General features: G+C 71.1%; 48 protein-coding genes (1 of these 48 running past the window's edge). 17 read left to right on the forward strand and 31 right to left on the reverse strand.

Annotated features, from left to right (window positions below):
- Positions 1-185: 185 nt before the first annotated feature.
- A complete protein-coding gene (locus tag ACGFIQ_RS01425) occupies positions 186-713 on the reverse strand; it encodes a hypothetical protein (RefSeq protein ID WP_393237578.1) in 528 nt (175 codons plus the stop codon).
- A 194-nt stretch (positions 714-907) separates the two neighbouring features.
- The gene (locus tag ACGFIQ_RS01430; RefSeq protein WP_393237581.1) at positions 908-1561 is read right to left on the reverse strand and encodes a matrixin family metalloprotease; all 654 of its coding nucleotides are present in this window, start codon (positions 1559-1561) and stop codon (positions 908-910) included.
- 478 nt (positions 1562-2039) lie between these two features.
- On the opposite strand from ACGFIQ_RS01430, the gene ACGFIQ_RS01435 reads away from it, so the two are divergent.
- The 3 genes from ACGFIQ_RS01435 (at position 2040) to ACGFIQ_RS01445 (ending at position 4432) form a co-directional block, all read left to right on the forward strand.
- The gene (locus ACGFIQ_RS01435; protein ID WP_393237584.1) at positions 2040-2546 is read left to right on the forward strand and encodes a SigE family RNA polymerase sigma factor; all 507 of its coding nucleotides are present in this window, start codon (positions 2040-2042) and stop codon (positions 2544-2546) included.
- A complete protein-coding gene (locus ACGFIQ_RS01440; RefSeq protein WP_393237587.1) occupies positions 2543-3304 on the forward strand; it encodes a hypothetical protein in 762 nt (253 codons plus the stop codon). The genes ACGFIQ_RS01435 and ACGFIQ_RS01440 overlap by 4 nt, the downstream gene beginning before the upstream one ends.
- A gap of 228 nt (positions 3305-3532) precedes the next feature.
- The gene (locus ACGFIQ_RS01445) at positions 3533-4432 is read left to right on the forward strand and encodes a bifunctional 5,10-methylenetetrahydrofolate dehydrogenase/5,10-methenyltetrahydrofolate cyclohydrolase (RefSeq protein ID WP_393237590.1); all 900 of its coding nucleotides are present in this window, start codon (positions 3533-3535) and stop codon (positions 4430-4432) included.
- A gap of 168 nt (positions 4433-4600) precedes the next feature.
- On the opposite strand, the gene ACGFIQ_RS01450 is transcribed toward ACGFIQ_RS01445, so the two are convergent.
- Both ACGFIQ_RS01450 and nrdR read right to left on the reverse strand, forming a co-directional pair.
- Complete coding sequence (locus ACGFIQ_RS01450; RefSeq protein WP_393237593.1) at positions 4601-7507, reverse strand: vitamin B12-dependent ribonucleotide reductase; 2907 nt, start codon at positions 7505-7507, stop codon at positions 4601-4603.
- A 34-nt stretch (positions 7508-7541) separates the two neighbouring features.
- Positions 7542-8042, reverse strand: coding sequence for a transcriptional regulator NrdR (gene nrdR, locus ACGFIQ_RS01455; protein WP_357070368.1), 501 nt, complete (start codon positions 8040-8042; stop codon positions 7542-7544).
- A 539-nt stretch (positions 8043-8581) separates the two neighbouring features.
- Here nrdR and lexA point away from each other — a divergent pair.
- Positions 8582-9367, forward strand: a complete 786-nt coding sequence (gene lexA, locus ACGFIQ_RS01460; protein WP_355064023.1) for a transcriptional repressor LexA — start codon at positions 8582-8584, stop codon at positions 9365-9367.
- 86 nt (positions 9368-9453) lie between these two features.
- Here lexA and ACGFIQ_RS01465 read toward each other — a convergent pair whose 3' ends face one another.
- Together ACGFIQ_RS01465 and hflX are read right to left on the reverse strand one after the other, a co-directional pair.
- Complete coding sequence (locus ACGFIQ_RS01465) at positions 9454-11217, reverse strand: hypothetical protein (RefSeq protein WP_393237597.1); 1764 nt, start codon at positions 11215-11217, stop codon at positions 9454-9456.
- A gap of 50 nt (positions 11218-11267) precedes the next feature.
- Positions 11268-12722 carry a GTPase HflX gene (gene hflX, locus ACGFIQ_RS01470; protein WP_393237600.1) on the reverse strand — a complete coding sequence of 485 codons (1455 nt, stop codon included), beginning with the start codon at positions 12720-12722 and terminating at the stop codon, positions 11268-11270.
- Between the two features lie 183 nt (positions 12723-12905).
- On the opposite strand from hflX, the gene ACGFIQ_RS01475 reads away from it, so the two are divergent.
- Positions 12906-14372: an NAD-dependent malic enzyme gene (locus ACGFIQ_RS01475; RefSeq protein ID WP_393237603.1), complete on the forward strand. Its 1467-nt coding sequence runs from the start codon at positions 12906-12908 to the stop codon at positions 14370-14372.
- A gap of 67 nt (positions 14373-14439) precedes the next feature.
- Here the strand turns inward: ACGFIQ_RS01475 and ACGFIQ_RS01480 are convergent, their stop codons facing one another.
- Positions 14440-15336 carry an alpha/beta fold hydrolase gene (locus ACGFIQ_RS01480; protein WP_393237606.1) on the reverse strand — a complete coding sequence of 299 codons (897 nt, stop codon included), beginning with the start codon at positions 15334-15336 and terminating at the stop codon, positions 14440-14442.
- A 78-nt stretch (positions 15337-15414) separates the two neighbouring features.
- On the opposite strand from ACGFIQ_RS01480, the gene ACGFIQ_RS01485 reads away from it, so the two are divergent.
- Positions 15415-16029 (forward strand): TetR/AcrR family transcriptional regulator, encoded by a 615-nt coding sequence (locus tag ACGFIQ_RS01485; RefSeq protein ID WP_393237609.1) that lies wholly within the window; start codon positions 15415-15417, stop codon positions 16027-16029.
- On the opposite strand, the gene dapF is transcribed toward ACGFIQ_RS01485, so the two are convergent.
- From dapF to ACGFIQ_RS01500, 3 genes are read right to left on the reverse strand one after another with little or no spacing between them, the layout of a single operon-like run.
- Positions 16004-16849, reverse strand: a complete 846-nt coding sequence (gene dapF / locus ACGFIQ_RS01490; RefSeq protein WP_393237612.1) for a diaminopimelate epimerase — start codon at positions 16847-16849, stop codon at positions 16004-16006. The genes ACGFIQ_RS01485 and dapF overlap by 26 nt on opposite strands.
- Positions 16850-16856: 7 nt before the next feature.
- A complete protein-coding gene (gene miaA / locus ACGFIQ_RS01495) occupies positions 16857-17816 on the reverse strand; it encodes a tRNA (adenosine(37)-N6)-dimethylallyltransferase MiaA (protein WP_393240266.1) in 960 nt (319 codons plus the stop codon).
- A 32-nt stretch (positions 17817-17848) separates the two neighbouring features.
- Positions 17849-18721: a hypothetical protein gene (locus ACGFIQ_RS01500; RefSeq protein ID WP_393237615.1), complete on the reverse strand. Its 873-nt coding sequence runs from the start codon at positions 18719-18721 to the stop codon at positions 17849-17851.
- Between the two features lie 150 nt (positions 18722-18871).
- Between ACGFIQ_RS01500 and ACGFIQ_RS01505 the strand changes: the two genes are divergently transcribed.
- From ACGFIQ_RS01505 to ACGFIQ_RS01515, 3 genes are all read left to right on the forward strand, one after another.
- Entirely contained in the window at positions 18872-20080 is a 1209-nt protein-coding gene (locus tag ACGFIQ_RS01505) for a DUF349 domain-containing protein (protein WP_393237618.1), read from the forward strand.
- 1211 nt (positions 20081-21291) lie between these two features.
- On the forward strand, positions 21292-22890 hold the full coding sequence (locus ACGFIQ_RS01510; RefSeq protein ID WP_393237621.1) for a cellulase family glycosylhydrolase: 1599 nt from the start codon (positions 21292-21294) through the stop codon (positions 22888-22890).
- 271 nt (positions 22891-23161) lie between these two features.
- The gene (locus ACGFIQ_RS01515; protein WP_393237624.1) at positions 23162-24532 is read left to right on the forward strand and encodes a cellulose binding domain-containing protein; all 1371 of its coding nucleotides are present in this window, start codon (positions 23162-23164) and stop codon (positions 24530-24532) included.
- A gap of 39 nt (positions 24533-24571) precedes the next feature.
- Here ACGFIQ_RS01515 and miaB read toward each other — a convergent pair whose 3' ends face one another.
- Positions 24572-26065: a tRNA (N6-isopentenyl adenosine(37)-C2)-methylthiotransferase MiaB gene (miaB, locus tag ACGFIQ_RS01520; RefSeq protein WP_393237627.1), complete on the reverse strand. Its 1494-nt coding sequence runs from the start codon at positions 26063-26065 to the stop codon at positions 24572-24574.
- Between the two features lie 220 nt (positions 26066-26285).
- Between miaB and ACGFIQ_RS01525 the strand changes: the two genes are divergently transcribed.
- Positions 26286-27194, forward strand: a complete 909-nt coding sequence (locus ACGFIQ_RS01525) for an alpha/beta fold hydrolase (RefSeq protein ID WP_393237630.1) — start codon at positions 26286-26288, stop codon at positions 27192-27194.
- Positions 27195-27237: 43 nt separating this feature from the next.
- Here ACGFIQ_RS01525 and fxsT read toward each other — a convergent pair whose 3' ends face one another.
- The 6 genes from fxsT to fxsA are packed head-to-tail and all read right to left on the reverse strand — an operon-like array spanning position 27238 to position 36393.
- Positions 27238-31107, reverse strand: a complete 3870-nt coding sequence (gene fxsT, locus ACGFIQ_RS01530; RefSeq protein WP_393237633.1) for an FxSxx-COOH system tetratricopeptide repeat protein — start codon at positions 31105-31107, stop codon at positions 27238-27240.
- Complete coding sequence (locus tag ACGFIQ_RS01535; RefSeq protein WP_393237636.1) at positions 31104-32375, reverse strand: TIR-like protein FxsC; 1272 nt, start codon at positions 32373-32375, stop codon at positions 31104-31106. Before ACGFIQ_RS01535 ends, fxsT begins: the two co-directional genes overlap by 4 nt.
- Entirely contained in the window at positions 32372-33031 is a 660-nt protein-coding gene (locus ACGFIQ_RS01540) for a TIR-like protein FxsC (RefSeq protein WP_393237639.1), read from the reverse strand. The genes ACGFIQ_RS01535 and ACGFIQ_RS01540 overlap by 4 nt, the downstream gene beginning before the upstream one ends.
- Before the next feature lie 52 nt (positions 33032-33083).
- Positions 33084-33908, reverse strand: coding sequence for an aminoglycoside N(3)-acetyltransferase (locus ACGFIQ_RS01545; protein ID WP_393237642.1), 825 nt, complete (start codon positions 33906-33908; stop codon positions 33084-33086).
- Positions 33892-36204 (reverse strand): FxsB family cyclophane-forming radical SAM/SPASM peptide maturase, encoded by a 2313-nt coding sequence (locus tag ACGFIQ_RS01550; protein WP_393237645.1) that lies wholly within the window; start codon positions 36202-36204, stop codon positions 33892-33894. Before ACGFIQ_RS01550 ends, ACGFIQ_RS01545 begins: the two co-directional genes overlap by 17 nt.
- The gene (fxsA, locus tag ACGFIQ_RS01555) at positions 36205-36393 is read right to left on the reverse strand and encodes an FxSxx-COOH cyclophane-containing RiPP peptide (protein ID WP_393237648.1); all 189 of its coding nucleotides are present in this window, start codon (positions 36391-36393) and stop codon (positions 36205-36207) included.
- 164 nt (positions 36394-36557) lie between these two features.
- Here fxsA and ACGFIQ_RS01560 point away from each other — a divergent pair, with 164 nt between their 5' ends.
- On the forward strand, positions 36558-36803 hold the full coding sequence (locus ACGFIQ_RS01560; RefSeq protein WP_393237651.1) for a DUF2277 family protein: 246 nt from the start codon (positions 36558-36560) through the stop codon (positions 36801-36803).
- Between the two features lie 104 nt (positions 36804-36907).
- Here the strand turns inward: ACGFIQ_RS01560 and ACGFIQ_RS01565 are convergent, their stop codons facing one another.
- Both ACGFIQ_RS01565 and selD read right to left on the reverse strand, forming a co-directional pair.
- Entirely contained in the window at positions 36908-37387 is a 480-nt protein-coding gene (locus tag ACGFIQ_RS01565) for a hypothetical protein (protein WP_357072812.1), read from the reverse strand.
- Positions 37388-37681: 294 nt separating this feature from the next.
- Positions 37682-38671, reverse strand: coding sequence for a selenide, water dikinase SelD (gene selD / locus ACGFIQ_RS01570; RefSeq protein ID WP_393237654.1), 990 nt, complete (start codon positions 38669-38671; stop codon positions 37682-37684).
- A gap of 195 nt (positions 38672-38866) precedes the next feature.
- Here selD and ACGFIQ_RS01575 point away from each other — a divergent pair, with 195 nt between their 5' ends.
- The 4 genes from ACGFIQ_RS01575 (at position 38867) to ACGFIQ_RS01590 (ending at position 42174) form a co-directional block, all read left to right on the forward strand.
- Entirely contained in the window at positions 38867-39622 is a 756-nt protein-coding gene (locus ACGFIQ_RS01575) for an amino acid ABC transporter ATP-binding protein (RefSeq protein ID WP_357526236.1), read from the forward strand.
- A gap of 57 nt (positions 39623-39679) precedes the next feature.
- Positions 39680-40546 carry a glutamate ABC transporter substrate-binding protein gene (locus tag ACGFIQ_RS01580; RefSeq protein WP_393237659.1) on the forward strand — a complete coding sequence of 289 codons (867 nt, stop codon included), beginning with the start codon at positions 39680-39682 and terminating at the stop codon, positions 40544-40546.
- Positions 40547-40630: 84 nt separating this feature from the next.
- Positions 40631-41305, forward strand: coding sequence for an amino acid ABC transporter permease (locus ACGFIQ_RS01585; protein WP_393237662.1), 675 nt, complete (start codon positions 40631-40633; stop codon positions 41303-41305).
- The gene (locus tag ACGFIQ_RS01590; protein WP_393237665.1) at positions 41305-42174 is read left to right on the forward strand and encodes an amino acid ABC transporter permease; all 870 of its coding nucleotides are present in this window, start codon (positions 41305-41307) and stop codon (positions 42172-42174) included. Before ACGFIQ_RS01585 ends, ACGFIQ_RS01590 begins: the two co-directional genes overlap by 1 nt.
- 77 nt (positions 42175-42251) lie before the next feature.
- On the opposite strand, the gene rny is transcribed toward ACGFIQ_RS01590, so the two are convergent.
- The 10 genes from rny to ACGFIQ_RS01640 form a co-directional block, all read right to left on the reverse strand.
- Entirely contained in the window at positions 42252-44018 is a 1767-nt protein-coding gene (rny, locus tag ACGFIQ_RS01595) for a ribonuclease Y (protein ID WP_393237668.1), read from the reverse strand.
- A 1289-nt stretch (positions 44019-45307) separates the two neighbouring features.
- Positions 45308-46015 (reverse strand): 3-keto-5-aminohexanoate cleavage protein, encoded by a 708-nt coding sequence (locus ACGFIQ_RS01600; RefSeq protein ID WP_393237671.1) that lies wholly within the window; start codon positions 46013-46015, stop codon positions 45308-45310.
- Between the two features lie 34 nt (positions 46016-46049).
- Positions 46050-46742, reverse strand: a complete 693-nt coding sequence (locus ACGFIQ_RS01605; RefSeq protein ID WP_393237673.1) for a regulatory protein RecX — start codon at positions 46740-46742, stop codon at positions 46050-46052.
- A 14-nt stretch (positions 46743-46756) separates the two neighbouring features.
- Positions 46757-47803: a recombinase RecA gene (recA, locus tag ACGFIQ_RS01610; protein ID WP_007456801.1), complete on the reverse strand. Its 1047-nt coding sequence runs from the start codon at positions 47801-47803 to the stop codon at positions 46757-46759.
- Between the two features lie 184 nt (positions 47804-47987).
- Complete coding sequence (locus tag ACGFIQ_RS01615; protein ID WP_030489422.1) at positions 47988-48188, reverse strand: DUF3046 domain-containing protein; 201 nt, start codon at positions 48186-48188, stop codon at positions 47988-47990.
- Between the two features lie 5 nt (positions 48189-48193).
- A complete protein-coding gene (locus tag ACGFIQ_RS01620; protein WP_393237677.1) occupies positions 48194-49525 on the reverse strand; it encodes an MFS transporter in 1332 nt (443 codons plus the stop codon).
- 117 nt (positions 49526-49642) lie between these two features.
- Complete coding sequence (locus tag ACGFIQ_RS01625; RefSeq protein WP_393237680.1) at positions 49643-50221, reverse strand: hypothetical protein; 579 nt, start codon at positions 50219-50221, stop codon at positions 49643-49645.
- A 59-nt stretch (positions 50222-50280) separates the two neighbouring features.
- Positions 50281-51885, reverse strand: a complete 1605-nt coding sequence (locus ACGFIQ_RS01630) for a flavin monoamine oxidase family protein (protein WP_393237683.1) — start codon at positions 51883-51885, stop codon at positions 50281-50283.
- 198 nt (positions 51886-52083) lie between these two features.
- On the reverse strand, positions 52084-52788 hold the full coding sequence (locus tag ACGFIQ_RS01635; RefSeq protein ID WP_393237686.1) for a UdgX family uracil-DNA binding protein: 705 nt from the start codon (positions 52786-52788) through the stop codon (positions 52084-52086).
- Between the two features lie 345 nt (positions 52789-53133).
- Complete coding sequence (locus ACGFIQ_RS01640; protein ID WP_393237689.1) at positions 53134-54474, reverse strand: aminotransferase class I/II-fold pyridoxal phosphate-dependent enzyme; 1341 nt, start codon at positions 54472-54474, stop codon at positions 53134-53136.
- A 36-nt stretch (positions 54475-54510) separates the two neighbouring features.
- Here ACGFIQ_RS01640 and ACGFIQ_RS01645 point away from each other — a divergent pair, with 36 nt between their 5' ends.
- Both ACGFIQ_RS01645 and leuE read left to right on the forward strand, forming a co-directional pair.
- Positions 54511-55752 carry a bifunctional pyridoxamine 5'-phosphate oxidase family protein/GNAT family N-acetyltransferase gene (locus tag ACGFIQ_RS01645; RefSeq protein ID WP_393237692.1) on the forward strand — a complete coding sequence of 414 codons (1242 nt, stop codon included), beginning with the start codon at positions 54511-54513 and terminating at the stop codon, positions 55750-55752.
- Positions 55752-56423 (forward strand): leucine efflux protein LeuE, encoded by a 672-nt coding sequence (gene leuE, locus ACGFIQ_RS01650; RefSeq protein ID WP_393237695.1) that lies wholly within the window; start codon positions 55752-55754, stop codon positions 56421-56423. Before ACGFIQ_RS01645 ends, leuE begins: the two co-directional genes overlap by 1 nt.
- A gap of 31 nt (positions 56424-56454) precedes the next feature.
- Here the strand turns inward: leuE and ACGFIQ_RS01655 are convergent, their stop codons facing one another.
- Together ACGFIQ_RS01655 and ACGFIQ_RS01660 are read right to left on the reverse strand one after the other, a co-directional pair.
- Entirely contained in the window at positions 56455-57384 is a 930-nt protein-coding gene (locus ACGFIQ_RS01655) for a sporulation protein (RefSeq protein ID WP_393237698.1), read from the reverse strand.
- Positions 57385-57611: 227 nt separating this feature from the next.
- Positions 57612-57671, reverse strand: partial view of a hemolysin family protein gene (locus ACGFIQ_RS01660; protein WP_393237701.1) — the 3' end only. The gene runs 1005 nt beyond the window's last position; only the last 60 of its 1065 coding nucleotides appear in the window; its start codon lies beyond the right edge, outside the window — the gene reads right to left on this strand; the stop codon is at positions 57612-57614.

The following is a 57671-nucleotide window of genomic DNA, read 5'->3' on the forward strand; positions in this document are numbered from 1 at the left end:
GCAGAGGGTGACGCCGCCCACGCCACCTCCCCGAACATGGGGCGAGCACATGTTCCGCTCGAACTACGGGCCCCTGTTCGCCCAGCCTGAACCCGCTCGCCGTCGGGAAGCCCGCCGATGCGCGGCATCTCGCGCCGCCCGCTCGGCAGGTGGCCTGCCGAGCGGACGGGACCGGAGCATGTCGGTCAGCGATTTTGTCGGACGTGATCGGCCAGCTCGTTGACCGTCGCGAAGCGCTGCCCCTCCGCCTCGGCTCCTCGCGCCGAGAGACCGTCGTGCTTCTCCTGGGCGGTCGCGGCCACCACCCCCTGTGGTCCCTGGATGAACACTCCCGTGTTCGGATGCACGGTCACGTACATCGACAGGTCGACGCTCGGGTTGGATGGCGCTCCGGGCTTCGTCGGTGTCGCCAGCGAACCCTCCCACTGCAGCAGCCACACCGCCGGGCCCTTCGGCAGGGTTGAGCGCATGGCGTCGACCACCGGATCGACCGGTTCGGGCAGGAACTCGACCGGAAACTCGACGTCCACCTTCTTGCCGAGTTCGGGACGCAGGTTGCCACTCAGGACTTCGATCACCCGGAGTTCGACGGCAACCCACTGGAGGTCCTTGAGCACACGGCCCTTGCGGACTCCCTTGACCTCGGCGAGCACCGTCGCCGTCGCCTCGTCGTACGCCGCTGCCAGGGTCGGCGGCTGGCGCTTGAGGATCACGCCCTCTCCGGGCCGGAGCGAAGCAAAGAACCGTAGGTCGTCAGCGGCCGAGGCGGCGTACGTCGAAGTGGCATCGCTGGCGGGCCGGGCCGCGACGGGAACAGCGTTCTGCTGACAGGCGACCAATGCGACGGACGCCAAGGTCAGCCCGACGAGGACCAGTGGTTTTCTCACAATTCTCACCCCTGCGGACGTCAGTAACGGGCGTTGATGTGGTCTTTGTCGTGCTGACTGAGAACGGACCCGGTGGCCTCGGTGACATACGTCCACATGCAACTGTTCGTCGTCAGTACGTTGTGTCGCAGGCCTACCGAGTGTCCCATCTCGTGGCAGGACACCACCCGCCGCTGATAGTCCGTATCGAAATAGCCGTAGTCGTACCAGTAGTAATTACCGTTGTAGATGTTTTGCTGCCCTCGGCACCACCGGTTCGGGTGACTGCCGCCCGTGCCCGTGTTGGTCGCGGGGCATTTGGCAATGCCAACCCACCCGGTCGGGCCATAGTTGTAATCGTGCAGCTCGAGATCAGGCAGGGGATCGGACTGGTCCCGATAGACGTTCAAGTCCGTGCCGTTGTACTGAGTAACGGCCCAGTCGGCTGCGACGGTCATGTTGGGGATTCCGTGCGGCGCCTCGTCGGAGAGGTTGACGTAGCGCACCGCGTGATTGGAGTTGTTCGCGAGACTCACACAATCGGTTGCGTTGTCGCAGATCGACCCAAAGTTGTTGGCGAAGGCCGACTCCGGATGCACCACCATCGCACCGACGGTCGCGAGCAGCATCACCAAAGCGACAGAGGTGCGGCGGCGGCGGTCCCGCCGCCGACACTGGTCCACTTCTTCGGACATGGCCATAGCAACCTTTCGAGACGACAGCAAGATGGGCCGTGAGAGGCGCTGCGCCGAAGCGCCCGGTTTCGCAATTGAGTCGACAGCCAGGCAGGCTGAATGCCCCCCGTTCGCCCCGCGCATTCCTCCACCGCGCGCCTGCCAGAAGCGACGCTATGTGGCAACAATGCCGCCTGTCAATATCAATCAAAAAAGCGTCTGCGGAACCGGGTCCACCCGGTCGACCATGACGCGCTCGTTTCGCCCATACGTTCGGTGTTCACCTTTTCTTGGTTGACGCGAGGCCGCCGGTCACGGTAGAGCAAAGCTGCGCCTGGGCCAGCCTCGTGGGGGCATCGATCCGAGGCACTGGGGTCGACCCTCGATCGCCCGGCCGCGTGCGCCACCTCGAACTTCCGGCCTCGAAATCGGCATGGACCCAAAAGGGTCCGGTAGTCCGTCTAAGTAGTAGAGGCAGCCGAATCCGACTGGGGGCAGTGTGAAGCGAGATGAGGAATTCTCCGCGTACGCAAGCAAGCGGTGGCCTGCTCTCGTTCGCGCCGCTGTTCTGCTGGGCTGCAGCATCCCGGACGCGGAGGACCTGGCCCAGACGACTCTCCTGCGTTGCTACGTGTCCTGGCACAAGGTCACGAAGGCGGATGACCAGGAGGCCTACGTCTACCGCATCCTGGTGAACGCCTATCGCGACAGTCGTCGACGAAGATGGTGGGGCGAGATACCCGCGGCCGCCGTGCCCGAACAAGCGGAGGCAGACGCCACCACCAGGGTGGACGCCGCCGATGCGGTGAGCCGTGCGCTTGCCGGCCTGAGCCGCGCGAATCGTGACGTGGTCGTACTCCGCTACTACGCACATCTGAGCGACCAGCAGATCGCCGAGGCCCTCGATATCGCCCCTGGCACTGTCAAGAGCCGCTTGTCCCGGGCCCTGACGCAACTGTCCGCCGATGCCAACATGTCCGACCTGCACGGAGGGAGTCACGCATGAACGACGAGGAAGCCGGCCGACTGCTCGAACGGCTCGCAGACGGGGTACCCGTCAGGCCCGCGCCGGTGGACCATCTGCTTCGCGCGGCCAGGTCGGCGCAGCGCAGGACGCGTAACGTCAGGCTCTTCGGTGTTGCCGCAGCGATAACCCTCGCCCTTGGCGGCAGCGTCCTTGCCACAGAAGTCGTCGGTGAACGCACGACTAGCGGAAACGACTCGGCCAATGGGGGAAGCCTGACGGCTCCGTCACCCTCCCCGGCGACCGACCGGGACAACCCGACGAAGGACCGGTCCGGGCCGTTGCCGGACGGTGGCGCGGCCAGCTGCACGGAGAGATCCACCCCGGAAGCCATCGCCGGTCGAGCGTTCGCGTTCGACGGTGTCGTGGTCAACATCGGGCCAGCCCAATCCAACCGTTCCGGCATCGGCAAGCTGGACCTCGTGGGAGTCACCTTCGCCGTCGTCGAGTGGTTCTCGGGTGGCACAGCGGCCAACGTCGCTGTGGACATGGCCCCGCCCATGACGGGAACGCACGATCCCACGGCAGAGACCTTCAGTTCGTACGCGATTGGGTCGCGGTTACTTGTCAGCGGTGAACCTCGTCAGGGAGGATCTGCTCTCGACAACGCCATCGCCTGGGGTTGTGGCTTCACCCGTTACTACGACCAGCCGGCGGCGCAGTCTTGGCGGCAGGCCGCGACGGCGCAGCGCGCCCTGACACCGGCCTCGACGCCAACTCGCCGCACATCCGTGCGGTGACAGCACCCTGCGCCTCCGCCCATCGGCGGCACCGATCCCGACGAGCCGCAGCATGCCCCGGTGCTGATCTGCCCGACGCCGAAGGCGGCGCTGCCGGTCCAGGTGGGCAGCAGCCCTGGTGATGGGGCATGATCGAAGGACCGGCGACTGGCGGCACGGGGATGGTGCAACCATCGGGGAGCCTCTCGCGGGCGTCGACCGCCTGGGCGCCTGCGTCGAGGACCCGTCATGACCACGACCAGCGCATCCGCCGAGAATCAGCCTCCATCGGGCACGGCCCGGCTGCTGCCGGGGACACCCGTCGCCGAAGCCATCCTGGCCGAGACCGCTGCCGCAGCCGCCCGCCTGCGCGACCGCGGGATCACACCCAGCCTCGCCACCATCCTCGTCGGCGACGACGACGCCAGCGCCGGTTACATCGCCATCAAGCAACGTCAGGCGGCCGAGCTCGGGTTCGCCTCACCGCACGTGCATCTGCCCGCCACCGCCACCCAGGCGGAGCTGCACCAGGCCATTGGCCGGTTCAACACCGATCCGGCCGTGCACGGGTTGCTCGTGCAGTACCCCGTGCCAAGTCATCTGGACTACGACGCGGCACTGCAGACCATCGACCCGGACAAGGACGTCGACGGCATGCATCCGCTGAACATGGGACGTCTCGCCGTCGGTCTGCCCGGCCCACTGCCGTGCACCCCCGCCGGCATCGAGGCCCTCCTGGCGCACTACGAGATCCCCGTCGCCGGTCGTGAGGTCGTCATCCTCGGCCGGGGCGCCACCCTCGGCCGCCCCCTGGCGATGCTGCTCGCCCAGAAGCGCCCGACCGCCAACGCCGCCGTCACAGTCGTCCACACCGGCGTGCCGGACTGGGCCCGCTACACCCGTCGCGCCGACATCCTCGTCGCCGCCGCCGGCGTACCCGGGATCGTCCGGCCTGAGCACGTCAAGCCCGGCGCCGTCGTCATCGGCGCCGGCGTCCGCTACGACGGGCGGCGCCTCCTGCCGGATGTCGACGAGGCGTGCGCCGAGGTCGCCGGCGCCATCACGCCCCGGGTCGGCGGAGTCGGTCCGACCACCGTGGCGATGCTGTTCCGCAACGCCGTGCGCGCCGCCGAGCGAGCAAGCCAGTAGCCCTGCGGGCGCAAACCGCAGGGCGAGCGTGATGCCGCTGAGTCATCTTGATGACTCAGCGGCATCACGACTAACGGCAAGCCCCCCGTGAACGCGGCCCGGCCCCTCGCTGCGAGGGGCCGGGCCGTGTTCGTTGGTGCTATTCAGCGCCCATCGGTGGGCTCGCCGTCAGCTGCAGCCGCTGGTGGAGCCGCAGCCCTCGCAGACGTAGCAGCTGCCGGCGGGGCGCATCTTCGTACCGCAGGTGAAGCAGAGCGGTGCGTCGGCGGCCTTGCCGATCACGGCCTCCAGCAGCTCGGTGCTGGAACCCACGCTCGGAGCCGGCTTGGCGGCGGCCACGTCGGCCATCTCCTGGGCCGGCTGGGCCACGGCCTCGGTCTTGGCCGGGGCCTCCACCGGCGCCGAGGACGCCATCGCGGTGAGGTCCGCGCCGGTGACGGCCGCGGCTTCCGCGTCGGCCTCGGCCCGCAGCTGGGCGGCCCGCTCGGACGCGGTGAAGATGCCCAGCTCAGCGCGGCGCTCGTAGGGCAGGAAGTCCAGTGCCAGGCGGCGGAAGATGTAGTCCATCACCGATGCCGCCATCCGCACGTCCGGGTCGTCGGTCATGCCGGCCGGCTCGAAGCGCATGTTGGTGAACTTGCTGACGAACGTCTCCAGCGGCACGCCGTACTGCAGGCCGATGCTGATGGCCACCGAGAAGGCGTCCATCACGCCGGCCAGGGTCGAGCCCTGCTTGGACATCTTCAGGAAGACCTCGCCGAGGCCGTCGTCCGGGTAGGACGACGCGGTGAGGTAGCCCTCGGCGCCACCGACGGAGAAGCTGACCGTCTCGGACGGGCGCTTCTTCGGCAGGCGCTTGCGCACCGGCCGGTACTCGATGACCTTCTCCACCGCGACCGGCGCGGCCGGTGCGGTCTCGACGGCGGCCGGCTCGGTGGCCTTGTTGGACTTGGCCACCGAGAGCGGCTGGCCGACCTTGCAGTTGTCCCGGTAGATCGCCAGCGCCTTGAGGCCGAGCTTCCAGCCCTCGAAGTAGATCTTCTCGACGTCCTCGACGGTGGCCGCCTCCGGCATGTTGACCGTCTTGGAGATGGCGCCGGAGACGAACGGCTGGATGGCCGCCATCATCCGCACGTGACCCATCGGGGCGATCGTCCGCTCGCCCATGGCGCAGTCGAAGACCGGGTAGTGCTCCGGCTTGAGGCCGGGGGCGTCCACCACGTGGCCGTGGTCGGCGATGTGCTCGATGATCGCCTCGACCTGCTCCTCGGGGTAGCCGAGGCTGCGCAGGGCGCGCGGCACCGTCTGGTTGACGATCTGCATCGAGCCGCCGCCGACCAGCTTCTTGAACTTGACGAGCGCCAGGTCCGGCTCCACGCCGGTCGTGTCGCAGTCCATCATGAAGCCGATCGTGCCGGTCGGGGCGAGGACGCTGGCCTGCGCGTTGCGCCAACCGAACTTGTCGCCGATCTTGTTGCCCTGGGTCCACTGCTTGGTCGCCTCGCGGACGATCGCGGTGGCCACCGGGCTGGTCGGCTTGATCTCGTCGTTTGCCGCGGCGTGCTTGCGCATGACCCGCTTGTGCGGCTCGGCGTTGCGGGCGTAGCCGTCGTACGGGCCGACGACACCGGCCAGCTCGGCCGAGCGGCGGTACGCGGTGCCGGTCATCAGCGACGTGATCGACGCGGCGACCGAGCGGCCCTGGTCCGAGTCGTACGGCAGGCCGGTGGCCATCAGCAGGGCGCCGAGGTTGGCGTAGCCGATGCCGAGCTGCCGGTAGGCGCGGGAGGTCTCACCGATCTTGTCGGTCGGGAAGTCCGCGAAGCAGATCGAGATGTCCATCGCGGTGATGACGAACTCGACGGACTTGACGAACTTCTCCACCTCGAAGCCCCCGTCGGCGCGGAGGAACTTCATCAGGTTGAGCGAGGCCAGGTTGCACGAGGAGTTGTCCAGGTGCAGGTATTCCGAGCACGGGTTCGACGCGGTGATCCGCCCGGTCTCCGGGCAGGTGTGCCAGTCGTTGATCGTGTCGTCGTACTGCAGGCCGGGGTCGGCGCACTCCCAGGCGGCCTGGGAGATGGTGCGGAACAGCTTCTTGGCGTCGACGGTGTCGATCACCGAGCCGTCCAGCCGGCCGCGCAGGTCGAAGCCGCCGCCATTTTCCACAGCCGACATGAACTCGTCTGAGACCCGGACCGAGTTGTTGGCGTTCTGGTACTGCACGCTGACGATGTCGGAGCCGCCGAGGTCCATGTCGAACCCGGCGTCGCGCAGCGCGCGGATCTTGTGCTCCTCGCGCGCCTTGGTGACCACGAACTCCTCGATGTCCGGGTGGTCCACGTCGAGGATGACCATCTTGGCCGCGCGGCGGGTCGCGCCGCCGGACTTGATGGTGCCGGCCGAGGCGTCCGCGCCACGCATGAAGCTGACCGGGCCGGAGGCGGTGCCGCCGGAGGAGAGCAGCTCACGCGACGAGCGGATCCGCGACAGGTTGACCCCGGAACCGGAGCCGCCCTTGAAGATCAGCCCCTCCTCCTTGTACCAGTCGAGGATGGAGTCCATCGAGTCGTCCACGGCCAGGATGAAGCAGGCGCTGACCTGCTGCGGCGACGGCGTGCCGACGTTGAACCAGACCGGCGAGTTGAAGCTGAACACCTGGTGCAGCAGCATCCAGGTCAGCTCGTGGGCGAAGACCTCGGCGTCGGCGGGGCTCGCGAAGTAGCCGTACTCCTCGCCCGCGGTGCGGTAGGTGGTGACCACCCGGTCGATCAGCTGCTTGAGCGACCACTCCCGCTCCGGGGTCCCCACCGCGCCCCGGAAGTACTTCGTGGTGACGATGTTGGCCGCGTTGACGCTCCACGACTCCGGGAACTCGACCCCCCGCTGCTCGAAGTTGATCGAGCCGTCCCGCCAGTTCGTCATCACGACGTCCCGGCGTTCCCAGCTGACCTCGTCGTACGGGTGGACCCCCTCGGTCGTCCACACCCGCTCGATCTTCAGCCCCGCGCCTGCCTTGCTCCGTGCACGGCTAGTTGTCACGCCGTCGCCCCCCTCGTCTGCGCGGTCACCCACCGCGCGTCCCAATCTCTGGAAAATTCGTGCAGATTCAGTTGGTCGGGCCGGCGGCCTCGACCGCGTCGGCCCGGCCCTGCCCCCGGGCGCGCGCCGCACTCCGCAACGTCTCGATCTCGCGCTCGAAGTCGGCGAGCGAGTCGAAGGAGCGGTAGACGCTGGCGAACCGCAGGTAGGCGATCTCGTCCAGGTCACGCAGCGGGCCCAGGATCGCCAGGCCCACGTCGTGGCTGGGGATCTCGGCGGCCCCCTTGGCCCGGACCGTCTCCTCCACCCGCTGCGCGAGCAGCGCGAGAGAGTCGTCGTCCACCGGCCGGCCCTGGCACGCCTTGCGCACCCCGCCGATGATCTTCGTACGACTGAACGGCTCGGTCACCCCGCTGCGCTTGACGACCGCGAGGACCGCCTCCTCGACGGTGGTGAACCGCTTGCCGCACTCCGGGCAGGACCGCCGCCGTCGGATGAGCTGGCCGTCGTCGGCCTCCCGCGAGTCGACCACCCGGGAGTCAGCGTGCCGGCAGTACGGACACCGCATCGCGGACCTCCTAATCGTGATCAACCATGTCGTACCGGACGCACCCGGGCACGACCCACCACGGCGGTGCCATGCGTTCATGGCGCCCGCCGTGATCAACGTTACGAGAGTGCGGTCGGTAGTCGGACCCAACCTGTGGGCAACTTACGCCCGTGTCACTACTACATCTAGGGGTCGACCGTATGTCGCCGGGGAAGCCGGGTCAAGTTGGCGGGCGTGTCCGGCGCGTCACGGACCATCCGGTCATCCACACCCGCCAGCGCGCCCGAAGACCCAACGCCGAGACCCCGCCCGGGTTACCGACCCGGGCGGCCAGAACAGGTCGGAAAACGGTCGACCGTCGAACACCAGTGCTATCCGACGTACCATTTATCAGAACATCCGTACGACCGGAGCGGTTTTTCACCCCGACACGCCGGTGAGAGGTCGTACAGATGTTTGAAAATGACCGATCTCACCTATACGGTCATGAACAACGTGGCACCACCGCACGCACCACGAGCCGACGAGGCACCCAGCGCCGACCAGGGAGGACGGACGTGACCGAGGACCGGGCCAGCCGGCCGAAGAGCCCGCAGCAGATCACCGAGGCGGGCCCCCCGGCCACCCGACGCCGCAGCGCCGCGCGCAGCCGGACGGGTCAACCCGCCGTGCGCCCGGTCACCCCGGTCGTCAGCGCCTTCCCCGACCCGGCAACTGTCGACCTGACCGCCCGCCAGCGTCGCATCCTGGAGTTCATCCGCACCTGGGTGGATCGGCACGGCTACCCGCCGAGTGTGCGGGAGATCGGCGAGGCGGTCGGCCTGGTGTCGCCGTCCAGCGTCGCCTACCAGCTCAAGGAGCTGGAAAAGAAGGGCTTCCTGCGCCGCGACCCCAATCGGCCGCGCGCGGTGGACGTCCGCGCCCCCAGCGAGGCCATCGACGACGAGCTGTCCCGGGCACAACGACCGACCCCGGCGTACGTGCCGATGCTCGGTCGGATCGCCGCCGGTGGGCCGATCCTCGCCGAGCAGGCCGTGGAGGACATCTTCCCGCTCCCCCGCGAGTTGGTGGGTGAGGGTGAGGTCTTCATGCTCCAGGTCAAGGGCGACTCGATGCTCGACGCGGCGATCTGCGACGGCGACTGGGTGGTCGTCCGGCAGCAGCCGACCGCCGACTCGGGCGAGATCGTGGCCGCGATGCTCGACGGCGAGGCGACGGTCAAGACCTACCGGCGGCGCGACGGGCACGTCTGGCTGATGCCGCAGAACCCGGCCTTCGACCCGATCCCCGGTGACGACGCCACCATCATGGGGCGCGTCGTGGCGGTGCTGCGCCGCATCTGACCGATCGGCGGGTGAGTGCCCACGGGCGCTCACCCACGCCGGTCGTCAGGGGCGGCTGAGCACTCGTCAGTAACGGTGGGCACTCGTCAGTAACGGTCGCCCCGAGGGCCGCGACCGCCCCCGGGATGCTGCCCGTACGGGTCGACGGGCCCATCGTCGTCACGACGACGGCCAGGCCGCTGACCCCGGTAGTCGGGCTCCTGCCCACCACGCCGGGGCGGTTCGGCACGACCGGTGCCGGGTCCGCCGCCGTCACCGCCGTACACGCCGCTGCCCGGACGACCGCCCCCGCCCTGCGGACGGCCACCGGCACCCTGCGGGCGCCCACCGCCAGCACCCTGAGGACGACCGCCACCGCTTGCCGGCGGACGACCGCCGCCACCTACCGGAGGGCGACCGCCACCACTCGCCGGGGGGCGACCGCCGCCGTACGTACCTGTTCCGCCGCCGTCCGGCCGTGCCGCACCGTAGCCGCCGCCGGCCACCGCCGGTCGGCCACCGCCACCGCCATACACGGCACCACCCGCCGGAGCCGGGCCACCGCGATCCACACCACCGCGACCCGGGCCACCGCGACCCGGGCCACCGCCGTAGGCCGCACCACCCGCTGGCGCGCCGCCACCGTAGACGCCGCCGCCCTTACGATCACCGCCGGGTGGGGAACCGCCGACGGCACGGCCGGTGCGCGGGCCGAACGGCTCGCCATCCGGCTCCGCCTTCGCGTCGGTGGCCGGCCGGCGACGGGCCCGGACGATGCCGATGATGCCGGCAGCGACCAGCAGCAGGCCGATCACCCCGACCGCGCCGACCAGGTAGATGATGTCGTCGAAGTCCAGCCCGGCGGTCCAGGATTTCGAGGCCGCCTGCTTGACGTCCCCCGCCCCCGCGGCCAGTGGCACCGTGGTCGAGGTGGACGGGGTGTAGCTGAGGATGTCGAGCGGCTCGTCGTCGGTGAACCGGAACGCATCCGAGACGGTCAGGAAGGCCTTGCCGTCCGAGGTGTAACTGATGGCCTCGCCGAACGGGTCGGACAGCGCCGTCACCCGCGGCTTGCCGGTGGTGAGCGCACCGACGATGTCACCGCCTGTCACGTCGTACTCGAACGCGTCGGCGTAGGTGCGCAGGACCACCCGGGAGCCGTCCGGTGAGCGGGCCGCGCCGGTGATGGCGATCCGGCCGAACGTGTTGAGCGGGTTCTCCGTCTGCGTCTTCGGCAGCGTGATCTCGCCGGCCCTACGCATCGGCACCGGCTCGGTGTCGCCGTTGCGCAGCGCCGCCGTCGGCGCGTAGATCTCGGCCTTGCCGCTGGTGACCTTCGTGATGATCAGCGGTTTGCCGTCGTCGCCGATGAGCAACGCCTCGGCGTCGTGCGGCTTGCCCTCCGGGTAGGAGACCCGGTGCAGCGTCGGCTGTCTCGCACCGCTGACCGGCATCGACCAGAGCGCGACGCGTGTGCGGCGCTCCTTCGAATCGGCGTTGTCACCGGTGTCGGCGATCCACAGGGTGTTGGCGTCCTTGGAGAGCGCGAGATCCTCGGTGTCGACCGGGCCCTGCCCCGAATAGCGGACCGGCTCCTTCGAGATCTTGCACTTGGTGTCGAGGAAGAAGATCCGCTCGCGTGCCACGATCTCGGTGCTGTCGTTGATGACGACGTAGCCACTCTTGGTGGCGACCAGGCCGGACAGCTCCCGCAGCCGCTCGTCGGCGATCGTGCACCGCTTCTGACCGGGAGTGGCGGCCTGCTGCTCGGACGACCCGGGGGCGGGAGCCGCCGCGGCGACTCCGGCGAGCGCCACGGTTGCCCCGAGCAGGCCGAGGGCAACCGTGACCGAGGAAACAACGCGGCGCATTCGGCCAGTGTCGCATGCCACGCGTTTCCGGCGGATAACACCGTAGCCGCTCAGGAGCGGCTGCCGGCCGCCTGACCCTGTCGCTCGACGGCGAACGGTGCCAGCTCCGCGGCGAGCTCCGCCGGGACGCGGAGATGCAGCAGTGTGCCCTCCGGCAGGTGCGCCGTGCTGAGCACCTCGCCCGTGCGATGCGCCCGGGCGACCAGGTCACCGCGGTCGTACGGCAGCACGGCCCGAACCTCCACGGCCGGTCGCGGCAGCCGCTCCTCGATCGCCGCACGCAGCCCGTCGATGCCCCGCCCGGAGTGCGCCGAGACGAAGATCGCGTCCGGCCAGAGCCGCTTGAGCCGCAGCAGCGTGTCCTCGTCGGCCGCGTCGGTCTTGTTGACCACCAGCAACTCGGGAAGCCGCTCCGCGCTCACCTCGGCGAGCACCGTGTGGACCGCCCGGACCTGCTCCTCCGGATCCGGGTGGGTGCCGTCGACGACGTGCACCACCAGATCCGCCTCGGCGACCTCCTCGAGCGTCGACCGGAACGCCTCGACGATCTGGTGCGGCAGGTGCCGGACGAAACCGACGGTGTCGGAGAGGGTGTAGAGCCGGCCGTCCGAGGTGGTCGCCTTACGGGTGGTCGGGTCCAGTGTCGCGAACAGCGCGTTCTCCACCAGCACGCCGGCACCGGTCAACCGGTTGAGCAGGCTGGACTTGCCGGCGTTGGTGTAGCCGGCGATGGCCACGGCGGGAACGGAGTTGCGGGTGCGTCGGGCGCGCTTCGTCACGCGTACCGTGCGCATGCTCTTGATCTCGCGGCGCAGCCGGGAGATGCGGTGGCGGATCCGCCGCCGGTCGGTCTCCAGCTTGGTCTCACCGGGACCACGCACACCCACACCGCCGCCGGCGCCGCCACCACGGCCGGAACCACCGGTCTGCCGGGAGAGCGTCTCACCCCAACCCCGCAGCCGGGGCAGCAGGTATTCGAGTTGGGCCAGCTCGACCTGGGCCTTACCTTCCTTGCTCTTGGCGTGCTGGGCGAAGATGTCGAGGATCAGCGCGGTGCGGTCGACGACCTTGACCTTGGTGCGCTGCTCCAGGTTGCGCAGCTGCGACGGGGACAACTCACCGTCGCAGATGACCGTGTCGGCGCCGCTGGAGAGCACCACCGCGCCGAGGTCGTCGACCTTGCCACGGCCGATGTACGTGGCCGGGTCGGGTCGGCTGCGGCGCTGGATCAGCCCTTCGAGCACCTGCGAGCCGGCGGTCTCGGCCAGCGCGGCGAGCTCGGCCAGCGAATTTTCCGCGTCGGCCACCGTGCCCTCGGTCCAGACACCCACCAGGACGACCCGCTCCAGCCGCAGCTGGCGGTATTCCACCTCGGTGACGTCGGTGAGCTCGGTTGACAGGCCCGGGACGCGTCGGAGGGACTGTCGCTCCGACAGATCCATCTCGCCGGTGGTGACGTCGTCGAGCTCGTCCTCGACGGGGACGAAGCTCTCCTGGTCTCGCAAGCGGTTCTCCTGTCCGTTTTGATGAGTGGAACGTAATCCTGACATGACACAACGCCGAACGCACCTGCTATATGCCCATGGTCAGGGTCGCCAAAAGTGGGGGCGAATGCTGGTCGGCCGCGACAACCCGGTAGAAATGCGGGCGGCGGCCGATCGGCCGCACAGCCGTGACGGAGGGATCCCGTGGCCATCACCCGACTGCCGAGCGCCGGATTTTCGATCACCATCCGGATCGCCGTGACCGCGGACGCGTCCTCGATCGGCCGGCTCACCACCTCCGTCGGCGAGGCCGGCGCGATCGTCACGGCGTTGGACGTGGTGGACTCCGACCCGACGAACGTGATCGTCGACCTGACCTGCGACACCGCCGACGCCGGGCACGCCGACCAGGTGGTCGACGCGCTGACCGCCCTGGACGGCGTGGACGTGCGGAAGGTGTCGGACCGGACGTTCCTGCTGCACCTGGGCGGCAAGATCGAGGTGACGTCGAAGGTCGCGCTGCGCAACCGCGACGAGCTGTCCCGGGCGTACACCCCGGGGGTGGCCCGGGTCTGCATGGCGATCGCGGAGAATCCGGCGGACGCCCGGCGACTGACCATCAAGCGCAACACCGTCGCGGTGGTCAGCGACGGCTCCGCGGTGCTCGGCCTGGGCAACCTGGGCCCGGCCGCGTCGCTGCCGGTGATGGAGGGCAAGGCGGCGCTCTTCAAGCGCTTCGGTGGGGTGGATGCCTGGCCGGTGGTGCTGGACACCCAGGACACCGACGAGATCGTGCAGATCGTGAAGGCGATCGCGCCGGCGTACGGCGGGATCAACCTGGAGGACATCGCCGCGCCGCGCTGCTTCGAGATCGAGGCCCGGCTGCGCGAGGCGCTGGACATCCCGGTGTTCCACGACGACCAGCACGGCACCGCGATCTGCGTGCTGGCCGCGCTGACCAACGCGCTGCGGGTGGTGGGCAAGCAACTCGAGGACGTCCGGGTGGTGGTCTCCGGGGCCGGCGCGGCGGGCACCGCGATCATGAAGCTGCTGCTGCGCCAGGGCGTCGGCGACATCATCGCGTACGACCGGCAGGGTGCCCTGCACCGTGGGCTGACCGGGCTCAACTCGGCGTGGCAGTGGCTGGCGGACAACACCAACAAGGAGAACTACTCGGGCGACCTGCCGGGTGCGATCCGGGGTGCCGACGTGTTCATCGGCGTGAGCGCGCCGAACCTGCTCACCGGTGACGACATCGCCCAGATGGCCAAGGACTCGATCGTCTTCGCGCTGGCCAATCCGGACCCGGAGGTCGACCCGCGGGAGGCGCGCAAGCACGCCGCCGTGGTCGCCACCGGTCGCTCGGACCAGCCGAACCAGATCAACAACGTGCTCGCCTTCCCCGGCGTGTTCCGCGGGATGCTGGACGCGCACGCCGAGGAGTTCACCGAGGAGATGGCGATCGCCGCCGCCCGGGCCATCGCCGACGTGGTCGGCGAAGAGAAGATCAACCCGACGGTGATCGTGCCGAGCGTCTTCGACTCCCGGGTCGCCCCGGCCGTCGCCGCCGCCGTCCGCGCCGCCGCGCACAACCCGAGCCCGCTCCCGGCGGCCGACCCCGGCCCGGCCGACCTCCCGGAGATCGCGGCGAACGCCAGCGCCACCCCGTGACGCACTCCCTTCGTCGATCGAGAGGGTCGGGTCAGGATCCGCGTGGATCGCGACCCGACCCTCTCGGTCACGGCGCGGGAGCGTGCGGCGGTGTGGAGGTCGCGAAGTCGGTGGCTCGGTCGGCGACGAGGTCCGGGTGGCTCAGCGGCAGGTCGTGACCCGCGCCGGGGACGACCTCCGACCGGGCGCCCGGGACCAGGCGCCTGATCCGGTCGGCCACCGACCGGGCGTCGTACAGCTGGCTGCGCTCGCCGAACAGCGCCAGGACCGGCACCGTGAGGTCGCGCAACTCGTCGTCGGTGAGCGCCGGCGGGACCGGGTGCCGGCGGCGGAAGCCGAAGGTGGCGCGGATCAGCCCCATCAGGTCGTCGTCACGCAGGGTCGCGTTGCGCAGCAGCCGGGCCGCGCCGCGGCGGACCGGGGCGGGGGCGAGGCCGACCAGGCCGCTCAGCACCACCCAGGCGAGGAACCGGCCGTTGACCTTGCCGAAGCCGGCCGGGTCGAGCAGGACCAGGCCAGCCACCCGGCCGGGTGAGTGCCGGGCGTACTGCACCCCCACCCAACCGCCGAACGACGCGCCGACCAGGTACGCCCGGTCCACGCCCATCCCGTCGAGGACCTCGGACAGCCAGCGCGCCCAGTCCCCAGGGCCGTCGAGGGGCAGTGACTGCACGGAGCAGCCCGGTTCGCCAACCGGGTCGACGGCGATCACCGGCCGGTCCCGCCCGAGTCGGCGCACGTGCGGGTGCCAACTCAGGGCGTTGCCGCCGGCACCGGGCAGCAGCACGAACGGCGTTGCGGCTCCGGCCCCCCATCGGTAGACCCGGGTGCGCCCGAAGCTGGTCGGCAGGTCGGCGGCGACCGCTTCGGCGGGCCACACCCGCCGTCGAGTCCGCTCGTACGCGTCCAGAAAACGGGCGCGGGCACGATCACTGGTGAACTCGCTGATCGGTGCGACTGTCACGATGTCTCCGTCCCCCGGTGTTTTGATGGTACAACCGTATCATCAGGTTCCGCTGACGGAACAGAACGGAGTGCCACGGTGCCCAAGCGCGTCGACCACGAACAGCGGCGCCGGCAGATCGGCGACGCGCTGCTGCGGATCGCCAGCAGCCGGGGACTGCAGTCCGCGAGCATGCGGGAGGTAGCCGCCGAGGCCGGGGTGTCGCTGCGGCTGGTGCAGTACTACTTCCACACCAAGGACGAGCTCCTGCTGACCGCGTTGGGCTATCTCGGCGAGCAGCTGGCCGCCCGCGTCGAGGCACGGATTCGGGCGCTCGGGCCGGTCACCCCACGCACCGTCGTCGTCGGCACCCTCTCCGCCGTCCTGCCGACGGACCCCGAGGGCCACCAACTCACCAGGGCCTACACCGGCTACTACGCGCTGGTGTTCAGCGAGCCAGACCTCGCCGAACGGCACGGCACCGCCTATCCCGACAAGCTCGAACGGCTGCTCGCCCGGCAACTCCGCCAAGCGCAGCAGGACGGTGACGTCAACCCGGAGCTGGATTGCGACGTGGTGGCCGCCGGCCTACTGGCGCTGACCAACGGGCTGGGCTCCAGCGTGCTCGGCGGCCAGCGCGACGGCGCGAGCGCGCTGGCGATCCTGACCTACCACCTCGACCGGCTGTTCACACCGCCAGCGCGGACGGGCTGATGTCGCCGGTGGCCACCAGGACGGCGGGGCCGGACAGCCAGCAGGAGTCGGCAGTGACCGTGACCGTCAGGCGGCCACCGGGCACGTCCACGGCGACCACCCCGGTGTCCCGGCCGGCGTCACGCAGGGCCACCGCGCCCACCGCGCAGGCACCCGTGCCGCAGGACAGGGTCTCGGCGCTGCCACGCTCGTACACCCGCATCAGCGAGTGCTCGTCGGTGCCGTCGACCGGATCGCCCGCCACGATGAACTCCACGTTCACCCCGCTGGGGAAGACCGTCGGGTCGAAGCCGGGCGCGACGGTCAGGTCCAGCGCGGACAGCTCCACGCCGGCCGGCAGGACACAGACCAGGTGCGGATTGCCAAGATCCACAGCGGTGCCGGGCAGGGTCAGTCCGCCCAGGGTGGCGGTCGACGTGTCGTACACCCGGGGTCGGCGCATCTCGACGGACACGGCGTCACCCTCGACCAGCGCGCGCACGATGCCGGCCCGGGTGGCCACCGGCAACGCGGCGCCGGCGGGCGTGGCCAGACCGGTGTCGAGCAGGTAGCGCACGAAGACCCGGGCGCCGTTGCCGCACATCTCGGCGAACGACCCGTCGGCGTTCCAGTAGTCCATGAACCACTCGGCCTCGCCGGCCAGCCCGGCGCCGTCCGGATGCTTGGCCGCGCGGACCACCCGCAGCACGCCGTCCGCGCCGATGCCGCGCCGCCTGTCGCAGAGTGCCGCGACCAGCTCCGGGGTCAGGTCGAGCTGACCGTCCGGGTCGGGAAGGAGGACGAAGTCGTTGCCGGTGCCGTGGCCCTTGGTGAACTCCACGCTCCCATCATCGCGCAGCGGCCGGCACCAGACGCAGGGCCTCCCCCAACACGTCCGGCGCCGTCGAGTCCAACCAGTGGATCCGCGGGTCGCGCCGGAACCAGGACCGCTGCCGGCGGACGAAACGCCGGGTGGCCCGGACCGTCTCGTCGTGCGCCTGCGCCTCGGTCAACTCACCGGCGAGCATGCGCAGCACCTGCTGGTAGCCCAGCGCCCGACTCGCCGTCCGCCCCTCCGGCAGCCCGCGCCCGACCAGTTCCCGCGTCTCCGGCACCAGGCCGTCGGTCCACATCCGGTCGACCCGCAGCGCGATCCGCTCGTCCAGCACGGCGGTGTCCAGGTCGACGCCGACCTGCACCGACGGGTAGTACGGCGTCGGTTGCGGCAGTGAGGCGGTGAACGGCGCCCCGGTGAGCTCGATCACCTCCAGGGCCCGGACGATCCGCCGACCGTTGCCGGGCAGGATGCCCTCGGCGGCCACCGGGTCGGCGGCGCGCAGCCGCGCGTACAGCGGCGCCGGGCCGACCTCGGCCAGTTCCCGTTCCAGTCGCTCGCGCAGCGCCGCGTCCGTGCCGGGGAACTCGAAGCGCTCCAGCACCGCCCGCACGTACAGTCCGGAACCACCGACCAGCAGCGGCACCCGCCCCCGGGACAGGATGTCGTCCACCGCCGCGCGGGCCAGCCGCTGGTACTCCGCGACGCTCGCCGGCTCGGTGACGTCCCAGATGTCCAACAGGTGGTGCGGCACCCCGTCCCGCTCGGCGGGGGTCAGCTTGGCGGTGCCGATGTCCATGCCCCGGTAGAGCTGCATCGAGTCGGCGTTGACCACCTCACCGTCGAGCGCGTGCGCCAACGCGATGCTCAGCGCCGACTTGCCCGCCGCGGTCGGGCCGACCACCGCGACGACCGTGCCCGCTCCGTCGCCCGTCACACCCGCGCCGCCAGTCACGCCTGCCTCGCCGGTCACACCCGCCTCGCCAGTCACACCGGCCTCGCCAGTCACACCCGCTCCCAGGAGGCCACGAAGTAGGCGACACCGTAGGGGGCCGCGTCGTACAGCAACTCGCCGCGCCACCCACCGCCGGCCGCGCGGGCCACGCCGGCCAGCACCTGCCAGGGGGCGCGACCGGCGGCCTTCAGCTCCGCCGACAGCACCGGGTCGAGGTCGAGCAGGGCGTCCAGGTCCGCGTCGGCCAGCGCCGTCGCAACCCCCTGGTCGTACGGGAGGGCGCGCGCGTCGTCGTACCCGGGAGCCTTCTCTCCCCGACAGGCCGACCCGTCCCCGAGCACCAGCAACGCCACCCGGTCACCCGCGCCGCCGACCTCGTCCGCGAGCGCGGCCAGCTCGGCCGGACCGGCGTCGGCAGCCACCTGCACGGCGGTCACCGACGCTCGGGCGCCGTCCGCTCGCGGGTCGCGCGCTCGGGCGTCGCGCTCTCGCGCGTCCTGCTCTCGGGCGTCCTGCTCTCGCGCGTCCTGCTCTCGCGGGTCGCGCGCTCGGGCGTCGTGCCGGGCCAGCAACCACGCGCCGATGGTCAGGCTCAACGGCAGCACCGCACCCCGGTCGGGCTGGCCGCGGACCAGCGGCACGTCCAGGTCGACACCCCACGGCTGGAGCGAGCCGGTGGCCGGGGTGCGGATCAGGCCGGTGACCGGGCCGGTGCCGAGCAACACCACGGTGTCCGGGTCGACGGCGAGCAGCCGGCGTACGGCGGTGTCACAGGCCGCCCGTAGGTCGTCCAACTCCGGGGCCGCGGAACCGGCCACCTCGGGCACGAGCAGGGGCGGATGGGGGCAGACGGCAGCAGCGACCAGTGGCACCCATTCACCGTAGCGGGAATCGTCGGTGCGTCTCCGCGCCGATCCGGTCATTCGGCCCCTAGGACACCGTATGGTCACGGTCGGCGATAGGCGCTCGACGCGGACCGGGTCGGACCTGTGACAATGCCGGAAGTAACTTGGCTGCGCCGTGGCGGCGACGGGGGATCGATCCCTCGACGCCGGGAGAACGAGGATGGGCACATGAGCGACTGGACTGCCTTCGGACGGGTGGATGCGGACGGCACCGTGTACGTCAAGACCACCGAGGGCGAGCGGGTTGTCGGATCCTGGCAGGCGGGAGCACCGGAGGAGGGCCTGGCACACTTCGCGCGCCGCTTCGCCGACCTGGTGACCGAGGTGGACCTGACCGAAGCGCGTCTCAAGTCGGGTGCGGCCGACGCCGGGCACTCGCTGAGCACGATCCGGCGGATCCGTACCACGCTGCCCGAGGCCAACGTGGTCGGCGACATCGACGCCCTGGCCGCTCGCCTGGACAAGCTGGCCACCTTCGCCGAGGAAAAAGCCGGCGAAGTACGCGCTGCCCGGGACGCCGCTCGCGGCGAGGCCCTGGCGCGCAAGACCGCGCTTGTCGAGGAGGCCGAGAAGCTCGCTGCCGAATCCACCGGATGGAAGACCGCCGGGGACCGCCTCAAGGAGATCCTCGACGAGTGGAAGACCATCCGTGGGGTCGACAAGAAGGCCGACGGTGAGCTGTGGAAGCGTTTCGCCGCCGCCCGGGACGGTTTCACCCGGCGTCGGGGCGCCCACTTCGCCTCCCTGGACTCACAGCGCAAGCAGGCGCAGACGGTCAAGGAGGAGCTGGTCGCCGAGGCGGAGAAGCTCCAGGAATCCACCGACTGGGCCGCGACCGCCAACCAGCTCAAGGATCTGATGACCCAGTGGAAGGCAGCGCCGCGCGCTTCCAAGGAGGCCGAGCAGAAGCTCTGGGAACGCTTCCGGGGTGCGCAGGACGCCTTCTTCAGCCGGCGTAGCGAGGTCTTCTCCGCCCGGGACAACGAGCAGCGCGGCAACCTGGAACGCAAGCAGGCCCTGCTCGCCGAGGCCGAGGCGTTGAACATCGACGCCGACCCGAAGGGCGCTCAGGCCAAGCTGCGAGAAATCCAGGCACAGTGGCACGAGGCCGGCCGGGTGCCCCGCGAGGCAGCCGCCGGGCTGGAGCGCCGGCTGCGCGTCATCGACGACAAGGTCCGCGAGGTGATGGACTCCGCGTGGCGCCGCACCACCAAGGAGGACAACCCGCTGCTCGCCCAGATGCGGTCCCAGGTGGCCAAGGCCGAGGAGCGGCTGGCTCGCGCCCAGAGCGCCGGGGACGCCCGCCGGATCAAGGACGCCGAGCAGGCCCTCGCCGCCAAGCGGCAGTTCCTCCAGCTCGCCGAGCAGGCCGGCTGAGCTGACAACGTCCGAAGCCCCCGATCCCGAGCGGGACCGGGGGCTTCCGCGTGCCCGCGCCCCTCGCGTCCTCGCGCCCGCGCCCGCGCCCGCGCCCGCGCCCGCGCCCACCCATGATCTACGCAACTTCCCGGATGTTGCTGTCTCGGAGGCGCGAGAGGCACCAACATCCCCGATGTTGCGCGGATCTTGACACGAACCTCGTGCTTGAGAGTCGAGACCGGGGTTGGGGGCGGCCGGCAGACGTCAAGGTCGTGCTCGATCCAGGTTGTCATGGCATCCGATCGCCCGCAGACCACTACGCCCATGTCGACATCGTTGCGTCAGGTGGAACGGCTGTTCGTCAACCAGCGCTAACTCGCCGATCATGCAGTTGTGGTGGGCAACAGAACGCCCCTAAAACCCCCAAAGTCGGCACCACAACTCCATGATCGCCAAGCCGGGCCCACCCGTGTCCGCGACTGTGCACGTCATGTCCCGGGTTGACCCGCCGGCTACCGCCCCAACGCGACGATGTGGACATGCTGGATCGATCACGATCTTGGGGTGAGATCGGTCGGCTCGACCCGAACTCGTCGCCGCCCTACTCCTGGCCTGTGCGCCACCGGCGCGGGTGTCCGGCTGCCCATTGGGTTGATCGACTCGGCTTCCTGAAACTCGGGGTGTCCAGGTCGGGTGGATGGGCCGGTTTCCTGAATGTCGAGTCGATCATGGGATCGTCGAGCGTCGAGCGTCGGAGAACTTTCGGCAACTACCGCCGAGCCCTCGGCCCGCCGTAGCGCCACCCGAACAGCCCGAGCGCCACCCGCACGATTCGAGGGCCACCCAGACGCCCCGGACAGCGCGCGAGCACGGACAGCGCGCGAGCACGGACAGCGCGCGAGCACGGACAGCGCGCGAGCACGGACAGCGCGCGAGCACGGAGACCGGCGCGGCGGAATGCGCGGGCGGGGCGGCGCCGGGGCGCAGGTTGACGCATCGAGGCTGGCTGATCAGAATGGGCTACGGAGCCAGGTAGGGCCACCGGTACGAGGGCGACGAAGGCGGGACACCGCTGTCGAGGGTCACCGGTGCGCTTCCGCGAGTGACCACGTCCGCGTGACATGGGCCGTCGCGCACTGTCCGCGTACCCGAAAAAGGGCCGTGACGTGCGGACGGCCGCCCGCCGACGTCGTCATCGGACGACGTCGGACCTCCGAAGTGGAGCGTGAATGTTCCGTCCCAAGGCTCTCGGCGGTGCGCTGACCGCGCTCGCCACTGTCGCGGCTGGCGTGTTCCTCGCCACCGCCGTCAGCACCACCCCGGCCGTCGCCGCTGGCACGGGCACCGGGTACCTGCACACCAACGGCAACCAGATCGTGGACAGCACCGGTGCCACGGTGCGGCTGACCGGCATCAACTGGTTCGGCATGGAGACCGACAACAAGACCTTCCACGGGTTGTGGTCGAACAACCCGTGGCGGGGGCAGCTCGACACGATGGCCCGGCTGGGCTACAACACGTTGCGGGTGCCGTACTCGAACGACGCGCTGAAGCCGGGCGCGGCCGCCACCGGGATCAACGACTTCGTCAACCCGGACCTGATCGGGCTGTCGCCGTTGCAGATCCTGGACAAGGTGATCGACTATGCCGGCAGCAAGGGCATGCGGATCATCCTGGACCGGCACCGGCCGACGTCGGCCGGGCAGTCGCCGCTGTGGTACACGTCGACGGTCTCCGAGGCGACGTGGATCAACGACTGGAAGATGCTCGCCCAGCGGTACGCGGGCAATCCGACGGTGATCGGCGCGGACCTGCACAACGAGCCGCACGCCGAGGGCACCAACCCGGCGGCCACCGGCGCGTGCTGGGGTTGCGGCGACACGACGCGGGACTGGCGGCTCGCCGCCGAGCGGGCCGGCAACGCCATCCTCGGTGTCCAGCCCAACTGGTTGATCTTCGTGGAGGGGGTGAGCTGCCCGAGCGGTGGTCTCTCCAACGTCTGGGACAACGATCCGAGCAACGACGAGGACTGCGGTTGGTGGGGCGGCAACCTGTCGAAGGCGGGTCAGTTCCCGGTCCGGCTGAGCGTGGCGAACCGGCTGGTCTACTCGCCGCACGAGTACGCCACCTCGGTCTACCGGCAGACCTGGTTCGACGCCCCGGACTACCCGGCGAACATGCCGGCCATCTGGGACAAGTACTTCGGTTACCTCTACAAGCAGAACATCGCCCCGATCATGATGGGTGAGTTCGGCAGCACCCTTGTCGACCCGAAGGACACGGTGTGGTTGGAGAAGCTGATGGCGTACACCGGCACCGGGGTCACCGGGATGTCCTTCACCTACTGGTCGTGGAACCCCAACTCGGGTGACACCGGCGGCATCGCGCTCGACGACTGGACGAACGTCAACACCGCCAAGCAGGCGATCCTCCAGCCGTACCTGATCGCGCCGTCCGGCGGCGGGCCGACCGGCGGACCGACGACCGGCGGACCGACCGGTGGGCCGACGACCCCGCCCCCGGGTGCCTGCACGGTCACCTACCGGCAGGTCAACGCCTGGCAGGGCGGTTTCCAGGGCGAGGTGACGGTGAAGAACACCGGTACGGCCGCGGTGAACCCGTGGTCGGTCACCTGGAGTTGGCCGTCCGGGGTGACGCTGGGCAGTGGCTGGAACGCCACGGTCACGCAGTCCGGCACGACCATCACCGCGGCCGCGCCGAGCCACGCCCCGTCCCTGCCGGCGGGCGGGTCGGTCACCGTGGGCTTCACGGCCAACGGCACGGCCAGCACCCCCGCGACGGTGAAACTCAACGGCGCCAGCTGCTGAGCCGCCAGGAGGTGCTGGTCGGCCTCCGACACACGCCCCGGGACGGTCGATGCGGTGCGCACCGCATCGGCCGTCCCGGCCATTTACATCCAGCTGCTTCTATGTTTTTATCGGGAAAACGCTTGCCTCTCCTGGCTGGCGCGAGCGCGGGAGCCGCTTTCCTTCACGTACGTGCACTGGCGGGCCCGAGGACCACAGGTCCCGGCCACCACTCGCCGCCCACGGGCATGGGCGTCGCGACGGTCCGTCCGCCTGATCGAAAGGAAGCAGCATGCGCACAGGACGGCGTCGAATGACGCTGATCGCCACCACCGCCGCAGCCACCGCCAGCCTCGTCACCGCCGGCCTGTTGACCTCCGTGTCCGCGCAGGCGGCCGCCGGCTGCCGGGTCGCCTACTCGGTCGCCAGCCAGTGGCCGGGCGGCTTCACCGGCAACGTCACTGTCACCAACCTCGGCGACCCGGTCGCCGGCTGGACGCTGCGCTGGTCGTACGGGGCCGGCCAGCAGGTCAGCCAGGCGTGGGGCGCCACCGTCTCGCAGAGCGGGGGTCAGGTCTCCGCCGCCAACGTCGACTACAACGCCAGCCTGGCGACGAACGGCAGCACCTCGTTCGGCTTCAACGCGAGCTGGAACTCCGCCAACCCGGACCCGGCAAGCTTCACCCTGAACGACGTCGCGTGCACCGGCGGCACCACCGCCCCGACGACCCCGGCCAACCCCACCAACCCGGGCACCCCGACGACGCCGCCGATCCCGAGCGACCCGCCGCCCAGCGTCCCGCCACCGACCGGTCTCGTCGGCTGGGCCACCCAGAACGGCGGCACCACCGGCGGCGGCGGCGCACCGACCACCACCGTCACCACCGCGTCGGCGCTGACCAGCGCACTGAACGCGACGGGCGCCGCGGTGATCCGGGTGTCCGGCACGATCTCCTGCTCGGGCATGCTGCGGGTCCGGTCCAACAAGACCATCCTCGGCAACTCCGGCGCGACGATCGCCGGCTGCGGGCTCAACATCAGCGGTGACCGCAACGTGATCATCCGGAACCTGACCTTCCGGGACTGGAACGACGACGCGATAAACGTGCAGGAGTCGGCCACCAACATCTGGATCGACCACAACACCTTCAGCAACGGCTACGACGGCGCGGTCGACGTCAAGCGCGGGTCGGACTTCGTCACCGTGTCGTGGAACCGGGTCTTCAACCACGACAAGGCCATGCTGCTCGGCCACAGTGACGACAACGGCGCGCAGGACACCGGCCACCTGCGGGTGAGCTACCACCACAACTGGTTCGACGGCAGCAGGCAGCGCAACCCGCGGGTGCGCTTCGGCAACCCGGTGCACGTGTTCAACAACTACTACCGGGCCAACGGCGGCTACGGCGTGGCCTCCACCGAGAACGCCGGCGTGCTCGTCGAGGGCAACTACTTCGAGAACGTCAGGGACACGTACCACCTCGGCGAGGCCGACTCCGGGCCGGGCCGCCTGGTCGCCCGGAACAACCACTTCGTCAACTCGCCCGCCGGGCAGACCGGCGGCAGCGTGGCCAGCATCCCGTACTCGTACCAGCTGGACACCGCCAGCAACGTCAAGTCCATCGTGACGGCGGGCGCCGGCGCCGGCCGGATCACCGTCTGACCGAGGAAGGGCCCCTCGACGAGGGGCCCTTCCGTGCGCTCAGTGGGTGGCGCAGCCGGCGGTGGGTGCGGGCGCGACCGGCGGTGCGCCGATCGTCGGCAGACCGAGCAACACCCCGGGGGTACGCGGGGAGCGCCCCGCCTCGGCCGCGTCGCCGGCCCGGGTCCGTCGGTGCGCCACCGGTGCCCCGTCGGCGTTCAGGTGGTGCGGTGCGGCGTACGTGATCGCGGTGTGCACGATGTCGCCCGGCCGGATCTGGCCGGCCAGCGACTGCCCGCCGGGAACCTCGGTCGCGAAGTGCACGAGCCGACCGTCGCGGGCCCGACCGGACATCCGGCCGGTCCGCTCGTCCTTGCGGCCCTCGCCGAGGGCGACCAGCACCTCGACGGTCTCCCCCACCAGCCGCTTGTTCTCCGCCCAGGTGATCTCCTCGACGCATTCGACCAGCCGCTCGTAGCGCTCCTGCACGACCTGCTTGGGCAGCTGGTCGTCCATGGTCGCGGCGGGGGTGCCGGGGCGCTTCGAGTATTGGAAGGTGAAGGCCGAGGAGAACCGGGCCTCGCGGACCACGTCCAACGTGCGCTGGAAGTCGGCCTCGGTCTCGCCGGGGAAGCCGACGATGATGTCGGTGGTGATCGCCGCGTCCGGCATCGCCGCACGGACCTTCTCGATGATCCCCAGGTAGCGCTCGGAGCGGTAGGACCGGCGCATCGCCTTCAGCACGTCGTCGGAGCCGGACTGCAGCGGCATGTGCAGTGAGTGGCACACGTTCGGCGTCTCGGCCATCGCGGCGATCACGTCGTCGGTGAAGTCCTTCGGGTGCGGGCTGGTGAACCGCACCCGCTCCAGCCCGTCGATGTCGCCGCAGGCCCGCAACAGCTTGCCGAAGGCGTACCGGTCGCCGAACTCCACACCGTAGGAGTTGACGTTCTGCCCGAGCAGGGTCACCTCCAGCACGCCCTCGTCGACCAGGGCGCGCACCTCGGAGAGGATGTCGCCGGGACGGCGGTCCTTCTCCTTGCCGCGCAGCGCCGGCACGATGCAGAACGTGCAGGTGTTGTTGCAGCCCACCGAGATCGACACCCAGCCGGCGTACGTGGACTCGCGGCGGGTGGGCAGGGTGGAGGGGAAGACGTCGAGGGACTCCAGGATCTCCACCTCGGCGGCGGCGTTGTGCCGGGCCCGCTCCAGCAGCACCGGCAGCGCACCGATGTTGTGGGTGCCGAAGACCACGTCCACCCAGGGTGCCTTGCGGACGATCTCGCCCCGGTCCTTCTGGGCCAGGCAGCCACCGACCGCGATCTGCATGCCGGGGTGCTTGTCCTTTACCGGACGCAGTCGACCGAGGTTGCCGTAGAGCCGGTTGTCGGCGTTCTCGCGGACGGCGCAGGTGTTGAAGACGACGATGTCCGGGGTGTCGTCGGCCGGCACCGCGCGTACGTAGCCGGCCTGTTCGAGCAGGCCGGAGATGCGCTCGGAATCGTGGACGTTCATCTGGCAGCCGTACGTCACGACGTTGTAGGTCCTAGCCACCCTCTTGGTGCCCCTTCCCCTCGGGCTACCAGGGTAGCGGCCCGTTTGGCGGCCCCCACCCACCGGCATTGACCCGGCGGCCCATGGCGGGCATCCACGGCGGGCAGTACGCTGCACAACAAGAATGTGTTCTGGGCGATTTCGGGGGCTTTGCACTCAGCGCCGACGATGCGCGGCACCGTTCACGGGGGAGCACATGACGACCCGCGGGAGGCCAACCGTGACGCGACAAGATGCGACACAGCGCACCGTCACCACTCCGGACGGGCGGCGTCTCGCGGTGGAGACCTCCGGCGCGCCCGACGGGCCCCCGGTCTTCCTGCTGCACGGCACCCCGGGCAGCCGCAGTGGCCCCCGACCCCGGGGCATCGTCGTCTACCGCCTCGGCGTGCACCTCGTCTGCTACGACCGGCCCGGCTACGGCGACTCCGACCGGCAGGAGGGCCGGCGGGTGGCCGACGCGGCGGCCGACGTCGCGGCGATCGCCGACGCCCTCGGCATCGAACGATTCGCGGTGGTGGGCCGCTCCGGCGGTGGGCCGCACGCCCTGGCCTGCGCGGCACTGTTGCCGGACCGGGTCACCCGGGCCGCCGTGCTGGTGGGGCTCGCCCCGGCCGGAGCGCCCGACCTGGACTGGTACGCGGGCATGGCCGCGACGAACGTGACGGACTACGGGCAGGCCGACGAGGACCTGACCGAGCTGACGCTCAACCTGAAGATCCGCGCCGAAGAGGCGCGACGGGACCCGATGACGTTGCTGGACTTCCTCCGCCCGCAGTTACCCGACGAGGACATCCGGGTCGTCGACGACGTCGCGATCCGTCGACTGCTCACCGACATGTACGCCGAGGCGCTGCGACACGGCCCCGAGGGCTGGATCGACGACGTGTTGGCGATCCGCCGGGGCTGGGGGTTCGACCTCGCCGGCATCCGCGCGGAGGTCCGGCTCTGGCACGGCGAGCAGGACCGCTTCTCCCCGGTGGAGCACTCCCACTGGCTCGCCTCGCGGATCCCGCGCGCCGAGGTCCAGGTGCAGCCCGGCGCCGCCCACTTCGGGGCGGTGGAGATCCTGCCGCAGACCCTGACCTGGCTGGTCACGCCGGCTCTCGCGACCAGCCCGCAGATCTGAGCGTCCGGCCCGGCACGCCAGGGCCGGCGGGCCGGACACCCCGTCAGATCGTGTGCGGGTCGATCACCCGGACGACGAACCGCCGCTCGCGCAAAGTCTGCACTGTCGGATGCTCCAGGCCGATCACCTCGGCCAGCCGGTCCGCCACCGCGCCGACGTCCTCGGCCGAAGCGCCGTCGCCCGCGCGCCTCGACACCAGGGCGAGGTCACCGAGGCAGCGCAGCGTGTCGGGGTGGTCCGCACCGATCACCGCCGCCAACCGGCCGGCGGCCTCCCGCAGCCGGTCCCGCGCCGACTCCAGCTCACCCTCCTCGGCGAGGCACACCGCCTGGTTGACCTCCGCCGCGAGGGTGTGCGGGTGGTCGGGGCCGAGCACCTTGCGCAACTCGCCGACCGCCCTAGCCGCCGACGCGAGGGCGTCCGGCCGGCGTCCGAGGGCGCGCTCCGCCGCCGAGATGTTGCTCACCGTCGCCAGGGTGTGCGGGTGCTCCGGGCCGAGCCGGAGCAGCTCCTCGTACGCCTGGCGCACCGCGGTCATCTCGGTGAACGCCCGGGCCGCGTCGCCGACGGCCAACAGGTTCGCCGCACGGCTGGACCGGCAGGCCACCGTGTCCGGATTGTCGGGCCCGAAGCGTTCGTCGAGCTCACGGAAGGCGGTCTCGAACATCGGCGCGGCCTCGCTGCCCCGACCGGAGCTGCGCAGCGACACCGCCAGGTTGACCTGGGCGGCGAGGCTCTGGCCGTCGTCCGGCCCGAGCACCTCGCAGTACGTCTCGTACACCGTGCGCAGCAGGGTGGCCGAGCGTTCGTACTCGCCGGCCTCCCGCAGGTCGCTGCCCAGCCGCACGGCGGAGACGAGCGTGTAGGGATGGGTGGGGCCGAGCACCAGCCGCCGCCGCTGGTGCACCTCGTCGTCCCACCGCCGGGCCGACCGGTAGTCGCCGACCAGCCGGTACGAGACGGCGAGGTTGTTGGCCGCGCTCAACGTCCGTGGGTGGTCCTCGCCGAACACCTGCAGCCAGGACGCGTAGGTGGACCGGTCCCGTTCCAGCGCCTCGGCGTAGCGGCCGAGGGCCCGCAGGTCACCGCCGAGGCTGCCGGCGGTCATCAGACTGTGCGGGTGCAGCGGGCCGAGCAGCCGGCGTTGCTCGGCGAGCACCGCCTCGTCCAGGTCCCGGGCCTCGTCGAACCGGCCCAGGCTGCGCAGGATGTTCGCCCGGTTGAACCGCAGGTGCAGCAGCTGTCGGCCCAGCGCCGACGCCTCGACCTCGTCGTGCGGGTCGCCGAGCCGGGCGCTCCAGGTGTCGTCCACCTCCTGGCTGAAGACGTCGGCCTGGTCCAGACCACCGCGCTGCCACAGATAGCGGACCCGGTCGATCAGGAGCTGACACACCGACTCGTCCGGGCAGGTCAGCGCCTCGGAGACCTCCAGATGCGGCCAGAGCATCCGCAGCCGGGCCCAGGTGGTCGGGTCGTCCACGTCGCCGCGTGGCCGGGACGCGGCCAGCACCAGGTGCACCTGGTGTCGGGCGGCGGTGATCTCGTCGTCGGTCATCCGGTCGCGGACCACGGCCTGCAACAACCGGTGCACCTGCACCCGACCGCCCTGCACGTCGAGCTTGAGCAGGGCCAACCGGTTGATCTGCTGGACCAGGGCGCCACGCACCAGCCGCTCCGACACCGACGGGTCGAACGGCACGAGGGCCGCCGCCATCTCGTCGCTGTAGATGAGTTCGAGGGCGATCTCCGGTGCCAGCACCGAGCAGAGCTGCAACAACCGGTACGCGGCCGGCGCCTGTTCGAGGAGCCGGTTCAGCGACAGGTCCCAGGTCGCCTCCACGGAGAGCGCGCTCGGCCCGTGCCGCTCGATCTGCCGCAGATAGTCGGGAACCGACGTGCCGGTGTCCGCCAGCCAGGCACCCGCCGCGGCCACCGCGATCGGTAGGTCGCCGAGCGCCTCGGCCACCCGGTCGGCCTCCTCGGCGCTGATCGTGGGCACCCGCTGGGCGAGGTGCGCGACGCTCTCGGTGCGGTTGAAGACGTCCACCTGGATGGGGTTCGCCCGATCACCCCAGGCGCGGTTGCGGGAGGTCAGCAGGACGTGGCCGGGGCCCTGCGGCAGGAAGGGCTCGATCTGGTCGAGCTCCTCGGCGTTGTCCAGTACGACGAGCCACCGCTCGTACGGCTCACCACGGCCGAGCACCTGCAACACGGATCGGACCGTGTCGGGCAGGGTGGGCCCGACGAGGATGCCGAGGCGACCGGCGAGGTCGGCGAGGGCGGTGTCGACGAACTGCGGCGGGTCCGCCACGATCCACCAGACCACGTCGTACGCGGCCCTGAACCGGTGCACGTACTCCAACGCCACCTGTGTCTTGCCGACGCCGCCCATGCCCTGCAGGGCGACCGGCAGCACCACGGCGCTGCCCCCGCTCTGCAACTGCGTGCGCAGCCGTGCCAGGTCGTCCTCCCGGCCGGTGAACCGGGCGTTCCGGTTGGGCGCGTTGAAGATCAGCGGCTCGGTGCCGGGATAACGGGTCGCCCCGGCCGCCGGACCGTCCGCCGACGACGGCACCGGCCGGCCGACCAGCCGCAGCACCCGCTCCACGGCTGTCGCGGCGCTCACGTTCACCAGGTTCGTCGAACTCTGGGCCGGAAACTCGGCAAGTGGGCGCAGGTCGGCGACGTACACGGCGAGGGCCGACGAGCCGGTGCTCGTGTCGCGGTCGGGCAGACCGCCCGACGGCGTGGCCACGTAGGCCGGTGAGACCACGGTCAGCGTGCGTGGCGCGGGCGTACCTGCGGACCCGACGGCGGCCGTGGGCTCCACCACCCGCAGCCCGGCCGAGCTGAGCACCCGCTCCAGCCACTCGGCCCAGATGGCGTCCTCCGGCGCGCACCGGAGCACGATCTGGTCGTCGATCGCCTCGGTACGCCGACGGAAGCGGGCCTTGCCCCGCTCCCGCACCGACTCGTCCATCACCGGCAGCGCGGTGACCGCCCCGTCGGTGAGGATCCCGGTCAGCGTCTCGAACGCGGCCAGCAGCGACGTCGGCGAACCGGGCGGGTCGCCGAAGGTCGCCAGGGTCTCCTCGTACGCGTAGAACGGCCGGTAGGGAACCTCCACCGCGGCCCAGTAGCGCCGCCGTTCCGCCTCGGTCATGCCCGCCGGCAACCCGGCGAAGCGGCGCATGGCCAGCAGGCGACCCGCCTCGGCCCGCTCCTTCTCGGCCTGGTCGACCCGCATCGGCACCGGCAGGACCCGGATGTCGCGCCGCCGGTACCGGTCCCGCACCGAGTGCGCCACCCGGGCCGCTCCATCGATGCCCTGGTCGCTGAGCGTGAAGCAGTCGACGAGGGTGTCCGGCAGGTGCAGGGTGCAGATGTCGGCGACGTCGCTCAACCCCGTCCGGCTGTCGATCAGGGTGTAGTCGTACTGGCGCTTCATGTCCGCCCGCAGCGCCTCGAAGAACTGCGCCCCGCCCAGCCGGTTGTAGAAGTTGTCCCAGTCCAGGCCGCTCACCGAGACGGCGTAGTCACTGTTTTGCCGGCCGGCGGAGAGGAAGTCGAGGCCGCCGCCGTCGGGAAAGTTCCACCGCAACGAGAACGCGTGCCGCCCGACCCGGGCGTACTGCTCCATCCAGCGATCCGGTCGGTCGTCGACCCGGGTGGTCTCCCACTCGTAGTCGCGGATCATGTCGATCACGCCGCTGGTGCCCTGGATCGCATCGGCGTCCAGGAACGGATGGAAGAAGCGGTGCAGGCCTGGTGACTCGAGATCCCAGTCGGCGACAAGCACCCGGCGGCCGCTGGCCGCCAGGATCCAGGCGACGTTGGCCAGCGCCATCGTCCGGCCCGTCCCACCCTTGAACGAGTAGAAGGTGACGACCTGGCCTTCGCGATCGTTGTTCATCGGTCTTCTCCGTGGGGACGCGGTGGGGCCGGATCAGCGGGCGGGGACACGGGGTCGGGCGTGCCGGTGGAGCCGGCGGCGGGCAGGCCGTCGCGCAGGCTCGGCACCGGTTCCGGCGGTGGTTCGAAGGGGACGACCGGGCCGTACTTGAGGAACTGGCGGCGGGCCTCGGTGACCAGCGCCGGCATCAGGTCGACGAACTCCGGCATGCTGCACGCCCGCTTCACCTGGGGCAGGCCGGCGTCGTGCAGCAGGCGCGTCACCTCGGTCGCCCAGTGGGTCGCGTCCTGGGTGTCGTCGTCGTCGGTGACCACCAGCGGCACGACCCACTCCCGCAGGCCGTGCAGCATCCCGGCGAGGATCGCCGACGCGTCGGGCGCCGCCGCGACCCACGGGTCGACGAGCAGCACCGCCGGTCGGTGGTCGAGCAGGCCGGCGGCCTGTGGGAAGTCCTCCGTGCGGGCGGACAGCCCGAGGCGCTCGGCGGTGCTGACCGCGTACTCGGCGGCGGGGAGTTCCTGGCGTCGCCCGTACGGCCGCCAGAGCCGGCCGCTCGCCGCGTAGCCGGCGGGGTCGCGGTTGGCCGGAAGGCGGTCCCGGGTCGGGGCCAGGACGGCGACGACGAAGTCCGGGTCGGACGGGCTCGGGCGGGCGACCTCGTCGAGGCCTGGCGCACGGGACGGGCCCAGCGGTCGCCGCTCGGCGGTGTGCACGATCCGACTGGCCAGGCGGCTCAGCAGCAGCTCGTACTGCGCCCGGTAGGAGGCCAGCATGCAGAAGGCGCGCAGGCCGTCCTCGGCGTACTCCGGGACGTCCCGGCCCAGGTCCAGTGCGCCGTCCAGCTCGGGATGCGCCTCCCACGGGGGAAACGGGATCCACAACACCGGGCTGAGGTGACCGGCGGTGAGCCGGGCCGAACCGGCGGCGGCCAGCCGGGCCCGGAAGGACTCCTGCTCGCCCAACGCCCACGGGCGGCTGAAGTAGCCGGGCGAGTAGAGCGGCACGAAGACCTCGGCGTCACCGAGCGCCTCGGCGAGAGCCGCCTTCCAGTCGGCGCCCAACGGAATGTGCTGGTCGAAGAAGCCGATCCGCATCCCGGCCACCGGCCGCGCCTGACGCCGCACCTCGTCGGCCAGGTCGGTGAAGAACTGCCCGACCCACACGTCGGCGTCGGCCCGCGCGCCCGGGGCCGGCGCCGAGTGGGCATAGCTGAGGAAGAAGTACGTCCCTCGTGCCGCCGGTCGGCGGCGGTCCCCCGGCGGGCTCACCCCGGCTCCTCGGCGAACCGGTTGCACAGCTCGTCGGCACTCGCCGGCACCCAGGGCTCCACCAGGTAGGAGCGGTGGATCGCCACGATCCGCTGCGCGAGCCGCCAGACCACCGCCCGGTACGCGTTCTCCCACTGCATGGTCAGCAAGCCGTAGACCCCATCCCGCTGGTAGTGCACCGCGATGTCGGGATCCGGCATGGCGGTCGGGGAGAACCGTTGGATGTCGCGCAGCACCCGGGGCAGTGCGGTGCCGTTCGTCGGCGACCAGGTGACCGGCACGATCGCCGTCTCGTGGGCCGAGGCGGAGCTGTGCCGCCCGACGATCCGTCGGCGGGAGAACGCGTCCCACTCGCGGCCACACCACTCGCTGCCGAGCAGCGCACTGGACACCAGCGGCACGAAGACCTGGCAGGTGCCGGCGGCCTCCAGAAGCTCCGGGCTCCAGCGTTCCCCGCCCGCGATGGAGCTGTCCAGGAAGCCGGCGTCCAGCCCGGTCACCGGACCGACCAGCTCGCTGACATGCACGGACAGGTCCTCGAAGAACCGGGAGACGTACTCGGCGGGCTTGCCGGTGGCCCGGCCGACCGGCGCCCTGGAATAGCTGACGAAGAAGAGCGGGGCGCGCGTTCTGGAGGGTGCGTCCGCTGTGCTCACCGCTGCCCCTCCGCCCTCCCCACGCGGCCGGACCATCAGCGTAGACCCCGCGTCAACGTCGCGCCGCCAGCCGGTTCGCCGCGAACCAGTCGACGGCGAAGTCCACTGTGGCACGTGCCGGCAGCAGGCGCGCTCTCGCCCGGCCGACCCGACCGTGCCGAACGAACGAAGCGTCGTCGAGCGCGGCGCCCACCGTGGGAAAGTCGCGGTCGTCCAGGTCGAGAGCGCGGAAGTCGAGGCGGACCCGACGCCCGTCGACGAGCCGGAAGCAGTGGTAGTCGCGCTCGGGCGCCGGCACCGGCAGCCGGTATTCCGCCAGGTGCAGGGCACTACACGCCTCGTAGCCGAGGCCCAGCAGCAGGATCTGCCCGTCGGCCGCGTAGAGGCCACCGATCGGTGAGCGTTCGCCCAGGTGACAGGTGAGGTCGTGGTCGTCGGTGAGCTGCCGGGCACGAGGCCCGAGCGCGGCGAACGAGGTCTGCGGATGATCACTGCGGACGGCTCCGGGGGCGCACCTGACGTACTCGGCGAGCGCACCCATCCGCTGCGAGGGGGTGCTGCGGCGGTCCCAACCCGGCAGCGCCGCCTCGTACCGCTCGCGCTGCTCCCGGTCCATCCCGGCGGTGGCCGCCAGGTGGGCCCGGGAGGTCGTCGAGTTGCCGTCGGTGTGGGTGGGCACCAGCAGCGTGCCGGCCGAGCCGAGGACGTCGCGCAGAGCGTTGGCGAGCGTCGCCGGCCCGGCCTCCAACGGGCCCACCCGACGCAGGCCGCAGTGCACCACGAGGCACGCCCCCGGGCGGACGCCCAACGCTCGCAGATCGTCGGCGAGGCGAGGACGGCCCAGGAAGGGCAGATGCCGCTCATCGGGACCCGACACGGGTCTCCTCAAGGGCGTGCCGCAACTGGCCGACGAACCGCTCACCCACCGCGGTGAGCGACCGACTGGCCAGCAGCGCGTCGACGCCGTCCCGGGTCCAGCCCAGGTAACGGTCGGCGTGCGCCGACGCGGCACCCCCGGTGCTGGCCGCCCGGGACTGCCACACCCGGGTCACCGCCAGGTGGGCGTACACCCCTTGCAACACGCCCTCCGGTGGCCGCGGATCGGGACGCCAGGGCACCCTGATCCGGGTGCCCTGGCCGGGTTCGACGAGGTCGTACAGGTCGAGCGCGGCACCGAGTTTCGCGTGCTGCCACTCGTGCACGAGCAGCACCGCCATCGTCTCCGGGTCGGAGTGCGGGGTCACCGCGACCGCGCCGAACGCGTGCCGCGCGGTCGCGCTGCGCAGCGGGCGCACCGGGTCGGGTGTCAACGGCACGACAGCGCGCAGACCGCCGTCGAGCGCCGCCGCGTGCGCCGGCACGTCCCGCTGCACGACCCGCCAGGCCTCGGCCACGGTACGCCCCAACGCCCGCGCGGCCGGGTCCGCCAGGCGGGGTGCCACCGGCTGGCCGTAGCAGTCCCGGTAGGGGTCGCCGTCCTCGATCAGCAACCAGCCACCGGGCACCGACACGTCGCGCGTCGGTCGCCAGCCGGCGGACAACTCGACCGGGTCGAGGAGCACCGTCCGCTCGGCGCTGCCGCCGCGGACCCGGAAGCCTCCCCGCAGGACTGTCACCTCGGCGCTCTCTCCCAGGCCGGGCAGCACCAGACCGCCGTGTGTGGGCAACGTGATCGCGTCGGCCCGCACCGGGACGTGCACCGCCGCCGGGACGCCGGCCCGGATCGCCGCCGCGACGGCGAGCGCCGGCAGCGGGTCGACCGCCCGTCGGGCCGACGAGTCGAGGCGGTGCACCAGCCAGGGTCGGACGAACGGGTGCTCGAGGACCGCCCGGACCGCCTCCGGTGCCGCCTGGTCGAGATGGACGAGCAGCTCCCAGGCGGCCGTGGAGCCGGCCCGGTCCCGGCAGGCCACCAGCAACGCCCGGGTGATGGAGAGCTGGGTGGCGGCGAGCAGCCCCAGCGTCTCCGTCGACCCGTGACCGGTCGCCAGGTCGTCCAGCAGGTCGTCGGCCGGTGCGGCGGGCGGCGGTTGGCGCGCCGGCCGCGGGTACGCGTCGACGCTGTCGACGAGGCGGAGCAGGTCGGCGCAGTACACCGACGGGTTGTCGAAGCCGGAGCCGGTGCGCCAGCGGTGGGCGTACAACCCGCCGCCACACCTGTCGACCACCGGACAGGCCCGGCAGGTCGCGCAGAGCCCGGCCACACCCTCCTGCCGGACGGCGACACCGGGGTGCCGGGCCGCCTCGTCCACCGACTGGCCGAACACGTCGAACCCGGTGCCCGCCGCGCCGTGATAGGCCGTCTTCAACGAGTCGACCTGCTCCCAACTGCCGTCCGCCTCGATCACCAGCACGTCGGCCGGGGCGAGGCCGAACGCCTCGGTGCCGCCGCCACCGGGCCGCAACGCCTCGAACAGCCGAATCGACATCGGCCGACCCTCGTCAACCCACCGCCGGTGCACCCGAACCAGCCAGTCCGCGTACGGGGTGGGCCCGGGACCGGGGCGTGGCGGTGGGTTGTCCCAGGTGGCGTGCGGCAGCAGCAGGTCCACCCGGGGAGGGCTCTCGGCCAGCAGCGCCTCGTACACCCGGTCGGGGTCGTTGCGGACGTCGACGGTGCAGAGGATGCCGGCGTAGCTGGCGCGGTGCTCCGGCCGGCGGAGCAGGGCCAGCGCCCGCCGGACGTGGTCGTGGCTGCTGCCGCCGTGGGCGAAGACCCGGTGCCGGTCGTTTGCCGCGCGGTCGCCGTCGAACGACACTCCGACCTGCACGTCCTCGTCGACGAGGAGCCGGCACAGCTCATCGTCGAGCAGCACGCCATTGGTCTGCATGCGCAGGTCGAGTCGCGTCCACGGCGTGATCGCCGTCCGCAACTCGGCCAACACCTCGCGCAGCCCGGCAGCGCCCAGCAGCAGGGGCTCACCCCCGTGCAGCACCACGTGCACGACCGGCAACGCGTGCTCGCGGGCGTGCTCGGCGATGCGTCGTGCGGCGGCCCGGACCGTGGCCGTCGACATCCGCACCGGCCGACCCCGCCAGGTCTGGTCGGCGTGCTGGTAGACGTAGCAGTGGTCGCAACTCAGATCGCACCGGCTGTGCACCTTGAGCACGAACTGGCTGATCGGCCGGCACGACCCGCCCACCGCGGGTGGCCCGCTCCGGCCGACCATCATCTAGATCGACGAGTTGAAGGCGGCGACGGGCACGCTGTCGGACGGTGCGGTCTCGTCCACGACGACGCGCCGGCGGACCGCCTCGACCAGGTCGGCGTGCTCGGCGGCGATCCGCGCCAGCGGGGTGTGCAGGCTTCGGGTGAGGTTGTCGAGGTCGGGACGGGTGGTGCGGGTGGGGGCATGGTCCACAATGAGTCTCCGAGGGCCCGGGCGCCGGAAGCGCGAGCGGCGATAATTGCGCGAAAGGCTCTGGTCCGTGACCAGGATAGACAAATATCGACCCAGTGTCACCGTCGGTACAACCACCGGCACCCCGGGTGGTGATCCGAGGCGCCGGCAGAGGAGGAACCCACATGTGCCGGAGCATCAAGACGTTGCGTGAACCGTTCACCCCGCAGGTGACCGACGCGGACGTCGAGGCGGCGGCGTTGCAGTACGTCCGGAAGATCTCTGGCTTCCGGGCGCCCGCCGCACACAACGCCGCCGCGTTCGACGCCGCGGTGGCCGCCGTGACCGCGGCGACGCGCGACCTGCTCGACCAACTGGTGGTACGGGGCGCCGGATCGGGCACCGCGGACCGGCAGGCCGCCGCCAGCTGATCGCGGGCACGGACCGACCGGTCGCCGTCGCGCCCGCGTCGAGGGCTCGCGGGAGCGGACCGACTCGCGCTTGCGGCTTCCGGTCGGACCCGCCCCCTGGCGGGTCAGGCCGCGGCGAGCGCCGGGACGACGGTGTCCGGCGCCCAGCGTGACCGGTGGCACTGCGACCAGCCCCGACAACCCGGGTCACCGAGCGAGCAGAGCCGGTGCCTGCTGAGCACCTCGCCATCGTCGGTGTCCCGCACGTCGAAGTGCACCGGACGGACCGTGCCGTCCGGCGCGACGAGCAGATGCCGCCCCGCGTCGAGCGTGTCGTCACGCAACAGGCAGTTGCGGCCCAACAGTCGAGCGAGCGCGGCGATGCTGGCGTGCTCGGAGAGCCGCTCGGGCACCCCGTAGCAATCCACGACAGTCGCGAACTCGCCCGGCGCCTGCCAGACGTCACACACCACCGCGTACGCCGGCAGCCGGGCCGGGTCGGCCACCGCCAACGGCATCACCACCCGGCCAAGCGCCTCGGCCAGCGCCGGGTAGACCTCCACGGGTCGAGCCCCGTCGATTCTCCAGTTCCACAGCTCGGTCATTCCGCCTCCTCGCTGCGTTCGTCCCACCGGCCTCCGGATCGGGCCTTACACACGATGGTGGGGGGCATTTGACCCCAGCCGGGGGCAAGTTACCGGTCTGTGACCATTCCGGGCAAAATTTCCCTGAGCCGCATTGCTCGGAGTAGCGGGAAGGTGACAGTTTATCGGCTATGGTGCGCCAACCGCACCACCGCCGCCGCGTGTCCGACGAGCGCCCCTCGCGTGTCCGGCGCGCGCCCCTCGCGTGTCCGGCGCGCGGTGACCGCCGCATCTCCGGCGTCGACCTGGGGAAAGTCAGCGCAGGACGACCAGGTGCTCGCCGCGCGGCAGCAACTCACCCACCACGGGCGCGCCGGGAATCTCACCGGCGACCAGCAGGCCGCCGGAGGTCTGCGCGTCGGCCAGCAACAACCGCTCGTCCTCCCCCACGGCGCCGAAATCCGTCCACGGGGTCACCCACTCCAGGTTGCGCCGGCTGCCGCCGCTGACGTACCCGTCGCGCAGCGCTTCGCGCGCACCGGACAGGTAGGGCACGCGGGCCGTGTCGATGGCCACCGTGAGCTGGCTGGCCCGGGCCAGCTTCGAGGCGTGCCCGAGCAACCCGAACCCGGTCACGTCGGTGCCACAGCGGATGCCGGCGGCGACCGCGGCGCGGGCCGCGTCGGAGTTGAGCGCGCTCATCGAGGCCACCGCCTCCGGAAAGCTCTCACCGGTGGTCTTGTGTCGGGTGTTGAGCACCCCCACCCCGAGCGGCTTCGTCAACGACAACGGCACGCCGGCACGCCCGGCGTCGAGGGTGATCAACTCCTCCGGGCGGACCGTGCCGGTGACCGCGAGACCGTACTTCGGGCCGTCGTCGTCCACGCTGTGCCCGCCGGCCAGGTGACAGCCGGCCTCCCGAGCCACGTCCTGGCCGCCGCGCAGCACCTCGCCGGCCAACTCCATCGGCAGCACGTCGCGCGGCCAGCAGAGCAGGTTGAGCGCGAGCAACGGGGTGCCGCCCATCGCGTACACGTCGGAGAGCGCGTTGGCCGCGGCGATCCGACCCCAGTCGTACGCGTCGTCGACCACCGGCGTGAAGAAGTCGGCGGTGCTGACCAGGCCGGTCCGCTGATCGAGGCGCACCACCGCCGCGTCGTCGCCGTGGTCCAACCCGACGAGCAACTCGGCGGTCCCGGTGGCCGGGCCGAGACCGGACACCATGACCTCCAGCTCGCCCGGCGGGATCTTGCAGGCGCAGCCACCACCACGGGCGTACCTGGTCAGCCGTACCGGTTCGGTCATGCCCCCATGATCTCGACAGCAGGCCACGATCGCCACCGTTGGGGCCCGTGGGATGACCGGAATCGGACGTCCGACGACGATCGTGACCGGTGTTATCGCTCCGTGACCCGCTGAGTTGCATTCCTCCACATCAGGCCGCCTACAGTGGCCGCACCGGGGGTCAACCGACCCCGATCCGGGAGACGACAGGGGACGGTGGACGACGTGACGACGGGCGAACCGCTCATCGTGCTGGACGCGGTCAACAAGTGGTTCGGGCCGCTGCACGTGCTGGACGACGTCTCGCTGTCGGTGGGTCGGGGTGAGGTGGTCGTGGTGATCGGCCCGTCCGGCTCCGGCAAGTCGACGCTGTGCCGCGCCATCAACCGACTGGAGCCGATCAACTCCGGCACCATCACCTTCGACGGCCAGCCGCTGCCGGCCGAGGGCAAGCCCCTCGCCAAGCTGCGCAGCGAGGTGGGGATGGTCTTCCAGTCCTTCAACCTCTTCGCGCACAAGACCATCCTGGAGAACGTCACCCTCGGCCCGATCAAGGTCCGCAAGGAGAAGCCGGCCGCCGCCCGCGAGCGCGGCCTGGCCCTGCTCGACCGGGTCGGCATCGGCAACCAGGCGGACAAGTTCCCGGCCCAGCTCTCCGGCGGGCAGCAGCAGCGCGTGGCGATCGCCCGGGCGCTGGCCATGCAGCCCAAGGCGATGCTCTTCGACGAGCCCACCAGCGCTCTGGACCCGGAGATGGTCGGCGAGGTGCTCGACGTGATGACCTCGCTGGCCCGCGACGGCATGACCATGGTCGTGGTCACCCACGAGATGGGCTTCGCCCGGCACGCGGCCAACCGGGTCATCTTCATGGCCGACGGCAAGCTCGTCGAGGACGCCTCCCCGGCGGAGTTCTTCGAGAACCCGCGCAGCGAGCGGGCCAAGGACTTCCTCTCCAAGATCCTCACGCACTAGGCGTCCGTAGTGGAGCGCGCCGCACCTCGGTGGGCTCCGTCGAAGAAGGAGAAGAGTATGCGTATCAAGCGCATTGCGGCAGTCGCCGCGGTCGCGACCCTGGCCGTCACCATGACCGCCTGTGGCGGGGACGAAGGCGGCAGCACCGGCAGCTCGGGCGCCAAGGGCATCGTCGGCAAGGCGGAGAAGCAGAAGAAGCTCGTCATCGGCGTCAAGGCCGACCAGCCTGGCCTGGGCCTGCAGACCGGCAGCCAGTACGAGGGCTTCGACATCGAGATCGGCAAGATCATCGCCAAGGGCCTCGGCGTCGACGCGAACAACATCGAGTGGAAGACGACGGTCTCCAACAACCGGGAGCCCTTCATCCAGCAGGGCACCGTCGACCTGGTGGTGGCCACGTACACCATCAACGACGAGCGCAAGCAGAAGGTCAACTTCGCTGGCCCGTACTTCATCGCCGGCCAGGACCTGCTCGTCAAGGCCGACTCGACGATCACCGGCCCCGAGGGCCTGGAGGGCAAGAAGGTCTGCTCGGCCTCGGGATCCACGCCCGCCAAGCGGATCCAGTCGGATTACCCGAAGGCCAAGCTGCAGCAGTTCGACGCGTACTCGAAGTGCCTGCCGCTGCTGGAGAACGGCCAGGTCGACGCCGTCACCACGGATGACATCATCCTCGCCGGCTACGCCGCCCAGTCGCAGTACGCCGGCAAGTTCAAGGTGGTCGGCAAGACCTTCTCCAGCGAGCCCTACGGCATCGGCCTGAAGAAGGACGACAAGGACGGCTGCGAGAAGGTCAACGAGATCCTCAAGGCCGCCGCCTCGGACGGCACCTACAAGGCCGCCTGGGACACCAGCCTGGGCAAGAGCGGCAAGGCCGCGCCCGAGCTGGACACCACCAAGCTGACCAACTGCGGCAGCGTCTGACCGGTCCCGAGGGCCGACATCCGATCACGGGTGTCGGCCCTCGGCCCGTGACGACGCCGACGACCTGCCCCTGGGAGCCGACGCATGGACGTATTCGCTGATCCGACGAACTTCGACGCCTACCTGTCGGGCTTCGTCTGGATCCTCAAGCTGACTGGCGCGTCGGCGTTGCTCGCGCTGATCCTCGGCCTGGTGCTCGCCGCCATGCGGGTGTCGCCGGTCCCCGTGCTGCGCGGCTTCGGGACGGCCTGGGTCAACATCTTCCGCAACACACCGCTGACCCTGGTGGTCTTCTTCTGCTACTTCGGGCTCTACTCCAGCCTCGGTCTGAGCTTCTCCGACGACCTGGACCTGAACAACTACTGGCTCGGGGTCGTCGGCCTGTCGGTCTACACGGCCTCCTTCGTCTGCGAGGCGCTGCGCTCCGGCGTCAACACGGTGCCCACCGGGCAGGCCGAGGCGGCCCGCGCGATCGGCCTCACCTTCGTGCAGACCCTGCGGATCGTGGTGCTGCCCCAGGCCACGCGCTCCGTAATCGCGCCGCTGGGCAGCATCCTGATCGCGCTCTGCAAGAACGCCACGATCGTCGGCACGATCGGGTTGATGGAGTCCTCAAACGTGATGAAGCAGCTGATCAATGACAACGGCAACGCGGTCATCATGATCTTCCTGGTCTTCGCCGGCACCTTCGCCGCGTTCCTGATCCCCACCGGCTACGCCTTCGGCTGGCTGGCCAACCGACTGGCGGTGAAGCGCTGATGAGCACCGACTCCGTCCTGTACGACCACCCGGGGCCTCGGGCACGCATCCGCAACGCGGCACTGACCGTCGTCTTCGGGGTCGCCCTGGCCGGGCTGCTCTGGTGGGTCTACGCGAAGTTCGACGAGGCGGGCCAGTGGGACGGGCAGCTCTGGAAGCCCTTCACCGAGGCCGCGACGTGGACCCAGTTCATCGGGCCCGGCCTGCTCGCCACACTCTGGGCGGCCGCGGTCGGCATGGTGCTCTCGTTGGCGTTCGGCATCATCTTCGCGGTCGGCCGGCTCTCCGAGCGTCGCTGGATCAGTATTCCGTCCGGCGCGGTGGTCGAGTTCTTCCGGGCCGTACCACTGCTCCTCATGATCTTCTTCATCTTCTACGGCGTGCCGTTCGTGATCGACGGGCCGGTGAGCAACTTCTGGGCCGTCGTGATCGGGCTGACGTTGTACAACGGCTCGGTCCTCGCGGAGGCGTTCCGGGCCGGGATCCGCTCGCTGCCCGGTGGTCAGTCCGAGGCCGCGTACGCGATCGGCATGCGCAAGAGCCAGGTCATGCAGCTGATCCTCGTGCCGCAGGCCGCCCGGGCGATGCTGCCGGTCATCGTCAGCCAACTCGTGGTGCTGCTCAAGGACACCGCGCTCGGCTACATCGTCGCCTACCCGGAGCTGCTGCAACGCGGGGTCAACGACCTCGCCGCGAACAAGGGCAACATCGTCGCCGCGGCCATCGTGGTGGCCGCGATCTACATCGTGATCAACTCACTGCTCACCGCGCTCGCCAACTGGCTGGACCGGCGCAGCCGGCAGCGCGGGTTCCGCTCCCAACGACGGACCGCCACCGACGCCACGCCGGTCAGCGAACCGCAGGGCTGACCGACGCTTGTCTTGATATCGGGGTGTCCCCTCCTTGGGGACACCCCGATATCGCTGAACTCGTGTGAGCCGGCCGGTCAGCGGGCGATCTCGGTGACCCGGGACTCGCGGACCACGGTGACCCGGATCTGACCCGGGTAGGTCAGCTCCTCCTCGATCTGCTTGGCCACGTCCCGGGCCAGCACCGCCGCCCCGATGTCGTCCACGTCGTCCGGCTTGACCATCACCCGGATCTCCCGGCCGGCCTGCATGGCGAAGACCTTGTCCACGCCGAGCTTGCCGGCCGCGATCTCCTCGATTCGCTCCAGCCGCTTGACGTACGCCTCCAGGCTCTCCCGACGCGCGCCCGGCCGACCGCCGGAACAGGCGTCGGAAGCCTGGGTGAGCACGGCCTCGATGGTCTGCGGGGGCACCTCGTTGTGGTGCGCCTCGATGGCGTGCACCACGTCCTCGTGTTCGCCGTACTTGCGGGCCAGGTCCGCGCCGATGATGGCGTGGCTGCCCTCCACCTCGTGGGTGAGCGCCTTGCCGATGTCGTGCAGGAACGCCGACCGTTTGATGGTGGGCACATCCAGCCGCAACTCGGCGGCCATGATGCCGGCGATGTGCGCGGTCTCGACCAGGTGCTTGAGCACGTTCTGCCCGTAGGAGGTGCGGTAGCGCAGGCGACCGAGCAGGGCCACCAGCTCCGGGTGGATCTCGGTGATGCCCACCTCGACCAGGGCGTCCTCGGCGGCACGGAGGCAGAGCTGCTCCACCTCCTGCCGGGCCAGGTCGTAGACCTCCTCGATCCGGTGCGGGTGGATCCGCCCGTCCAGGACCAGCTTCTCCAGCGTCAACCGACCCACCTCGCGGCGGACCGGGTCGAAGCAGGACAGCAACACCGCCTCGGGCGTGTCGTCGATGATCAGGTTGACGCCGGTCACCGACTCGAAGGCGCGGATGTTGCGCCCCTCCCGGCCGATGATCCGCCCCTTCATCTCGTCACCGGGCAGGTGCAGGACGCTGACCACGCTCTCCGCGGTCTGCTCGCTGGCGACCCGCTGGATGGCGTCCACCACGATGTGTCGGGCCCGCTGCTCGGCGGTGTTGCGCGCATCGGACTCGATGTCCCGCACGAGCAGCGCCGCCTCCCGCTTGGCCTGCGTCTCGATCGCCTCGACCAGCTCCAGTCGCGCCGAGTCGGCGGTGAGCCCGGCGATCCGTTCCAGTTCCCGGCGACGTAGCTCCTCCGACTCGGTCAGCTCGGCCTCGCGCTTGGCGAGCGCGGACTCCCGGGCCGCGAGGGCGGCCTTCGCCTCGGTGAGCTGCCGTTCCCGCTCGGCGAACCGCTCCACCTCCTCGGTGTGCATCCGCTCCCGCTCGTCCATCCGGGCCGCACGACGCTCCACCTCGGCGGCCTGCTCCCGGGTGGTGGCGGCGAGCACCGCGACCTCCCGCTCACCGCTGCGCCGGGCCGCCGTCCGCAACTGCTCGGCGTCCGCCTCGGCCTGCTTGTGGGCGCGCTCCAGGACGGTGTCCGCCTCGGCGCGGGCATCGTCGAGCACCCGCCGGGCCTCGGCGCGGGCCGCCTTCGCCTCGGCCTTCGCCGCCGCCGCCTCGGTACGCGCCGCCGCGGCGGCGGACTTCGCCACGTCGATCGTGCTGTTCGCCTCGTCGGCCGCGGACCGCAGGGCGGCCAGGGACTGCTCCCGGCGGTCCTTCTCGGCGATGAAGGCGGGATCCTCCGGAGCCGGTGCCGCGCCCACCCGGCGCAGCGTTCGGATGCCGACCAGCACGGCTCCGATCACCACCACGGCGAGGACGAGGACGGCCGCGAGAAGCACGACGTCGAAGGCGTTCATGCCGGGACCCTGTCGGGTCTACCGATGAACCTGTGCCGCCGCCCCGCCATGGCCGCCTCCCCTAACGTCGAGACCGCAGCGACCGTGCCGGGGGCACACTCCTGCGGCTGTGGACGCCCGACCGGAGCGGCTGGCCGTGGGTAGCTCTCTCCGCCGGCGGTGCCCGCGGGCAACGTCGGCGACCGGGTGCAGTTGTCGCGGCGTCCCGGACCGGCCTGTCCGGAGTTGCCGCCAAAGGCCGCAGAGTCGGCCAAAGTGATGCTGTCTTGTTACGCGATCTATGTTGTGCGCTTAGCCTGCGATGGTCGGGCAATGTGAGCCTGTATGGCGAGGCTAGGTCGCCGGGGGTGCTCTGGTCAAGGACTCATGATCAAACCCCCCGAACGGAGAGAAGTTGCATCGTCACCGAAAGGTGATGTCGTGTCGGACACGACGGGACAAACGCGGCGAGGCACCCACCCCCGATCCGGATGTCGTGCCTGTTCAGCGACGGCGGCACCCCTCGGCGAGCCGCAGGTGTGACGACAACGACCCCACATTCGCGCGCGGCACCCCGCCAGGCCAACCCCGACCAAGATCACACCCGTCCCGCCAAGATCGCGCCGCACCCCGCCAGCATCGCGCCGCACCCCGCCTAGATCGTGCTCGATCATGGAAGTCAACGCCGTTGCGTTAGGGCTGTAGCCGGCGGGTCAACCCGGGACAGGAAGTGCCCGATCGGGGAGCGGGTTGGGCCCGGCTTGGCGATCATGGAGTTGTGGTGCCGACTTTGGGGGTTTTACGGGCGTTCTGTTACCCACCACAACTCCATGATCGGCGGGGCCGTGCTGGTCGACGAACAGCCGTTCCACCTAACGCAACGACGTTGTCATGGAAGTAGTGGCCTCACCGCGTGAGGATCCACTACATCCTGGACAACGCCGTTGCGTTAAGGCTGTGGTGCCGACGGGTCAACCCGCTGCTGACTGACGGGGCTTGTAGATCAGACGCGTCGAGTATGAGAATCACGCCGATCTTGCACTTTCTGTCGCCGCTTCATCCGTAATGCCCCCAGATGTCGAGGCAGAAAGTGCAAGATCGCGATGCAGTGCCCTTTGACGAGCAGTCATTCCGCCTAACGCAACGGCGTTGACATCCTGGATCGAGCGCGATCTTGGCGGGCGGCCCAGCAGACAGCGCCCGCCCAGCACGACGCCGTGCAACCCAGCACGACACCCGGCAGCCAGCACGGCGCAGGCAGCCAGCACGGACGCAGGGTGCCCAGCACAGCCCGACCCGGCGCCGTGCGCTCACTGGGCGCCGGCTGCCAGCGCGGCGGTGACCAGTGCGGCATTGTGCGGCGCCGGTGTGCCGTCGGGCAGCAGGAGTGTGTCCTCCAGGCCGATCCGGGTGTGCAGACCGCGGTTGACCGCGTCGGCGAGCACCGCCCAGGTGGCCGGCCCTTCGGCGTGCAGAAGCACCGGTGGAACCCCCCGTGACGGCAGGGCGGCGAGGATCCGCGCCGCGTCGGCCAACGCGACCGGCACCTCCTCGGCCATGCACTCGACGAGGATCCGCCCGGCCGGCACCCGCCAACCCTGGTACGCCTCGACGGCGTCGACCGTCCAGAGCCCCACCTCGACGAGCACACCCCGCTCGTGCAGGGCTGCGGCGACGGCCTCGGCGCCGACCTCGTGCACGTTGACCGAGGCGAAGTCGGGCAGCACCGGCCAGGCCCGGACGGCGGCCACCCGGTCGGCCGGATCCGGGGCGATCCAGGCGCCGGTGCTCACCCCCACCGGCAGCCCCGGCCGGGCGGCGCGGATCGCGGTGAGCGCGTCGGCGATCACCTCTGGGCGCAGCGACTCGGCACCCGACGCGTCTCGGGGATGGACGTGCACGGCCGCGACGCCGAGCGCCGCGCAACGGGCCGCGTCGACGGCCAACTCCGCGGGCGTGACCGGCACCGCCGGGTGGGCGTCACGGCCGCGCCCACCGTTCAGACACGCCTTCAGCATCGGATCACCCACCCCACCGCACCCGGCGCGATTCTCAGTCGATCGGGCGGTTGTCGCGGTCCAACTCGCCCTCGGCGTCGGCGAGCGCGTCGGCGTCGATCTGCTCGGCGAACTCGGCCGCCTCGGCGCTCTGCGCGGCCAGCGCGTCCTTCACCGCCCGGATCGCCACGCCGGGCGGGTAGCCCTTGCGGGCCAGCATGCCCACCAGCCGGCGGAACACCGCGTCGGGCTCACCCCGGGCGGTGCGCAGCTTGCGCTCCACCAGGGTGCGGGCGGTATCGGCCTCGGTCTCCTCGTCCAGTTCGCCGAGTGCCTCGGTGGCCACCTCGCCGTCCACACCCTTGCGGCGTAGCTCGTTGGCGAGCGCCCGGCGGGCCAGCCCACGCCCGGAGTGCCGGCTGGACACCCAGGCGCGGGCGAACGCGGCGTCGTCGATGATGCCGACCTCGTCGTACCGGTCGAGCACCTCGGCCGAGACCTCCTCGGAGATGCCTCGCTTGGCCAGCGCACCGGCCAGCTCGGCCCGGGTGCGGGGCCGGACCGCGAGCTGCCGCAGGCAGATCTCGCGGGCCACCTCCGACTCGTCACGAGGGGGAGACTCCACCGCGTCGGTCTCCGCGGAGCGCCCACGGCGGCCTTGGCGGGGGTGGGGTGGATCAGGGGCGTCGCCCGTACGAGGTGGACTGGCATCCCAGCCCCGCCCCGTACGGGCGCGTCGTCCTGCCATGGGTCAGCGACCGGTCAGAAGTCGACAGGCGGCAGCTCGGGGCCACCGGCGGCGTCACCCGCGCCGACCCCGACGCCGAGCTTCTCCAGGATCTTCTTCTCGATCTCGGCGGCCACGTCCGGGTTTTCCTTCAGGAACTCCCGGGCCTTCTCCTTGCCCTGGCCGAGCTGGTCGCCGTCGTACGTGTACCACGCTCCGGACTTGCGGATGATCGCCTGCTCCACGCCGACGTCGATCAGCGAGCCCTCACGCGAGATGCCCTTGCCGTACATGATGTCGAACTCGGCCTGCTTGAACGGCGCGGCGACCTTGTTCTTCACGACCTTGACCCGGGTGCGGTTGCCGACCACGTCGGTGCCGTCCTTGAGGCTCTCGATGCGTCGCACGTCGAGCCGGACCGAGGCGTAGAACTTCAGCGCCCGACCACCGGTCGTGGTCTCCGGGCTGCCGAACATGACGCCGATCTTTTCCCGCAGCTGGTTGATGAAGATCGCCGTGGTGCCGGTGTTGCTGAGCACACCGGTGATCTTTCGTAGTGCCTGGCTCATCAGCCGGGCCTGGAGACCCACGTGGCTGTCGCCCATCTCGCCCTCGATCTCGGCACGCGGCACCAGGGCCGCCACCGAGTCGATCACGATGATGTCCAGAGCACCGGAGCGGATCAGCATGTCCGCGATCTCCAGTGCCTGCTCGCCGGTGTCCGGCTGCGAGACCAACATGGCGTCGGTGTCGACGCCGAGGGCCTTCGCGTACTCCGGGTCGAGCGCGTGCTCGGCGTCGATGAAGGCGGCGATGCCGCCGTTGCGCTGGGCGTTGGCCACCGCGTGCAGTGCCACAGTGGTCTTACCGCTGGACTCGGGGCCGTAGATCTCGACCACCCGGCCGCGCGGCAGACCGCCGATGCCCAGCGCCACGTCGAGCGCGATGGAGCCGGTCGGAATGATCGCGGTCTGAACGACCGGCCGGTCACCCAGCCGCATCACCGAGCCCTTGCCGAATTGCTTGTCAATCTGAGCGAGAGCAAGGTCGAGTGCCTTCTCCCGGTCAGGCCCTGCTGCCATGGTTGCCACCCCTGCCTTCGCCGGCGTCTTTGCTGAGCTTCGCGTCACGCGGACACGCTAGGCGCTGGGTCCGACAGAAAACCAGCCGACGGGCCGCGAGCTGTGGACGAGCACCCCGCTGTGGACAATAGCCGAACAGGTGTACGACTCGACAAGCGACACGCGGAAGCGACGAAAAGGCTGCTCAGCGTAGTCGGGCGGGCACGCGGTCGGGGTACGCGGCACAAACCGCTCGCCACACCACGTGCGTCTGCTCCCCCGACGCCAGTGCCTGCTCGATGGTCCGTCCGCCGAGCTGCGACAGCACCTGGTCGCGGGCGATGCTGGCCGCATAGCCGGGCCCGAACGCCTCGTCAAGGCGCGTCCAGAAGTCGGTCAGCCGCACAGTGATCAGCCCTCCTCGTCCGGTGCCCTGGTCGGCACCGGGCGCAACGCTAGCGCCACCAGGGGCACCGCCGCGACCGCCGCGAGCAGGGTGAGCACGGGATAACCGGCGAACTGCATGACAAACCCGCTCACCACGGCAGCGGCGGCCCCGGCCAGCCCCATGATCAGGTCGGACAGCCCCTGCACGCTCGGCCGCACGTCGGCCGGCACCGACTCGGACAGCAACGTCGAACCGGCCACCATCGTCCCCGACCAGCCCAGCCCGAGCAGGACCAGACCCACCGAGAGCCGTGGCGTGTGGTGCCCCGCGGTGCCGGCGACCGCGCAGGCGGCCAGCAGCAGCCCGACCCCGCCGAGGATCACCGCCCGCCGGCCGAGCCGGTCGGTGAGCCAGCCGACCACCGGGGAGAACGCGTACATGCCGGCGATGTGCAGGCTCAACACGATGCCGACGAGTCGCAGCACGTCGGCGTCGGCGTGCGACTCACCGAGCCGGACCGGAGTCATCGCCATCACCGCCACCATCACCAGGTGACCCACCGCCACGGCGGCGATGCCGAGTCGGGCGGCGGGCTGTCCGCGTACCACCGACCAGGCCGCCCACATCCCGGCGTCGCGCGGCGCGCGCACCTTGACCGGCACGGTGGTCGGCGGCGGCGCGTCGCGGGTCGGCGACGCGACGGCCGCCGCGAGGCGCCGCGCGGTGAGCAGCGGGTCGGGCCGGAGCAACCCGAGGAGTACGGCGGCAGCCAGCACGAACGCGACAGCACTGAACGCGAACGGCCCGGCCAGCGGGGGCAATCCCCAGCCGGTGGTGACCCGGTCGGCCAGCGCGGCGAAGTTCGGGGCGGCCACCGCGCCGATGGTGGTCGCCCAGACGATCAGGGAGAGCTGCCGCCCTCGTCGGGCCGGCTCGGCGAGATCCACCGCCGCGTAGCGGGCCTGCAGGTTCGCGGCGGTGCCCCCGCCGAACAGCAGCATGCCGAGGAAGAGCAGCGGCACCCAGCGGGTGGCCGCGGCCAGCACCACGAGTACGCCGCCGACGGCACCCACCGCGTACGCCACCACCAGACCCGGCCGACGGCCGTGCCGCGCCATGATCCGGGTGACCGGGACGGCGAGCAGCGCCGCACCGACCACGCCGGCGCTCTGCGCCACGCCGGCCACCGCCGTGCCGGCGATCCGCGTGGCGAGCAGCGCACCCACGGCGATGCCAATGGTCACGCCGACACCACCGATGATCTGGGTGGCGAAGAGCAGCCGCAGGGTACGACGCTGGATCGACGTGACGTCGGGGCTGGCGACGGTACGCGGCGCGGTCAGGTCGGTGGCCATCTGCGCTCCTCAGGAGGGGATGACCCATCCTCGCGCACCCACGACGGCAGGCGGCAGTGGGTTTAGCCGACAGCCAACCGGGTGGGCGCGGGCGGGTGGGCGGTGGTTGGACGGCCTTCACTCTCGTCCGGGTGTGGTGAGCAGGGGTGCCAGCCTGCGAATCCGGTTCAGGGTGTGCGCGGCGACGGCCGCACTGACGGCGGCGACCACGCCGAAGATCACCGCGAAGCCCTCGTTGTCGGCGGCGAAAAGGGCGAGCAGGATCAGCCCGAGGGAGATGCCCAGGATGGCCAGCAGCGCCGCCCAGGTGGCCCGCCGCTGCCCCGCGAGGTATGTGGGCAGTTCGGCCCATACCGCGTCGTCCTCGGGCACGCTGCCGGTACGCAGTGCCTGGCGTAGCGCGTACCCGTCGGGGTCCCGCCGGGCACCTTGCTGCCCCGCCGTTCGCCTGCCCAGGTAGAGCGCCGGGCCGATCCAGACGGTGTTCAGGGCGGCGCCCAGCACGGCCTCGACAAGGGAGTCCTGTCGGTCGAAGAGCCAGCGCACCGGCAGCCCGATGAACACCGTCATCGGCACCCAGTAGACGGCCATGAACTGCAGGCCGGACGCCCGGTTGAGGAACCGCCTCCACCTCTCGCGACGCCCGCCGGCCGCCGCGGGCACATCCGCACGCCGCTCCTCGTTGTCAACGTCCATCGACACCCGTTACCCACTCACGCGGGCCGCGACGCGCTGTCAATCGTGGACGGTCTTCGTCAGCCGGCCATCACCCGCTGGTGCAGCGCGGAGATCGCCGACCGGGCCGCCACGAACGCGCCGTGTTGCCAGGCCACCTCGTGGCTCAGCCAGTCTCCGGCGAAGTAGACCCGCCCCGCCGGCTGGAGGAGCAGGTTGTATCCGGGTGTGCCGTACCGGGGCGACGTCCAGGCGCCCTCGATGAAGCGGGTCCGGTCCCAGGCGTGGGAGTACGAGGTGACCAGCTCACTGCGGTACTTGTCACCGTGGATCTTCACACCCTGGCTGACCGCGCGTTCGCTGCGCTGCTCCGGCGCGAGCCCGCTGTACGCCCTGGCGTTCGCCCCGGTGTTGTAGTAGCCGACGACCAGGCCGCGCTTGCCGTGGAAGCCGTGCGACGGGTACCAGATGTGCGACAGGTCCAGGTCGGTCTCGGTGATGCCGCCGTAGATCCGCTGGTCGGTCTCCCACCAGCGGCTGCGGTATTCCAGGCCGATCTTGCCGGCGGCGGTGACCGGGAAGTCGGCCAGGGCGGCGGTCACCTCGGCACCGAGATTGTGCGGCACCCGGGCCATCAGGTGCGGCGGCAGCGCCGCCACGCAGTAGTCGGCGGTGATCTGCGACTGCCGGCCACCCTGGCGGTAGGTCACCTCGACCCGGCTGCCCCGGTCGGTCACCCCGGTCACCTCGGCGTTGAGGCGTACCCGTCTCGTGCCCACGGCCTTGGCCAGGGCGCGCGGGATCTGGTCCATCCCGCCGACCGGCTGGAACATCAGCATGGCCTGGTCGTAGCCGAACTCGAACGAGAAGTACCGGCCCACGTTGCTGGCGAAGACGTCGGAGAGCGGCGGCGGCGTGCCGAGCGGGGTGCCCACGTCGTTGCCGGCGCCGGGATACCCGGAGAAGCCGCGACGGTTGGTGCCGGTGTAGGCCCAGTCGCTGGTCCGCCCGCCGATCGCGCCGAAGCTCTGCAGGAACGACAGCAGCCGATCGCGGTCCTCGGTGGTGAGCCGGCCGTCCAGCGCACCCTGGTCGGTGGCCTTGGCGAGCAGTTCCGAGACGTAGCCGTACACGTCGGCCTTGGCGGTGCGGTACCGGACCGGCTCGGTCATGCCGGCGGACTCGTTGTAGATCCAGGCGTCGGCGTTCTGGTTGGTGAAGACCTCGATGGGTACGCCGAGCTCCCGGCAGTAGTCCATGGTGACCATCCACTGCGCGATCCGACCCGGTCCGGCGTTGAAGTAGACCCCGTCGGAGAAGCCGGCCCGTTGGGTGCGGCCGTCGAGGTCGGTCTCGACGTCGCCACCCCGGATGGTCAGGTTGCGCCCACCAACGCGGTGCCGCGCCTCCAGGACCGTGCAGTCATAGCCCGCCTTGCCCAGTTCGTACGCGGTGGTGAGCCCCGCGATGCCGCCGCCGAGAACGACCACGCTGGCACCGGACCGCCCGGTCAGGGTGAAATCCGATCGCTGCGGCGCTCGGAACGCGGGGGTTACCGATCCGACCGCGCTGGGAGCGAGTCCCATGGCGCCCATCGTGGCGAGCATCGCACCGGCACCGCCGCTGACTCCGACCGCGCGCAGGAACCCACGCCGGCTGACCATCGACTGCGTCTCGTCGCTCATGACGGCCTCCCCTACAAGATCGACTCATGCGAGTCTGTAGAGGACCTGTTACGCCGATCGCGCATTGACGTTTCTGGCGGGTATCGCCTCGCCACCCGACCGTACCAACGAATCTCGACGGCGACCCGGCCGGGCCTCGGCGCTGGCCCCCCGGCGCGGCGGGCGACCAACCGACGGGCGGCCGAGGCTGTCGGTCACCTACCCGGCGAGGGCACGGCTGGCGACGGCGAGGTCGGTGACCAGCCCTTCGTACGCCTTGTCCTGATCGTCGGCGCGCAGCACCGCGGACGGGTGGATGGTGGCCAGCAACCGGGCCTGCGGCACGTCGGCCCGCTTTCCGGAGTTGTCCACCGGCACCCGCCGGAAGTCCTCCGGGTGCTGTGCCGACTCGGGCCAGGGCAGCAACTCGCCCCGCTGCCGGGTGACCCGGAAGGACGGGCCGAGCAGCGCCTTGGCGGCGGTGGCGCCGAGCACCACCACGACCTCCGGACGCAGCCGAGCGAACTCGGCGACCAGCCACGGCCGGCAGGCGGTGACGTGTACCTGGTCCGGGGTCTGGTGGATCCGTCGCTTGCCGCGCAGGAGGAAATGGAAATGCTTTACGGCATTTGTGAGGTAGAGATGACTCGGGTCCAGCCCGGCGTCGTCGACCGCCCGGCGCAGCAGGCGTCCGGCCGGGCCGACGAAGGGCAGCCCCTTCTGGTCCTCCATGTCGCCGGGCTGCTCGCCGACCAGCACCACGCGGGCGCTCTCGTCGCCCCGGCCGAAGACCGTCTGCGAGGCGTCCCGGTACAGCTCACAGCCGCGGCAGCCACCGGCCGCGGTGCGCAGGTCGTCGATGGTGTCGGCGTCGGGCGGGATGAACCGCTGGGCGCCCGGAGCGCTTCCGGTCTGCTCGGCCATGCCGACTGTTATATACCCGTTGGTTGCCCGGTGCCGGGTACGTCCTCGGCGCGGTGCCGCGACACGAGGAGACGCACCCGCGTCAGTACCCGTTACCGCCGCCATCCCCACCGGAAGCGATCGCGATCAGCACGATAATGATGATGATGATCGCCACCGCGACCGCGATCCAGACGCCCTTACGTGCCCCACCTGAAGCCATGACCCCACCTCCGGCGCCCCGCATACCCGCCTCGTCCGCCCCGAATCCCCGCGGTCTGTGCACTTTCTGCCTTGACAAAGTGGCATTAATCGACATATCGGCGACAGGAAGTACAAGATCGCGCGGGCGTGGGGCGGGGCTGGTTAGGTTTGGAAGCCTTGGGGTGGGGTGGGGTTCTGGGCTTCGGCCAGGGCTGTCGCCAGGGGGGCCAGGTCCTCGGTGGTCAGCGGGCTGACGCAGATGCGCACGGCGGGAGGCGCGGCGATCCGGTAGAGGGCGCCGGGCGCCACCGCCCAGCCGGCATCGCGCAGCGCGGTGACCGCGCTCGTCTCGTCCGCCACGGGCAGCCAGACGTTGATGCCGCTGCGGCCGTGCGCGGTCAGACCGTGCGCGGCCAGTGCGGCCAGCAACCCCGCGCGCCGCTGCTCGTAGCTCAGCGCCGCCCGCCGCACCTGCTCGGTGACTCCCGGGTCCTGCCAGAGGGCGAGGACCAGCCGTTGCAACACGGTGGAGACCCAGCCGGCGCCGACCCGGGTGCGGCCGGCCACCCGGGCCACCGTGGTCTCGTCGCCGACCAGCACCGCCAGTCGCAGGTCCGGGCCGAAGGGCTTGCTCACCGAACGCACGAAGGCCCAGCTCGACGTCGCCCCAGCCAGCGGGTGCAGGGGTACGCGGGCCAGCTCCGCGGCGTGGTCGTCCTCGATCAACAGCAGGTCCCGGCGGCCGGCGAGCAGCGCTCGCAGTGCGTCGGCGCGGGCGGCGGAGACGGCGGCGCCGGTCGGGTTCTGCGCCCGGCTGGTGACCACCAGCGCCCGCGCCCCGGCGGCCAGCGCGGCGGCCACCCCGGCCACCAGGGGACCCTCGTCGTCCAGCGGTACGCCGATCGGGCGCAACCCCAGCGCGGCCACCAGGTCGAGCAGGTTGGCCCAGCCCGGGTCCTCCACCGCGACCGCGTCACCGGGACGCAGGTGTGCGCCGAGCAGCCGCTCGATGCCGTCCAACGCACCGCCGGTGAGGGTGAGCTCCCCGGCCGGCACGCCGTCGGCGCCCAGCCGGGCACGGGCCTCCTCGGCAAGCTCCGGCAGCACCCCGGCGTCGGAGTAGCCGATCGACGGACGGTTGTCGGCGGCGAGGGTCGCCAGGTGCGGGCCGAGCGCTGGGAGCAGCCGGGGGTCGGGTTCGCCTCGGGACAGGTCGCGGGCGCCGGGCAACGGCGCAGGACGCAGCGCCGAGCGCCGGGCGGCCACCGGGGGACGCGGACGCACCCGGGTGCCGTGCCGCCCGGCGGTGGCGAGCAGGCCGCGTTGGCGCAGGTCCTGGTAGGCGCGGGCGACGGTGGCGGGGCTGACGCCCAACTCGGCGGCGAGCACCCGCACGGGCGGCAGGGCGGCACCTGGCGGCAGGGCATCCGTGCGGATGCCCGACTCGATGCTGGCCGAAATCTCGACGGCCGTCGTACCGGTGAGCTGATAGTGTGCTGACACAAATAAGAGATTGTACTAGAACAAAGGGGCGAGCGCATGTATCCACCCACCGCCCGGACCACACCCCACCGTTCCCGCGACAAGATGAGCTACGACCGGGCCGCCGCCCACGCGGTGCTCGACGAGGCGTACCACTGCGCGTTCGGCTTCGCCGTCGACGGCCAGCCGCGGGTGCTGCCCACCCTGCACGTCCGCATCGGCGACACGCTCTACCTGCACGGCTCCACCGGCAGCCGTCCACTGCTCGCGGCCCGGGGTGACGGGCTGGAGGTCTGCGTCGCGGTGACCCTGCTCGATGGCCTGGTCTACGCCCGCTCCCAGTTCCACCACAGCGCCAACTACCGCTCCGTCGTCGCGCTCGGCACCGCCCGGCTGGTCACCGACGAGCGGGAAAAGCTCGCCATGCTCACCGCGCTCGTGGAGAAGGTCGGCACGGGACGCAGCACGGCCACCCGCCCACCCAGCCGTCGCGAGTTGGCCGAGACCGCCGTGCTGGCGCTGCCCCTGCACGAGGTGTCCGTCCGGACCCGCAGCGGCGGGGTCCGCGAGGACGAGGCCGACCTGGACCTGCCGCACTGGGCCGGCGTGCTGCCGCTGCGGATGACCGCCGGGCAACCCGAGCCGGACGCCGGGGTCACCGCACCACTGCCGGCGTACCTGCGGACGGCCCGCACGCCCTGGCACGACCCGGTGCCGCTGCACGGCGAGCACGTCCGGCTGGAGCCACTGGAGTTGGCGCACACCGACGAGTTGCACGCCGCCACGGCCGACCCGGAGGTGTGGCGGCACCTCGGCGTCGCGCCGCCCACCACACCCGCCGCGACGGCCGAGGTGATCAACACCGCCCTGGCCGCCCAGCACCACGGCGAGCGGGTGGCCTGGGTGCAGCGCTGCGCGGCGACCGGGGCGGTGGTCGGCAGCACGTCCTACTACGAGATCGACCCACAGCGGCGGTCGGTGGCGATCGGGCACACCTTTCTCGGCCGGCCCTGGTGGCGTACCGCGATCAACACCGAGGCGAAGTTGCTGCTGCTCGGGCGGGCCTTCGACGACCTGGGCGCGGTCCGGGTGGCCTGGCACACCGACATCCGCAACGTCCGCTCCCAGGCGGCCATCGAGCGTCTCGGCGCCACCCGGGAAGGGGTGCTGCGGATGCACCGGCAACGCCCGGACGGCTCCTGGCGGGACACCGTGCAGTACGCGATGACCGTCGACGAGTGGCCGAACGCACAGGCCAGGCTGCGGGAAAGACTTCTGCGGACGGCACCGGTGGCGTGATGATGGCGGGCGTGCTGGGGATCACCGACATCTGGACGTACGTGCTGGGCACCGTGGCCATCATCCTGCTGCCCGGGCCGAACTCGCTCTTCGTGCTCTCCACCGCGGCCAAGCGGGGTGTCGCCGTCGGCTACCGGGCCGCCGGTGGGGTGTTCGTCGGCGACGGGGTGCTGATGGTCCTCTCCGCCGCCGGAGTGGCGTCGCTGCTCAAGGCGTACCCCCCGCTGTTCTTGGTGATCAAGTACGCCGGCGCCGCGTACCTCGGTTATGTCGGGTTGACCATGCTGCTCGGCGCCGTGCGGCGCTGGCGCGACCGCAACGACCCGAGCACGCCGCGGCTCATCGACGCCGCGGAGCCGGCGGCGCTGCGCAGCCCGTTCCGCAAGGCGCTGGTGATCAGCCTGCTGAACCCGAAGGCGATCCTGTTCTTCATCTCGTTCTTCATCCAGTTCGTCGACCCCGGCTACGCCTGGCCGGCGTTGTCGTTCCTGCTGCTCGGGCTGATCGCCCAGGTGACAAGCGCGCTCTACCTCACCGCGTTGATCTTCGCGGGCACCTTCCTCGCCGCACAGTTCCGCCAACGCCGCCGACTGGCCGCCGGCGGCACCACCGCCGTGGCAGCCCTCTTCCTGGCCTTCAGCCTCAAACTAGCCACCGCCAGCGCCGGCTGACCCCAACGCGGAGGGCGGGGGTGGGTGGGTGCTAGGTGCCGTCGCCGCCGGAGCCGCCTCCTCCTACGCCTGCGCCTCCGGCGGTGCCACCCAGGCCGTAGCCGGACTGGACCGGCTCGTCGGGGTGGCGGCTGACGTGGGCGGACCCGGCGATCTGTGCGGACCAGTCGGCCTGGGCGGCAGCGGCGGCGTGCCGGTTGATCGCCTGGCGGATCCAGCCGTCGACGGTGGCGACCCAGTCCCGCCGGTCGGTGTCCGCGTGCCAGATCCGGAACCGGCTGATGCTTTGGTGGGTGATGCCGGCCAGCGCCAACCGGCGGTCCATCCAGAGGATCGCCTCCAGACCCGCCGAGTTGGTCACGAAGATCACCTCCAGCTCGGTGATCGGGCCGGCGTAGAGGGGTCCCACCCAGTAGCCCCAGCGCTGGTGCAGCGGCAGGGTGTGCTCGACCCCGGGCAACCCGCCCTCCTGCAACCCGGACTGGCGGATCAGGAAACCGAGCGTGTCCAGCGCCGCCAGCACGTGCTGCTGGGTGGGGAGCGGATGCACGAAGACCGGCACCATGGCCCCCTGGTCGAGGTCGGAGTCGAGGGACACCTCGGTCCGCAGACCCATCCGCAGGCTCAGCAGCGGCACCCCGCCGAAAATGGTCACCGGGGTCTCCCACGGCAGTGGCAGCGCGAAGTCGACAGCCCGCCGTCGACCGGCCGGCACGACGAAGCGGCCGGCGATCGGTAGTTGGTAAAACTGCACGAGACGCCGGGGAGCCGCCGGGTCGTCCGGTTCGACGGTGGTGACCAGGCCGAGCCGGATGTGCCGCACCAGCACGTCCTCGGGGCCGGCCGCGAGGGTCACCCGCCCGGGCAGGCGCAGGCCCGGGCGGGTGCTCGGGTTGGGCAGCGTGGTCTGCACGGAGAGCCCGGTCCGGCCGGACTCCCGGGACACCCCTGTCAGCCGCACCGCAGAATCCCTTCCGGAAGGGGACCCCGTCGGCCCCACCCGGCGCGCCTACCCGGTCGAGCCGACGTCACGCCCGCCCGCGCCGAGCAGCGGCACCGCGTGGACCCGGCCGCACCGGCATCGGCGCGACCAGGTCCGACGGACCCCACCGCCCCAGCCACACAGGCCGACCCGGCCACACCACCCCGGCAAGGCCACACCACGCCGGCGCGACCAGGTCCGGCACGTCAGCGCAGCCGCCGCCCGCGCGGCACCGTGTCGGTCTCGTCGTCGAACTCCCCGATGAC

It is taken from the genome of Micromonospora sp. NPDC048898 (assembly GCF_043198035.1).
Lineage (GTDB): Bacteria > Actinomycetota > Actinomycetes > Mycobacteriales > Micromonosporaceae > Micromonospora.

Excerpts from the sequence above, each read along its gene's own strand:
- selD (WP_393237654.1), bottom strand. The coding sequence starts at position 38,671 with ATGACCGAACCGGTACGGCTGACCAGGTACGCCCGTGGTGGTGGCTGC.
- ACGFIQ_RS01605 (WP_393237673.1), bottom strand. The coding sequence starts at position 46,742 with ATGGCAGGACGACGCGCCCGTACGGGGCGGGGCTGGGATGCCAGTCCA.
- ACGFIQ_RS01500 (WP_393237615.1), bottom strand. The coding sequence starts at position 18,721 with ATGACCGGATCGGCGCGGAGACGCACCGACGATTCCCGCTACGGTGAA.
- ACGFIQ_RS01590 (WP_393237665.1), top strand. The coding sequence starts at position 41,305 with ATGAGCACCGACTCCGTCCTGTACGACCACCCGGGGCCTCGGGCACGC.
- ACGFIQ_RS01560 (WP_393237651.1), top strand. The coding sequence starts at position 36,558 with ATGTGCCGGAGCATCAAGACGTTGCGTGAACCGTTCACCCCGCAGGTG.
- ACGFIQ_RS01550 (WP_393237645.1), bottom strand. The coding sequence starts at position 36,204 with ATGATGGTCGGCCGGAGCGGGCCACCCGCGGTGGGCGGGTCGTGCCGG.
- ACGFIQ_RS01635 (WP_393237686.1), bottom strand. The coding sequence starts at position 52,788 with ATGGCCGAGCAGACCGGAAGCGCTCCGGGCGCCCAGCGGTTCATCCCG.
- ACGFIQ_RS01515 (WP_393237624.1), top strand. The coding sequence starts at position 23,162 with ATGCGCACAGGACGGCGTCGAATGACGCTGATCGCCACCACCGCCGCA.
- ACGFIQ_RS01625 (WP_393237680.1), bottom strand. The coding sequence starts at position 50,221 with ATGGACGTTGACAACGAGGAGCGGCGTGCGGATGTGCCCGCGGCGGCC.
- rny (WP_393237668.1), bottom strand. The coding sequence starts at position 44,018 with ATGAACGCCTTCGACGTCGTGCTTCTCGCGGCCGTCCTCGTCCTCGCC.
- leuE (WP_393237695.1), top strand. The coding sequence starts at position 55,752 with ATGATGGCGGGCGTGCTGGGGATCACCGACATCTGGACGTACGTGCTG.
- ACGFIQ_RS01440 (WP_393237587.1), top strand. The coding sequence starts at position 2,543 with ATGAACGACGAGGAAGCCGGCCGACTGCTCGAACGGCTCGCAGACGGG.
- ACGFIQ_RS01630 (WP_393237683.1), bottom strand. The coding sequence starts at position 51,885 with ATGAGCGACGAGACGCAGTCGATGGTCAGCCGGCGTGGGTTCCTGCGC.
- ACGFIQ_RS01645 (WP_393237692.1), top strand. The coding sequence starts at position 54,511 with ATGTATCCACCCACCGCCCGGACCACACCCCACCGTTCCCGCGACAAG.
- ACGFIQ_RS01505 (WP_393237618.1), top strand. The coding sequence starts at position 18,872 with ATGAGCGACTGGACTGCCTTCGGACGGGTGGATGCGGACGGCACCGTG.
- fxsT (WP_393237633.1), bottom strand. The coding sequence starts at position 31,107 with ATGAACAACGATCGCGAAGGCCAGGTCGTCACCTTCTACTCGTTCAAG.
- ACGFIQ_RS01510 (WP_393237621.1), top strand. The coding sequence starts at position 21,292 with ATGTTCCGTCCCAAGGCTCTCGGCGGTGCGCTGACCGCGCTCGCCACT.
- ACGFIQ_RS01600 (WP_393237671.1), bottom strand. The coding sequence starts at position 46,015 with ATGCTGAAGGCGTGTCTGAACGGTGGGCGCGGCCGTGACGCCCACCCG.
- nrdR (WP_357070368.1), bottom strand. The coding sequence starts at position 8,042 with ATGCGGTGTCCGTACTGCCGGCACGCTGACTCCCGGGTGGTCGACTCG.
- ACGFIQ_RS01565 (WP_357072812.1), bottom strand. The coding sequence starts at position 37,387 with ATGACCGAGCTGTGGAACTGGAGAATCGACGGGGCTCGACCCGTGGAG.
- ACGFIQ_RS01465 (WP_393237597.1), bottom strand. The coding sequence starts at position 11,217 with ATGCGCCGCGTTGTTTCCTCGGTCACGGTTGCCCTCGGCCTGCTCGGG.
- recA (WP_007456801.1), bottom strand. The coding sequence starts at position 47,803 with ATGGCAGCAGGGCCTGACCGGGAGAAGGCACTCGACCTTGCTCTCGCT.
- ACGFIQ_RS01585 (WP_393237662.1), top strand. The coding sequence starts at position 40,631 with ATGGACGTATTCGCTGATCCGACGAACTTCGACGCCTACCTGTCGGGC.
- ACGFIQ_RS01580 (WP_393237659.1), top strand. The coding sequence starts at position 39,680 with ATGCGTATCAAGCGCATTGCGGCAGTCGCCGCGGTCGCGACCCTGGCC.
- ACGFIQ_RS01620 (WP_393237677.1), bottom strand. The coding sequence starts at position 49,525 with ATGGCCACCGACCTGACCGCGCCGCGTACCGTCGCCAGCCCCGACGTC.
- ACGFIQ_RS01430 (WP_393237581.1), bottom strand. The coding sequence starts at position 1,561 with ATGTCCGAAGAAGTGGACCAGTGTCGGCGGCGGGACCGCCGCCGCCGC.
- ACGFIQ_RS01445 (WP_393237590.1), top strand. The coding sequence starts at position 3,533 with ATGACCACGACCAGCGCATCCGCCGAGAATCAGCCTCCATCGGGCACG.